The following is a 55,551-nucleotide window of genomic DNA, read 5'->3' on the forward strand; positions in this document are numbered from 1 at the left end:
GCGAATCCGTTCTGCGAGCGTGCCCTGAGGCGAAAATCGAACCTCTAATGTGCCGTCTGTCATCTGTTTTCCGGCTACAGGATTTGAACCGATATGCGATGCAATCAGTGTCTTGACTCTTTTATTGACAATAAGCGGTCCAATCCCAATCTCCGGGAATCCGGCATCATTGCAAATGACAGTTAATTCTTTCACACCGCTGTCCAATATGGCTTCAATCAAAGAAGGAGGAGAGCCGACTCCTCCGAAGCCGCCAAACATAAGGACCGACCCATCACGCACATCTGCAATTGCCGATTCAATGCTGATCGTTTTTTGAAATGGTGCCATATTGATTTCAGTCCCTTTTCAGTTTTTTTCAACTTCTGCAACTGTTTCCGAAAAAGTTGATATAAGCTCTTCCATCTCTCCGTCTGAGATTGTGAATGGAGGAGCGATGATTACGGCATCTCCTTCCCCGCTGTCGATTCCAGCCTTGGAAGGATAGACAATGAGCCCGCGTTTTTTTGCTTCGCTGATGATACGCTGGGTCATCGACCGATCTTGCGGAAACACTCGCTTTGTCTTTTTATCAGCCACAAATTCAACGCCTAACAGCAGCCCTTTGCCTCGGACATCCCCAATGATGCCGCTTCGGTGCATCATCTCTTCAAGTTTCTTTTTCAGCTTGAAGCCCTTTTCTTCAGACTGTTTGATCAAGCCGTGTCTGATAACATAACGCAAAACCTCGAGAGCGGCTTTGGCTGAAAAGGGATGAGCACTGTATGTGTGGCCGCTCATAATAATACCTGATCCTTGTTTTATCGTTTGGAGAACCGTATCAGACACAACTGCAGCTGCAATAGGCGCGTAGCCTGCACCGAGCCCCTTTCCAAGCACAGCGATATCAGGAACGGTATGCCAATGCTCTGTCGCAAGCATCCTTCCAGTTCTCCCAAGCCCGGTCATCACTTCATCCGCAATAAACAGCACGCCGTGTGAGCGGCACACCTCTTGCAATCTCTCATAATATCCAGAAGGTGGAGTGATTGCTGCTCCCGCGGCTCCAATAATAGGTTCTGCCACAAAGCCAGCAATAAACTGACTTCCGATTCTTTTTATAGCGGTTTCCAGCTCCTCCGCAGCCGTTTGAACAAAATCTTTTTTTGCCTCTTGATTCAGCCGATATATATGCGGGGCTGAGAGAGCGGGATAACGCTCTAGCAAATGGGTGAACCGGTACCTGCGTTCATAAAATCCCGACAATGAAAGCGCTCCCAAAGTTATGCCGTGGTAACTGCTCCATCGTGAGAGAAAGATGGATTTTTCTGTCTGCTTTTTTTCCTGCCAATATTGAATGGCGATTTTCATTGCCGTTTCTATGGCCTCTGATCCGCTATTGACAAAAAAAGACCAATTCAAGTCTCCCGGCAGCTGCTCGGCCAGTAAAGCAGCTAATTGCTCGGCCGGCTCACTCGTAAACTGCGAGCGGTAAGCAAAAGACACCTTATCAAGCTGTTCTTTCAGCTGCTCAGTTACTTCATCAACCCCATGGCCGATATTGCATGTCACCGCACCAGATGAGCCATCAAGATATTTTTTTCCGTTCTGATCATACACATATGTGCCCTTTGCATGACTGACAATCGGATATTCCGCATTAAGCTCTGGCTTAATTAAATAACTGCTCATGCTCCACCTCAAAAACACCTTTTCTACATTGTATGAGTGTCCAAATAGCGGCATGACGCTCCCTATAAAATCTTTTTTCGCACAAAAAAAGAGCCCTTCCGAACTTCGAAAGGCTCTTGTGTTATTTCATCTAGCAAATAAAAGCGGCTCCGACGATAATTAGTAAAATGAACAAGACAACAATCAATACAAATGTATTTGTCCCGCAGCCAAATCCTCCGTAACCGTATCCATGACAATATCCATGCATATTGTTTTTCATCCTTTCTTATCACGATATACGGCATTGTATGCGGGCCAAGTCCCAAACGGTTTGTGCAAATGCCCATCTATGTAAGGAAATAATGAAAAACAGTGTGCACCCGCTCAAATTTTTTAAATTTGAGCTTTTCATAAAAATGAGTAACGCCATCAGAATTTGAGGCCACTAAATAAGCATCGTCCATTCCTAAAGATTTGGCAATAGACAGCATCTCACCCACAAGAATACTGCCGAAGCCCCTTCTTTGAAACTGATCCAAAATCGCCACCTCTTCAATTTTAGCCGTTTTCTCTTGCGAATCAATAAAAAGTTCCCCGCAGCCAATCGGAATGTTCTGTGATGAATCGCTGTAACAAACGACAAGCAAAATCGTACCTGCTTTGTAAAAAGGATATTTTCTCACTAATTTTTGTTCTGCGGTTGCCTCTCCTATATAAAGCGAGTCATAAATTTTCATGATAGAAAATCCGTCACTAAGACTCTTTGCCGTCCCCCATGCCGTGAAAGGATGTCCCGTCTGTCCCTTCCAGTCTCCAAGCTTCATGCAGTATAACAGCTCATCTTCAACCACAAAACCGCTTTTCACAAGCGACTGCTTCAAAACGAGCGGAAAAGCATGCTGAGGAGACGCTTTTAAATGGATATAATTCGCATCAAGCAGCTTCGGTACGGACGGCAAAAAATCAGGTATACGCTCCAATGGAAATGTATCATGAAGCTGTACAAAATTATGAGAAAAAATTTGCGGCAGCTTGGAATCTTTATATACCCTGTAATGACCAAACAACTTCGATTCAGACGTTAACGATAGATATTGATGCTCCGTTTTTGAATAATGTCCTGTCATGAATGTCTCCTTTTTATGACCTATACATTTACTCGATTGCAATATTTAATTTCTTTATAATCTCATCGTACACCGGATAAAACGGCTTTCCAATTGGAAATTGCTGAATATTCCGGAAAGAAGCGGGTATTGGTTTCTGCTGCAAAAAGAATTTCCTCACCACTTGCTCGCTGATTGGATGAAAAACACCGTTTAGAAATAGAAACCGCTCGCGTTCTATAAAAAACAGTCTTCGTCCAGGCGGATTTGCGATCACCCCAGATCTGTCCCGCGTGATAGGCGGCCCTTCCTGCAGATCCTCGAGCACTTCTTTTTCAATCGTCAAAATATCTTTTCTTTTAAATTGATAAAATTGAAAAGCATGCTGACTTTCTATCCGTCTTTTTTTACCGGCGTCAATGTAAAATACTGCAGGCTGGTCAGCTTCTTTTACCAAAACATAATTCGGAATGTTTAAACATTTTCCCATATGATATTGAAATAAATGCGGATCGGGGATAACAACAGTCCGATCCAGATACACTGAACTCCATCTCTCCCCCACAGGATGCCGCACACCTTGATCAAGAAAATACACATGTTGATCAGATCCTTTTACAAACGTGCCGTCAATCAAATCGGCGGGCAGAAACTGATAAGCGTTTTGAAAGGAATTCGGGGTCTTATACGTTGTATCTAATACTTCATTTATCGGCAGGAACGGGGCAAATGTGTTTACTCTAATCCAAAAAATTGAGTCGCCGTGATTCCAATGCATCATATCATCGTCCCAATAGCTTCCATATTTATCTTTGATCCGATCAAGCAACGAACGGCGATGCATAACAGAGCAATGATCGACTTGAAAAGCGGCTTGATCAAGCACTGCATTGGCATCTCTGTAAAAATGGGAAATTTCCTCTCCTCTTTCGTTTACATGAACAACTTTTTGTTTTGAATAGACTGCCTGTGCTTCAGGATGACACAAAAATGTCTGCACCATACGGCTCAGCCGATCAGGATGATAAACTGTATCATCGGTGAGATAAGAAATGTAGTCGCCGGCGGCAAATGGAAGAGCGTTATTAATTAATGTGGCATAACGTGTTGTTTTTAATCGATTTTGAGGATGGACGAAGCTGTTTTTATAACGAATGCGCTGGTCATGAAGGTACTTGTGAATCACCGCAATCGTTTTCTCATTTGAATGGTCATCCATGACAAAAAGCTCCCAATTGCTATGAGTTTGATTGATGACACTCTCAATCGCCATTTGCAGATAATCAGGTTTGTTATAACTCGTTAAAATAATGGAAACTTTGTCCCCCATCTCTGCAAGCCTCCTATTGTCACACATGAAAACGGCTCCGCAGCAAGCAGAGCCTCTGTCAACATGTAAAAAGCACCTCAACTTACAATAGCAACATTTGATCCCGTTTGATTTAGCGGGTTCTGAAAAATAACCAAATCAGCCAGGGATTTTTACGATAACATTTTGAAGCGTATCTCCATTGATCAGATTGACTCTTGAAATCGGACACCAAGCTCTTGGCAACTACGAGCTGGCGTTTGAGACCAGATTGATTTCCGTCTGAAGCTGTTTGACGTATAAGCAGAATGAATAAAAACAGAATAAAATGCAATTCGTCGTCATTTTCTTCTTGGTTCACTTTGTTTTCTAAATCCAAACTTCCCTCGCTCCCTTACCCTCTGTTTCACAATATGAACATGCTGTCAATTGCGGTATAGGCAATGTCCATCCATAGAAGAAAATCAGCATTTTCCTTAAATATATGAAAAATAGCTCAGGTACGGCGTTCGACTCATACCAATTGCCAATCAGAAGAATATGATTAAACGTGAGTTCAATAATTAATAGGAGGTGTATGTGTTGAGCAGTGAAAATGCGCAGTTAAAAAAGGATATTATTAAAAGCCTTTTAAGCCCTTTATTTACAAATGCAACAGAAGGAGGAGAAAACGTGAATAATAACCTTAAAGAATTACTTGAAGCTGCTGTTGATAAAAAAGTTGACGAAAGCGAAACGGTTACTGCTGAATCTGTTTTAGATCCTTCCCTTCCTGCAAGATGGATTTTTGCCAGAATTACACCTGGCACTACCATCAGCATTGTGACAGATTCCGGTGACATGATCGGTCCGGTTGTCTTTGTGGCTTTTGATCAAGTCCACGGCATCGTATTTGTCACACAGGAAAGCTCTGTAACTCCGCCAGGTCAAGCGACAACATTGATTGATGTAGATAAAGTAGAAAGCGTTACATTCTTTTCATAACCTCTGATGAAAGTTTTGTATATCCAGTCGGGATATGGAGGAATATACAGTTATTTTGACCGCTGGGCTGAAGAATGCTTTCGGCACGCTCAGACAGAATACATGTCTGCAGATACACCAGACACCGAATCGCTGTCACGCATTGAAACGTTTCAGCCGGATTTCGCACTCATGATGGTTGGAGTTCACGTTCCTCACGACTGGCTGACCTGGTTAAAGGGTAAGGGTATTCCCGTATATGTTTGGCTGACAGAAGACCCATTTTATATTGATATCAGTCTTCAGGTGATAAAGCACGCTGACGCAGTTTTAACAATTGACCAAAATGCTGCTCTCTATTATCAGGATCTTGGTTATCAGCATATCTATTATGTTCCGATTCCTGTTAATCATCGGCTGTTTAAAAAAATGGACACCGCACATTCCTTTCATTCACAATTGCTTATCATCGGCTATCCTTACCCTAATCGGGTTCAGCTTGTGAAAGAAGCGGCATATCTCCCGTACACCGTTCGGGTCATCGGAAAGGAATGGAGAAAATACCTGCCTAAAAAAGTACTCAAACAGCCGCATATAGATGTAGTCAGCACATGGGTTCCGCCTGAACAGGCCGTTCATTATTATAACGGGGCAGACATCGTGATCAATCCGCATCGGCCGTATCATTTTACGTTCAACAAAAATAAAAGCCGCATTAAAAATACAAGCTTTAATAACCGCACCTTTGATATCGCTGCATGCGAAGCATTTCAACTAGTGGATCTCCCTGCGGCATATCCTTTTTCATCCTTTATTTCTTATCACAGCATCAACGACTTTAAGGAAAAAGCCGCTTTCTATATCAATCATCCTGAGGAACGAAACAAAGCTGCGGCGTTAAATTATAAAGAGACCGTTCCTGCTCATACATTTGATGAGCTTCCCGCAAAACTGAAAGCCATTCATCTGGCGCTTTCTTGAAAAATCGTTCATTTCATATGAACGATTTTTTCGTGCACATAAAAAAGCAGCCGAAAATAGGCTGTTTCTTTATTCATCAGATCTGTCCTTCAGCTTCCTTGGATTCACCTGTTTATTCAGGTCAGGTTTTCCGCCTAGATGCTGAGAAATCTGTTCCCATGATACAATTTTGAAATTTTGATTGACAGCTTGTCCATTTTCTATATTTTCTCCGTCCTGTGCTACAAAAATGCCGTACGGATATTTTGGCCCCAGCCCGAAACCAAGAACATCAATACCGTCAGTATCACTCGTCCCGTCTATTTTCTCGCCATCCGTAATTTCAAAATTGGCAATATACCGATTGCCTCCCTGTCTTTCATACAACACATAGCTGTTATTGCCTTGGCTTGAGGCGATAAGATAACCTTTTCCGTCCGGCGCATAATAAATGGTCAAGCCCTCAATATCAGCTGTCAAATGCTTTCCAGAAGCAAGATCAATGACTTTGCCCTGCGATCCTCCAGATGGTTCAGCATTAAATTTCCAAATTGCTGTGTCTTCCTCCGCTATATAGAGATTCCCGTACTCGTCATCTGCGACGAGACCTTCAGTTTGTGCATGTAATTTGAATTGCCGCACTTTTTTCCCTGTTACATATCCCTTTCCATTGTCGGCAATTTCATATTGCTCGAACTCTCCTTGCTTTCCTGTTACCAACGCATAAAATGCCCCTGTTTTTTGGCTGTGATACAGGCTGAAACCGTAAACTTCAGAAATATCAGTGGAAATAGGATGTTTTGGGTCTGTGATGCTTTTCAATTCACCTTTTTCCCCATCAATGGCGTAAACTTCGATCGAATTTTTTCCTTCTGTCCGGTTTGAAGCAGCAGCAATGTCAATCTGTTTGCCGTTGAACGGAAAATCATAACGCAGATCGACATTATTCAGCTTGCCAAACTCGTAAGAATTGATCTGTTTGCCGTCCAAATCATACACGACTAACCCGGACTTCTTGTTTGTCGTTATCAATTTGCTTTTTTCCGGATGCTTTGCATCAACCCAAATGGACGGATCATCCGCTGCGTCATCTCCTGAAGCAACCGGGTCAGTCTCTCCCTTTGCCGTCACTTTGAAATGATTCACTTCATCAGCCTGATGAGCCGATACCGAGTTTGCAGATAGGCTAAGCAATAAACCCGCAGCGGCACTAAACAGAATAGTTTTTGGATACTTCATTTTACAGCCTCCTTATTTTAACCTTCATTTCTTATTGTAAAATATATGTAGTTGATGAATAGTGAGACAATCGAACCTTTTTTTCGTAGTGTTTCTGATTCAAAAGAAAGCTTTTTATATGGACGTGATAAGATCATATGGGACCTGTTTATATGGAGCGAAAAAAGATAATATGAAAATTTAGTACACTGTTTATTTAGTTAGATTAAGCCAATCTCTTCATTTTCTATTAAAAAAGAACACTTTGTGACATCATCATTCCCCTAAATTTCGTTTTATTGGTTGCTTTCATTAACTCGATTAAAATGTTGAACATATGATGCATGGTAGAGAAACGAGAGTTGGAGGATAAGCCATGCCTAAACAGCAAACAGCAGAACTAAAACCATTTTTCCATAACAAAACAGTTTTAGTCACTGGCGGAACGGGTTCAATCGGAAGTCAAATTGTCAAACGCCTTTTGCTGCTTACACCAAAAAAGGTCATTGTATTCAGCAAAGACGACAGTAAACAGTATGTTATGAGTCAAAAGTATGCGGAGGATCAGCGGCTTTCATTTGTACTTGGAGATGTGCGCGACCACCGGAGAGTGAATCAGGTGATGACAGGTGTCGATATCGTCTTTCACGCAGCAGCGCTGAAACAGGTACCGACATGCGAAGACAATCCGTTTGAAGCGATCCAGACCAATCTCATCGGCGGACAGAATGTGGTGGAGGCCGCCCTAATCAATGGAGTACAGCATGTCATCAATATCAGTACAGATAAAGCTGTGTCCCCTGTAAACACAATGGGTGCCACTAAGCTGTTATCTGAAAAGCTGTTTCATCAAGCTAACCGCCACGTTCAAAATAGAGGAACTGTTTTTTGTTCCGTCCGTTTCGGAAATGTTCTCGGCTCAAGAGGTTCAGTCATCCCTATTTTATTTGAACAGATGATGGAAGGTGAACCGTTGACCATCACAGACAAGAACATGACCAGATTTTTTATGTCTATTAATGATGCGGCCACACTGACACTGCAATCAGCCGCTATAACCACAGGCGGAGAAACTTTTATTTTTAAAATGGAATCACTGAAACTCGAGGAATTGATTCATGGATTTGAAGAATACGCAGCGCAGCACGGTCTCCCGCGCCCGGCCGCAATAGAAGTCGGCAAGCGTCCAGGTGAAAAGCTTCACGAAGAATTGACATCTCCCCACGAAGTAGAGTCACTATATGAATGGGGCAACCTATATGCTATCCTCCCAGAACCTGAAAAACATCCTGATTTTCGCAAAGTCAATTTGCCCGGGTATCAGTCTGATCAGGCTCCTCTTATTACAAAAGACAGAATTGCCCAAATTATTGAAGACCTGCATAAAGAAAAAAAGGCATAAAACAAGCCTGTCTATCCATTAGGCAGGCTTGTTTTTTCTTGCATTTATTTGTCAAATAGGTGCTGATAGCTTTCATATCCCTCTTCTTTGAGCTTATCCTTAGGAATAAACCGCAGCGCCGCAGAATTAATGCAGTAACGAAGTCCGCTAGGTCCAGGTCCGTCATTAAATACATGTCCCAGATGGGAATCAGCTGTTCGGCTTCTGACTTCTGTCCGAATCATTCCGTGGCTCGTATCCTGTTTTTCTTCCACTTCTTCTTCCTCAATCGGCTTTGTAAAGCTTGGCCAGCCGCAGTGGGAATCAAATTTATCCTTGGAAGTAAACAAAGGCTTTCCTGACACAATGTCAACATATAGCCCTTCTTCCTTATGATCCCAATACTCATTTTGAAACGGCGGCTCCGTTCCGTTATTTTGTGTGACCTCGTATTGCATACGGTTTAATGACTTTATTCTTTCTTCTTTATTTAGCGTCATTTATTTCGCCCCCCAATGCTCACTGATAAATCCAGATCTTCCGGAGCCTGTCCGGTAACGCTGATAATGCCCTGGATTCTTTTTATAAAAATGCTGATGATAATCTTCCGCTTCATAGAATGGTTCAGCCTTTAAAATATCTGTCACGATAGGATCTTTAAAAATACCGCTTTCCGCCAGCCGCTGTTTTGATGCTTCGGCAAGCTCCTTTTGTTTTTCATTATGATAAAAAATCGCTGCACGGTAAGAGCTGCCGCGATCAGCGAACTGGCCGCCTCCATCTGTCGGATCAATTTGCTGCCAGAACAGCTCTAACAGCTTTTCATAAGGGAATACATCAGGCTCAAACGTGATTTGTACGGCTTCACGATGCCCTGTTGTTTCGCTGCATACTTCTTCATACGTAGGGTTTTCAGTATGGCCGCCTGTATACCCGGACACCACTTTTTCAATTCCCGGCTGTTCGTCAAATGGTTTGACCATACACCAAAAACAGCCGCCTGCAAATGTGGCGAGTTCTTTTTTTTCAGACATACTGGTGCCTCCTTTGTTAATACGTGGTATTATTATATTATAGCATGTAAAAATAGAATGAAAATGATTCTGCTTTTCAATAAAAATCTATAGGTTTTGAGTATTAGCAATTATGTAATGGGGGTTCACAAATTTGAAAGTAAGAACACAAATGATGTATGATATGGAAACTTTACTCCGTAAAGTTTTTAAACAAATACGCAATGAAATCAACGATATTCTAGATAAAGAGCTTTCGCGGAATGAATTTACCATTTTGCGCATTCTAAGTGAACAGGGACCTAAGAAAGTGACTGAATTTGCGCCCATTTTGGAAGTATCAGCAAGCCATATTACCGCAGTGACTGACGCGCTGGTAGAAAAAGAATGGATCACGAGAATCAGATCGAAGGAAGATCGGCGGATCATCCGCATCCATATCACTGAAGCAGGTGAAAAAATCGTTCAGCATTTCAATGAGAAAAAAACTGAATATTTCTTTAAACGCTTTGATTGTTATACGGATACTGAACTCGCCACATTAATCGAGCTTTTCAGCAAACTTGATAAAAAACGGTAAAAAAAGCACATACCCATTTAGGGTATGTGCTTTTCGCAGCGTCTTTCTTATCTTTCAGTAAACAATTTCATCGTTTTCCAGCGGCCGTATCTGTAGTACAAAAACGCCGCACAGCTGCTGAATAAGAAACTCATACCGATTCCGAGACCGATCCCTTTCTGTCCAAGCCAAGCTGAAAACAGAGCCGTGAAAGGATATCTCAAAACCCAAAAAGAAATCAAATTTAAAACCAAAACCTGCATCATTGCCCCAGCAGCTCTGACAATTCCGTTCAGCACAAAATTAATACCGATAAAGGGATAGAAAAACGCAATCCACCGCAAATATTGTTCACCAAACGCTACCGCGTCAGGCTCACTAATAAATAACCTCATTAAATATTTTCCGAATATCCAAATGATAATAGCAATTACGAGCATGCAAGAGAAAACAGATATCACACCAAGCTTCGCAATCGATTCCACTCTTTTATAGTTTCCGAGCCCGATATTTTGTCCCGCCATGCTGTTGACCGCCGTACCGGCCGCCATAGCCGGAAGTGTGATGATGCTGTCCAGCCGCTGCACTGCGCCAAATCCAGAGACCACATGCTCTCCATAAGAGTTGACGACGCTCATGATCGCCATCATTCCGCCTGTAATCACCATCATCTGCAGACCGGCAGGAATACCAAGTTTTAGAATCAATGCAGTCTCTTCCCACTTAGGTGCTCTTGGCATAGAAAACGGAACCAGCTGATGTTTGATGACATAAAACAAACCGTAAAGAAACGCAATGCCCTGTGACAAAACAGTTGAATAAGCCGCTCCCGCAATCCCCATGCGGAAAACAGAAATAAAGAGCGGTGCCAGCACAGCATTCAGCACAACGGCAAAAGCGATGAACCGCAGCGGTGTTTTGCTGTCGCCTAGCGCCCGAAGAACCGTACTGATAAAGTTATAACCAAACAAAAACAGTATGCCGATAAATTGAATCTGCAAATAGATCTCGGCAAGCGGAATCATGGACTCCGGCGTTTGCAGAAGACGCAGCAATGGTTCTGACAGGAAAAAACCGGCTGCGCCGAACCCGATGCTTAAGCCTGTTAATAAAACCACAAAGGCATTTATATAAGACGCCATTCCTTTCTCATCATCTTTTCCCTTTTGCTGAGACAAAATGGTTAAGGTCGCATTATTAAGTCCCAAAATAAAAGACAGCACGGTTAAAACTATCGTGCTTGATACCGCGGCCGCGCCAAGCGCTTTTGCCCCCAGCAAATTGCCGATCCATAAACTGTCTATGAATTGAAAAGAAACCTGCAGAGCATTTCCCAGCATAATAGGCATCGAAAACAGGATAAGCTGCCTCAGCACGTTTCCCTTCGTAAAATCGTATGCTTTCATTTCTTCTCCTTGTTCTCTTATATTTTCGTCCAGCCGCATGAAAAAAGAGACGGTGCAGCATGTCTCTTTTTTTCATGATTTATCGGTTTTTTTTCGGTCTTTCATGCCAAATGTAAACACCATCACACTCAAAAACAATGCGCAGTACGAAATGTTCAAGTACATTTGATCCATATCCTCAGCCGACAGATGATGATAAGCCAGCCAGCCGAAGTAAAGGGAAAACGTAAATGATAACAAACTGAAATACTGGTAAATCCGCTTCATTTCAGTCACCTCTATTGTTTAGGATGGTAATAGGAAAACTCAATTTCATCTTTTTCTAAATTAATTTTATCTGCTTTGACATACATACCGTTCGTTAATGGCATTTCAGACAAACGAACCTCAATGCTTTTATCGCCGGGATGAACATGCACAAAGGATGGAAGTTCATAGAAGCTGTCCATATAATTTAACACAAAGCTAATAGGAATACTCAATTTCCCTAAGGAAAATTTCGTTACATTCAGCTCGACATCGCCATTCTTTTTCACGGTCGGCTCAAATGCGATAAACGCGTCAATTGACGTGGAAAATGCTTTGATTTTCCCTGCCACATGGACATCGTCATCTATATCCACTTTGTAATCAAGCTGATTTGACGCTTTCTCGTTTAAATATGAGTTGACAAACGCAGCTAAGGATTCTTTTGTGCTTGTCACTTGAAATCCGTACTCGCTTTTAGAGGTATCCTCTACCTCCGCTTGCTTGCCCGGCAGCATGACCAGCGTCACAAATCCTACTGCTAATACAATATTGATGGCAAGCAATATAAAAAACAGTCGTTTCCAGTTATTCATGATTTCACCCTACTCTTTCGGTAATCCTTCTTTTTCAATTGCTTGATAGACCCGCTTCGCTATTAAGGAATAACCCGTTCCATTAGGATGAAAATCATCTTCCTCAGAAATTCGTTTACTGTCACTTTTTTGATTGAACAAGTCTTCTATATTAATGATTTTTGCATGTTTATCTTTTTTCAGCTCTTTTTTAGCAATGTTGTTCCAATCAGTGACTACCCCGTTTATTTCCTGTAATTCAGATAAAGTAAATGTAAACGGATTATACATGCTGACATAAATCAGCTCTGCGTGATTATTCAGCGCGCGGATTTCTGAAATGATTTTTTTAAAACGCTTTTCGTACGGCTTTTCCTCTTCCTGAAACGGTTCGACGGTTAATTGCAGGAAGTTTTGACGAAGGACCTTCATCAGATCATTACCGCCAATTGTTAAAAAGACATAATCTGCATCTTTTATGCCTTTTTGAACGTTTTTATCTTTTAGTTTCTCTAATAAATCTTCCGAACGATTCCCTTTGACGGCATAATTTTTAACGTCAACCTTTTTGACTTGCTCATTTGACCGGATAGAATCCGCCACCTTGCCGACATATCCCTTGCCCTCAGGATCTCCGACACCTTCTGTAAGCGAATCTCCGACAGCGGCAATGACAATGTGTTCCTTCGTTTTCAGTTCATGGGCTTTTTGTTTTCCCTCAGATGCTGTACGTATGCTCGTACATGCAGTAAGAAGCAAAATCAAACTGGCCATGAGTGCAAAAATGCGCAGTTTCAATCTTGTTGCTCCTCCCCATTCTACTAGTGGAAAGTGTATCATGTTTTAGGAGATTTGAAAATGCCTTGTCTTCGAGATTACTTGAGTTTACTAGCCGCTTTCACATCAGCGATGATGTCATCGTATGGTGTATTTTCTACTCCATTGTAATCTTTCAGCACTTTACCGTCAGGGCCTACTAAATAAAAAGAGGATTGGTGAATGACCTGGTCCTGGCCTTCAGGTTTCTTCACGATCGCTTTAAAGCTATCAAACGCAAACGTCTCGATGTCACTTTGACTGTATCCCGTTAGAAAATCCCAGTTATCAAAAGATAAAGGATAATTTGCCGCAAATTTTTTCAGCTGCTTCGGGTTATCATTCTCAGGATCAACACTAAAGGATACGATACGCACATCTATATTCTCAGCCTTTAATTTCTTTTGAAGATCTGTCATATGAGCCGTCATCGGCGGACACACGGTCTCACAATTGGTAAAAATAAAGTCTGCGAGCCAAACCTTTCCTTTTAAACTGTCTAAAGAAACATTTTTGCCATCTTGGTTTTTAAAAGTAAAAGACTCCACCTCGTAATTAAGCGGATCCTTAATCTGATGTCCTCCACAGGCACACAAAAGCAGAAAAATCAGCCCCGCCGCCAAACCTTTGATCATCTTCATGCCGTTCACCCTTTCCAGCTTAAAGCGCTTACTAAATGCCGCGCTCACCTTCTTACATCCTTTGTTTAATTCTATACGCGCAAAAAAAATTCCTGCATGCCCCTTCGTCCGCCTTCGAGCGGCATAGCAAAGGGGACACACAGGAATAAACGGCGTATCACGCGTTGTGTTTTAACACCTCTTGATGAAAAACAGCCTGATAATCAGTCCATTTCATCCGGCGCTTCATATATTGTCGGAAAGAATACACTTTTGCCCTGCTTTTTGATAAAAATACTTCTTTTAAGTAGATCTGCAAATGCTGATTTAACATAAAGAAATAATGTTCATCTTCCTTTAACACAGGTATTTCTGTCACTTTCACCTGAATCCCGTCGCTGCGTTTGAACTCTAGGCTTTTGAGTAACAAGCTATCAATCCTCATTTTTTGATTGTTTTCTTCTATTATATACAATGCCGGCCGGGCTGTCTGTCATTTTGCGCGGTTGTGCTGAAAAAATCAGATCAGCAGATGGAATAAATCTTGATCCTTATTTACCTCTAAATAATGAAACGCTTTTTTATTCATCCGTTCAATCAGCGGTCCATAGTCAGCTTTGTTTTGAAGCTCAATGCCGACCAGGGCCGGTCCGTTGCTTTTATTGTTTTTCTTCGTATACTCAAATCGCGTAATGTCATCATTCGGCCCAAGAACTTCATCAAGAAATTCACGGAGTGCCCCAGCTCTTTGCGGAAAATTGACGATAAAATAATGCTGAAGGCCTTCGAAAATCATAGACCGCTCCTTCATTTCCTGCATTCTTCCGATATCGTTATTGCCGCCGCTGACAACACATACTACGTTTTTCCCTTTAATTTCTTCCTTATATAAATCCAGTGCCGCGACAGAAAGAGCACCCGCCGGTTCAGCGACAATCGCACATTGATTATATAGTTCAAGAATGGCTGTGCATACCTTCCCTTCTGGCACGAGAAGTATGTCATCAACAACGGTTTCTAGCGCTTGAAAGGTTTCATCGCCGATTTTTTTTACAGCCGCTCCGTCCACAAATTTATCAATTTTATCTAACGTGACAACATGTCCAGCTTTGTTAGATTCAAAATAAGACGCAGCACCCGCCGGTTCAACCGCGATTACTTTGGTTTCAGGAGACACGTTTTTCATATACGTGCCGACCCCTGCAAGAAGCCCGCCTCCCCCGACACTTGCAAATAGAAAATGCGGTTCTGTATCAATATCGTTTAAAATTTCAACCGCCAGAGTTCCCTGGCCGGCCATTACATCCGGATCATCAAACGGATGGATAAAGGTGCGGTGTTCCTGCTCACAGCATTCTACTGCGTTTTTATACGCATCATCAAAAGTATCACCTGTCAAAATAATATCGATAAACCCTTTTCCGAACAGTTCAACTTGTGACACTTTTTGTCTTGGTGTTGTGGAAGGCATGAAAATCTTCCCGTGAACGCCCAGGTGTTTACACGAAAACGCTACACCTTGCGCGTGGTTTCCGGCACTTGCGCACACGACTCCATTTTTAGTCTGCTCGTCAGAGAGCTGCTTCATTTTGTTATAAGCCCCTCTGAGTTTAAAAGATCTGACTACCTGCAAGTCTTCTCGTTTCAAATAAATATTGCATTCGTATCTCTCAGAAAGTCTGTCATTCCTTTGCAGCGGTGTGTGAGTCACAACGTCCTTCACGTTTTGATGAGCCTTTAAAATGTCTTTCACTTGGATGAGAGAGTTTTCTTTAAGCAACGGTTTCATGTACAGATTCCTTTCTTGTTTTAAATCCCTATTTAATATGCCATTATAACACGAATATTCAAATAATAAGACAATTATTTTTATTTAGTAAATAAAAAAATGAATCGTATTCTAAGTTCCCCGCACCCGTGATAACATCTGCGTGACCTTTATCCAGCAGCCTAAGAAAAAAGTTTCTTAAAGATAAAAGATGTTTTCATCTGAAAGGCATGCTATAATAGAACCAATTAGAACCAAAAGGAGCCAACAAATGATTACCGCACCTCGACCTTGCACTTTTCATAATCTAATTGGAGAGCATCAACTATTTCTCGAAACAAAACGAGTCGCCATGCAGTTCGCCCTATCAGAGCTTCCTGTCCTGATCACAGGAAAGGTCGGAACAGGCAAGGATCATTTTGCACAAGCCATACACCAAGGCTCTTCAAGAAACGGCGAACCATTGATCAGTATCAATTGCAGCACCCATTCAGAAGAAAACCTTGCATACGAGCTTTTTGGCGCTGATGATGCCTTGGGTGCGTTTCAAAAAGCCGCCCGAGGTACACTTTTTCTTAATGACGTATGGAGTATGCCGGTTTCTGTACAAGCTAAGCTTCTAGAAGCACTTGACTCAGATGGGGAAAAACCGAGAATCATCTGTGCTTCTGCAATCCCGATAACAGAAGTTGCTGAAAATACATTCAGGCAGGACTTATTTTACAGGCTGCACATTTTAACGCTCACATTGCCGGTGCTGTCCGAGCGAAAAAGCGATATCCCCCTTTTGACCCAGTATTTCCTTTCGGAATCGGGGCAGCAATTGTTAATTGACCCCTCAGTCTTTCCGCTGCTTGAACAGCATCCCTTTGATGGGAATGTAAGAGAATTAAAAAACGCTGCAGATTATATGGCGGCTGTATCAAGCGGAGGAACCATTCATCCGTATGACGTGCCGCCGTATATACGGGACGGGCTAAATGAAAAAACGACGAAGAAAAAAGCGAAGCTTCTGACTTTAATGGAAAAAGCCGAGTTTCTGTTTATTTTGGAAACCATAAAAGTGTTAAATGAAAAAGGCGAACCGGCAAGCAGACGGATTATCTCTGAAAGCAGCAAAAACAGCCAAATCTCTTTAACGCCGCAGCAGGTCAGAAGCCGTCTCGATTATTTGGAGAAGAAAGAGTATGTGACAAAAAGCCGCGGACGTGCGGGCACGAAAATCACTTTAGAAGGGCTGAATTTTTTAGAAACGCTGCAAAAACAAATGATGTAGCAGCTAAAGAGAGGAGAATGTACTTGTATACAATAAAAGAAGAGATCGCCAACGCCATTACCCACGGCATCGGTGTGTTCTTATCCATACCAGCATTAGTGTTTCTCATCATATTTTCGGCTAATTACGGGTCCGCATGGGATATCGTCAGTTTTACCATATTTGGTGTTTCCATGCTGCTGCTTTATTTGAGCTCCACCCTGCTTCACAGCATTCAGCACAAAAAGACGAAAGATATTTTGGAGATTATTGACCATAGCGCTATTTACGTGTTGATCGCCGGCACCTATACCCCTTTTCTGCTTGGACCGTTAAAAGGCACACTCGGCTTCACCCTGCTGATCATCGTTTGGGCGCTTGCCCTTGGCGGAATCGTATTCAAAATTTTCTTCGTAAAACGGTTTATCATTTTATCTACCTTGATGTATTTATTAATGGGATGGCTAATGATTATCGCGGTTAAGCCTTTATATGCTTCACTGACAGGAGCTGGATTTAGCCTTCTTTTGCTTGGCGGTCTGTTATATTCAGCCGGAACGATCTTTTATATTTGGAGAAAGATCCCCTTCCATCATGCCATTTGGCACAGCTTTGTTTTAGGCGGGAGTGCGGCGATGTTTTTCTGCGTGCTGTTCTATTGTGTGAAAGTGCCGTTTTTATCCTAATGAAAAAGCGCAGTCTCAGTGACTGCGCTTTTTTAGGCCCGTAATTGCTTCTCACTTGCCGGTATATAAGCCTTGGAAAATGACACTTCTATATCTGCTGGCTTTAAGCGTTTAACAAGCGATCCCTTCAGCAGTTCATCGGTTCCTTTCGTTTCCACCATTACAACCGGAAGGCTGCAGCGGGCTGCAAGTTCCAATGGATTGATACAGCCATCTAAAGAAAGAATCATGCTTTGGCCTTTTTCTAATTGGGTCAAAATATCTTCATATACCATGTCTGAACTGCTCTCTCGAATGACATTCATCCGTTCAAGCCATTGCCCGATAATCGGTAAACGAAACACTTTGGGATTTGTGATAAATCCGGCTGGTTCTTCAATATACCCGGCAATCAAAGCAAGTTCAGGCAATCCTAAACGAGAATGCACATACAAAACAGGACCGCTCGGTATCGGCTCTGGCTGATGAATGGTGATGACAGATCCTGAAATGCCGATACAGCCTTCCAAAAACGCCTTTGGCTGCTCGTAAACGAGCGTCATCTGTTTTTTGTATGACAGACGCGGATCCAGCATTCTTTGATTAAACAATTGTTTTATATTTTTTAACAGCATATACACAATGTAAATCACTAGACAGCTGTATCGAATCAATTAAAATCCTCCCGCTTCAGATGATACATTCTTCTTTTCATACACTAAAAATTCATAGTCATACGGATTTTTTTCGTCCTTAGTCCCTTGCTCAGAAGAAACAAGTTTCCATTTGCTCTCATCAAATTCAGGAAAGTAGCGGTCTCCATCAAACTGGTGATGAATTTTTGTCATATACAGCCTGTCCGCATAAGGGAACAGCGCCGTGTAAAGCTGTGCGCCTCCGATCACGAAGCATTCCTCAGTATCTGAGGCAATCTGGAGCACATCCTCTATTGAACTGACGACGGTACAACCGGGGAATTCTGAATCGTGTGCAGATGTCACAACAATATTTTTCCGATTCGGAAGCGGACGTCCAATTGATTCATATGTTTTTCGCCCCATGATGATTGAATGTCCTGAGGTTATTTTTTTAAAGTATGCAAGGTCATTCGGCAAATGCCACGGCAAATTATTGTCCTTCCCGATAAGCCGGTTGGCATCCATCGCGAAAATGAATGATATCATACGCTGACCGCTCCTTTAATATGCGGATGCGGATTGTAATCTTCAATGATAAAGTCTTCAAACGTAAAGCCGAAAATCGAATCAACCTCTCTGGCAAAACGAAGCTTCGGCAGCGGGCGGACATCTCTGGTCAGCTGCAAGTTAACCTGTTCAATGTGATTTTGATAAATATGAACATCGCCGAATGTATGAATAAACTCGCCCGGCTCAAGCCCTGTTACATGCGCGATCATCATCGTAAGCAGCGCATAAGAAGCTATATTAAACGGCACACCGAGGAAAACATCGGCTGAGCGCTGATAAAGCTGGCAGGACAGCTTGCCGTCAGATACATAAAATTGGAACAGGCAGTGGCATGGAGGCAAGGCCATTTTATCAATTTCACCAACATTCCATGCACTGACGATTAAACGTCTTGAGTTCGGATTTGTTTTAATATCTTCAACAAGACGTGAAATTTGATCAATGGTTTCTCCGTCAGCTCCCCGCCACGAACGCCATTGCGAACCATATACAGGTCCGAGTTCGCCGTTTTCATCGGCCCACTCATTCCAAATACGCACTCCGTTTTCCTGCAGATAGCGTACATTGGTATCACCCTTTAAAAACCAAAGCAGCTCGTGCGCAATTGATTTAAAGTGAAGTTTTTTTGTGGTCAGCATCGGGAAGCCTTCCTGTAAATTAAATCTCATTTGATAGCCGAAGGTGCTGATTGTTCCGGTTCCTGTACGGTCGCCCTTTTTTTCACCATGATCTAAAACATGTCGGCATAATTCTTTATACTGTTTCATTTTATTCATCCTTTAAAAGTAGTCTTATAGTAGTGTAACACAATAAAAAATCATTTCTGAACCCAGAAATGATTTTTTTATAAGTCAGCTGACAACAGGTTTTTCGTCCTGTTCTTTTTCTTCATCTTGCAGATCCTGATGCGTATGGGCAATTCTGCTCGCTGCTGCGGCTGCAAGTGCTGCCACAATATCATCCAAAAACGTATGGATGCCGTCAGGGCTTTCATCGAGCTCCTTAATAATTCCGATCTTCTCTTTATCCAAATAACCAAAGTTGGTCAAGCCGATCGAACCGTACACATTAACGATTGAAAGAGGGATAATTTCATCTATGCCGTACAGCGGTTCATCTGTTTCAACAAGATGCTGCAGCGGTTCAGGAAGCAGTTTCTGCTCTGCAAGCTGATCAAGCGCCAGCCCGGTTAAAACAGCATGGATAATTTCACGCTTGTTCAGTACTTTTTCTACATTCTCCATACATACACTAAGCGGGAGATTTGGATTGTATTTTTCCTGAAGTTTTTGAACAATACGCGCAATATCTTCTATCATAACGCCCCGTTTGTTCAGCATATCTTTTGTTATATCGACCATTTCATTCATTGTGTACTTTTTCATATCTAATGGCATCTCCTTTAGGCACTCATCCAGTTGGGAGGTGTGTTGCGGTCCCAATAAATGCTCCCAAGCTCATGGTGTGATTGAAATCCATCTTCTGCTGTATGATAATGAAAATTAAACCAGTAGCCGTCATGAGGAGGGTGATCTCTGCGCACATGGAACCTGAGGAGGTCTTCTCCGGTTGACCGATTAAAAACGTGAAAGATTTTCTCCGTTTTCCCCGCTGAAGGCTTGCTTGAAATCACAACATCTTGATACGCTTCGTCATCTTGTAATGTCGCTAAAAAGTCACATATGACGTTTTCGATTTTCGGCAGAATCTCTTTCCGATAGTCATCTTCAATGACCGGAGCAATTTTGCTGCCAAATTTCAAAAAGGACTGATTTTCAGCGCTGTCAAGGAGCTGTTCCTTGTACGATTGAAAAAGTAATTCGGGGTCTCGCCTGTCTTCCGATTCATAATCATCGTACAAATCATGCTCATCATAAAAAGCGGTGTAATCATTCTGCTCAAGACTGCTCGGCTGTCCTGAAGGCTTGTCTGCCATGAGAGCAGCCGGAGGAGATACAAGCCCGAACGTTACGATGGTAAATAAAACCACAAGGGTCTTTCTCATCCACAATTTCATGACTGCTTATTCCTCTCTATTTTATTGTCATGTTTCTCTTATTTTATCATAGGTCGAACTTACAAGTCATGTACTATATGAAGCTCTAAGTCAATTTAGGAGATTTGTTGCTTTGCCGCGTGTATAAAAACGCTTACAATATAATATGAAAGGAGGCCTTCCGCATGATTGACGCCTTGTTTGCAACGGTTTCACTTTTAACATTATTATACTTTGTCGTCATGGAAGTCACCGATTAGAAACAAGCCCGTGAGGTTCTTCACGGGCTTGTTTCGCTTGCGATTTGAATAACACCGTAGTGAAAAAGCGCTGTTTTTCTTTTCAATACGTTAAAACCAAATTGGTCAAAGCGCGGGCTTTTCCAATGGTCTTTGAGTACAACGCTTTTTCTGGCTGCCCGCACCGCTTCTTTGATGCAGCCGTCGGCCAATGCAGAATCCTCAGCCAGCTCTCGTAATGGCGCGATGCCATCAGACGACTCTACAGGCTCATGAAACATCGGATCAAAATAAATGACATCTACTGATTTGTCAGGCAGCTGCTTTAGATAGTCAAAGCAATCCGCATGATTCACTTGTATTCTTCTCATGGCAGCTTGAAGCTGTTCTATACCGGTTTCCCACGAATGGAGCCCCGTATTCACCAGAACGGACACAAGCTTGTTTTTTTCCAGCCCGATCACCGACCCGGTTTCACCAACGGCCATACTTGCGATAATTGCGTCGGAAGCCAGACCGAGCGTGCAATCCAAAAAAGAATCTCCCGCCGTTAAGCCGGCTGCCCGAAGCATTGGCTCTTGCTCGCCGCGCATAAACCGTTTAGCTCTGAACATCGCTGTATTCGGATGAAAAAAGAATTTACCGCCTTGTTTTGTATAAAGTTCGAACCGCTCTTTTCCAATTACGAGCAAATCACGCTCAGCTGACTTCAGCATATTTTCAACCGTTTGTTTATTTCGGTCGCAATATCGTATACCCAGCTCTTCCGAAAGCATTTTTGCGATCTTTATCGTGTGGTCAGACGGTCTATAGCTTGTTGTAATCATGATCTATACTCCAAAAGAAAATGCCCGGAAAACGGGCATTTAGCAGTGTGCATCAAAGGCGTCAGTTAAGTTTTTCATGATTTCTTCCATTTCGTGCCCTTCAATCTCATGACGCGGAATAAAATGCACGACTTCTTTGCCTTTCAAAAGAGCCATTGACGGCGAAGAAGGCTCCTGGCCTGTAAAATACTCCCGCATTTTTGCAGTGGCTTCTTTATCTTGGCCCGCAAATACTGTCACCGTATTGTCAGGTGTTTTGTCGTTCTGCAGGACTGCCTGAGTTGCCGCAGGACGCGCAAGACCAGCTGCACAGCCGCAAACAGAGTTAACGACTACGAGAGTTGTGCCCTCTGCCTTTTCCATAAAATTCTCCACTTCTTCTGCCGTTGTTAATTCTTCAAAACCGGCCCCAGTCAGCTCGCGGCGCATCGGAACGACAAGCTGGCGCATATATTCTTCATAAGCCATTGACATAAAAAAAGCCCCCTCTATTATCCTTCATCTGAAGTAAAGGATACTATAGAGAGAGCCGGATTTCAAATGTTCACATCTTAAAATAAGAGAATGTGATCATGATGTCTAGATTTTCATGATACCGCCCGTATTGGCACTTGTTACAAGTTTAGAATAACGGGCTAAATAGCCGGTTTTCACTTTTGGCTCAAAGCCTTTCCAATTCGCTTTCCGTTTTTCCCATTCTTCTTCCGGCACTTGAACGTCCAGGATGCGTTTTTCAATATCAACGATGATATGATCGCCGTTTTCAACAAAGGCAAGCGGTCCGCCTTCTGCTGCCTCTGGTGATACGTGTCCGATTGAAAGGCCTCGTGATGCTCCGGAAAAACGTCCGTCTGTAATCAGCGCTACTTTCGGACCAAGCCCCATTCCGACAATCTGTGATGTAGGTGCAAGCATTTCAGGCATACCCGGCCCGCCCTTTGGCCCTTCGTAACGAATGATGACGACATCGCCTTCTTTTACTTTCCGGTTGATAATGCCGTCTAGCGCCTCATCCTGAGAGTCGAATACGACAGCCGGCCCTTCGTGTCTCGTAATTCCGTTCTGTACGCCGCCGGTTTTGATGATAGCGCCGTCCGGAGCCAGATTTCCGAATAATACGGCAAGGCCGCCCTTTTCAGTGAATGGCTGATCTAACGGATGAATCACGTTATAATCCTTCACTTCATGTCCGGCAATGGTTTCTCCAAGCGTCTCACCTGTAACTGTCAGCGCGTCCAAATGAAGTGCTCCTTCTTTTTTGGAAAGCTCATTCAATGCTGCAGACACACCGCCCGCTTCATGAAGATCTTCAATAAATACATCAGATGCAGGCGCCAGCTTGGCCAAATGCGGCACGCGCTCTGCGACTTCATTGATGCGTTCTAAAGAGTATTCAACGCCAGCTTCATTTGCAAGGGCAAGCGTATGAAGTACAGTATTTGTTGAACCGCCGAGCGCCATATCAAGCGCAAACGCGTTATCAATCGCTTTTACTGTAACGATATCTCTCGGTTTGATGTCTTTGCGAATGGTTTCCATTAATTGCGCAGCTGATTTTCTGACAAACTCTTTTCGTTCCGGTGATGTCGCAAGAATGGTTCCATTACCAGGCAAAGCCAATCCAAGTGCCTCTGACAGACAGTTCATTGAGTTTGCTGTAAACATTCCCGAGCAAGATCCGCATGTCGGGCAGCCGAACTGTTCTAATTCTTGAAGTTCACTTTCGCCGATTTTTCCAGCTTGATAAGCACCGACTCCCTCAAATACTGAAGAAAGAGAGATTTTGCGGCCGTCGCTTGTTCTTCCTGCCGCCATCGGTCCTCCGCTGACAAAAATGGTCGGAATGTTGATGCGCATAGCCGCCATAAGCATTCCCGGCGTGATTTTATCACAGTTCGGAATACAGACCATTCCGTCAAACCAGTGCGCTGATACGACAGTTTCCACTGAGTCCGCGATGATCTCACGGCTCGGGAGCGAATATCTCATTCCGATATGCCCCATCGCAATTCCGTCATCTACACCGATTGTATTAAATTCAAACGGTACGCCTCCGGCTTCTCTGATTGCTTCTTTTACGATTTTCCCAAACTCCTGCAAGTGAACATGACCGGGAACGATATCAATATATGAGTTACAAACCGCAATAAACGGTTTACCAAAATCCTCTTCTTTTACACCTGCTGCGCGGAGCAAACTGCGGTGCGGTGCTCTATCGATTCCTTGTGTGATCATGTTACTGCGTAATTCTGCCATGGTGATCCTCCTAAATAGTCTCAATTGTTAGATTGAATTTTATTTTAACAATTTTCAGTTTATTTGTGGGCCGTTTTAGCTAAATCGCATGATTTCAGGCCGCCCTTTCCTCTGTTGTTTGATTCATGTTTTTATATTTATATAGCTTTCTGTCGATGGGAACCCTCCAACTATTAATATTGTTACTTACTATATATAGTTTTTGATTATTTTTCAACAATATTCGAAATAATTTTTATAAAAAGTGAATTCAAACAAAAAAGGTGCATGATCTGCACCTTCATCTTCTTTTTTATTCGCCTTTTTTTCTGCTCTCTGTCATTTGCTTCCAGACTGAACCTTTTGCCTCTTCCCCATGTTCGATTCGTTCCAGCGCCATTTTCACTTGAAGGCTGACTTCGAATTCCGGATCATCTTCAGCAGCCCGCAAAGCTTCTATTGCACTTTCATCACCGACTTCGTAAAGGAACATAGCGGCGCGCCAGCGGACCAGCTTGCTTGAGTCGCTTAACGATTTTATCATCGCAGGGATGGCTTGAGGATCGCCGATATCAGACAGGCAGTCTCCAGCCGTTCTTCTCACCGATACAGACTTATCCTCAAGCGCCTTATACAATAGAGGAAGAACATCAGGTGATTCAATCATTCCCAAATACACAACAGCCTGTCTTCTAATGGACACCTTCGGATCATCCAATGCTTTTTGCAAAACGGGGATGTCCTCTTCTTTTGGATCCATCTGCTCCAAGTGTGCGTATCGCCGCTTCCAGTCCTCATCATCCAGCATGTCAAGCGTTACTTTATAGGCTTTGCGCTGTGCTGTTTGTTTCGTTTCGCCTTTACCTTGGGCCGCTGCTTCCGTTAGCCGTTTCAGCCTTTCATCACTGTAAGCGGCCTGAAGCTCTTCTGTCACGTCATGGCCGATTTCAGTAAAATCGCCGAATCTGACGCCTTGTTCTTTCCAAGCTCGTTCAAACACAACATTTGACGCTTCAGATCTGAGTTTTAAGATCGCCTGCTGAAAACGGTCAGGAAGCCCGAAACGCTCTTCACGCTCACCATCTGTTAATTTGACTTGCATAGGAATTCCGCTGAACATCTGTACAAAAACTTTCACTTCTCCAAATGACTCCTGATCCGAGCGGTTTTCTGCACTCTCAGCGCTCTCCATTCCAAATGCCGTCCGGACTTGCGGTAAAATGTCTTTCCAGTCATATCTGGCGTTCCGTTCAACCGCAAGAAAGTCGGCAACGTGATATACCCCTTTAACTCCTTCAATATTTAGGATTTCCACGACAACAGGCGGGGCGCCTTCTGCCTGATCCGGTTTATAATTATTGCTTTTGCCCGCCGGAAGCTCTTCCGTTAAGATGACCTTCATTGTATTCGGGCTTGGCGTCGGTTCAATTGATTTTATCTTCATGATTGTCCTCCTATAGCCTATCTGTGACTTATTCTAACATAGTCGCCCCGCGCCTTCTATTACGATGTTTCAATATCAATTCCGGGAATTTCTTTTTCTAATTGACCGACAAAATGAAGCATAAATTTATGCCTCTCGTCAGCCATTTCTCTTGCGGTATCTGTATTCATCATATCTTTTAGGAGCAGCAGCTTGCTGAAAAAGTGGGTATAGGCACTCTTATCATTTCCATAAAGGCTATGTCCCTTTGCTCCCGCAAACATAAACGTCCGTGCTATACCAACTGCGCCGATTGCATCCAGCCTGTCAGCATCCTGTACGATTTTCCCCTCAAGTGAAAGCGGTTCTTTTCCGAGCTTTTCCCTGTCCCGAAAGGACATTCTAGTAATAATGTGAATAATTCTTTCAGCCTCATCTTTTCCGGCTCCTAAAGAAACCAGCCGTTCGTCCACCTCACTGACTGAAAGCCTGATTGCGTCAGGCAGCTTCACATCAATCAAATCATGAACCAAGGCTGCCGCTTCAACGACGAACAAATCCGCATTTTCCTTTTTTCCAATAGATAAAGCAAGCTCTGCAACTCTTGACACATGAAGCCAATCATGACCCGTGCTTTCCCCGCTCAGAACAGATTTGACCCATGTCCTGATTTGCTCTGTCTGCATCAGTTTTCGATCCCGCACCAAAACACCCTCTTTATTGTCCTAATAACTTCGCAATAACGTCTTCCAGTTCTTTCGGATTTGTGTTTGGTGAGTAGCGTCCGGCTATTTCTCCGTTTCTGTCCACTACAAATTTAGTGAAATTCCATTTGATTGCCTTTGTTCCAAGCATGCCTTTCGCATTGTCTGTCAAATACGCAAAAAGCGGGTGGGCATTTTTTCCGTTCACCTCGACTTTTGAAAACATGGGAAACGTCACACCGTAATTTGTTTCGCAAAATTCCTGTATGCCTTCCTCGTCGTCAGGCTCCTGATTCATAAATTGATTGCAGGGAAACCCTAAAATCTCCAGGCCCTCCGGTTGGTATGTATCATACAACTCCTGAAGCTGCTTAAATTGAGGAGTAAAACCGCATTTACTGGCTGTGTTAACAATCAACAACACCTTTCCGGCAAATGGCTGAAGTGTCATGTCTTTGCCTGTAATGGTGCGGACCCTCATATTGTATATAGACATTGAAATTCCCTCCTAATGAACCTGAGTGCTGTGATTATTTTACCTTTTTTCCTGTTTCAAAACAAAACGGAAGCTCTAGGTTTATCAATTGTACAGACATCGTGTTCAACGGATGTTCTTCCCTCATCGGATCATTTGTTTATGAACAGAAACATCTCTTGAGAAGGAGCTATTATTCTATTTATTGCATGACACCTGGAAAACTCATTACAGTGAAACCAAAAGTCATATGTTTGCGTTTATTATATAGTATTTTCTGCTGTTCCCCTTCAAACCCTTATAGATAGATTGAAAATTGGCGGGAAAATTCCTATAATGAAGAAAATTAACGGGGAAATGATGGAGGTGGCACGTTGCCTATTAATATACCTACACACCTGCCGGCAAAACAGGTGCTTGAGAGTGAACATATCTTTGTAATGGATGAAAGCAGAGCATTTCATCAGGATATCCGGCCGCAGAAAATTATTATTTTAAATTTAATGCCGAAAAAAATCCAAACGGAAACTCAGCTGCTCAGACTGCTTGGGAATTCGCCTTTGCAGGTTCATTTTACATTTTTAATCCCAAGCACTCATACACCGAAAAATACAGCAAGGGAACACCTTGATGAGTTTTATACGACATTCTCCAATATCCGTCATAAGAAATTTGACGGCATGATCATCACCGGTGCGCCGATCGAGCATTTGGCGTTTGAAGATGTTTCTTATTGGGAAGAGCTCAAAGAGATTATGGAATGGAGCAAAACGAATGTCACGTCAACCTTGCATATTTGCTGGGGTGCTCAGGCAGGTTTGTATTATCATTACGGCGTGGAAAAAACTGAAATGCCGAAAAAAATCTTTGGTGTGTTTGAACATACTGTTCTTTCCAAGCACGAAAGATTGGTAAGAGGTTTTGACGAGCTATACTACGTGCCGCATTCCCGGCATACAGATATAAATATGGAACAACTGCAAGCAGTGCCCGAGTTAAACATTCTTACTGCATCAAAGGAAGCTGGGGTTTGCTTAATTGTGTCAAAAGACGAAAAACAAGTCTTTTTAACAGGACACCCTGAATATGATACAAATACGTTACTTCAAGAGTATGAAAGAGATCTGGAACGAAACCTTTCGACTGTCGAGGCGCCGAAACATTATTTCGCAGAAGACAGCAAAGAACCTGTCAATCGCTGGAAAGCACATGCGACATTATTGTTTATGAACTGGCTTAATTATTATGTTTACCAAGAAACTCCTTATGAATGGGACTAATTTTTCTTTTTAAAGTGATACGCTGAGCAAAAAATATGATAAAATACATCTGATTCAGTATGCGTATAACAAAAATTAAAAATACTGGAATCCGAATCTTTTAAAATTAGTTTAATTTTTTCACTGCATTAATAATTCGATTATGTATTTGTGTTATGTTTATGTATAGACAATAACTCCTTACGATGCATGAAGCTTGCTTGTTGTTGATTACATTGAGGTGAATTTACTTGAATACCAATAAAAGAGTATTAATTTTGACTGCAAATTACGGAAATGGACATGTACAGGTAGCCAAAACGCTTTATGAACAATGTGTACGTCTCGGCTTTCAGCATGTAACAGTTTCTAATTTGTATCAAGAGTCAAATCCGATTGTTTCAGAGGTAACTCAGTACCTTTATTTAAAAAGCTTCTCAATCGGAAAACAGTTTTATCGTTTGTTTTATTACGGAGTTGACAAAATCTATAATAAACGTAAATTTAATATTTACTTTAAAATGGGAAATAAACGATTGGGCGAACTTGTCGATGAACATCAGCCCGACATCATTATTAATACATTTCCGATGATCGTCGTACCCGAATACAGACGGAGAACAGGAAGAGTTATTCCTACCTTCAACGTCATGACTGATTTTTGTCTTCATAAAATTTGGGTTCACGAAAATGTGGATAAATATTATGTGGCGACAGATTATGTGAAGGAAAAACTGATTGAGATCGGGACCCATCCCAGCAACGTGAAAATTACGGGAATTCCGATCAGGCCTCAATTTGAAGAATCGCTGCCGGTAGAGCCGATTTATAAAAAGTACGATCTTTCGCCTGATAAAAAAGTGCTGCTCATCATGGCTGGCGCACACGGTGTATTAAAGAACGTAAAAGAGCTGTGCGAAAACCTTGTTATGGATGATCAGGTGCAAGTGGTGGTCGTATGCGGAAAAAATACGGCTTTAAAAGAATCCTTGAGCACACTTGAAGCAGAAAACAGCGATAACTTAAAGGTTCTCGGCTATGTAGAGCGAATTGACGAGCTCTTCCGGGTCACAGATTGCATGATTACAAAACCAGGCGGTATTACTTTGACAGAAGCCACTGCTATCGGCGTGCCTGTCATTCTGTACAAACCAGTGCCCGGACAAGAAAAAGAAAATGCAAATTTCTTTGAGGACCGCGGAGCTGCCATTGTCGTGAACCGGCATGAAGAGATTCTCGAGTCTGTCACCTCCCTTCTTTCAGATGAAGATACCTTACAGCGAATGAAGAAAAACATTAAGAGTCTTCATTTGGCACACTCCTCTGAAGTGATTTTGGAGGATATTTTGAAGGAATCAGAAATGATGACGACCAAACAAAAAGCCAAGGCGCTTTCTTAACTGATGTTCTTGCAGGAGCACACGAAAAATCGTGTGCTCTTTTTATTCGCATTCATCTTTTCGTAAAAGCGGTTACATTTTTTTGAGAAACTTGCCCTTTTTTTCAAAAATAAGCAGTTTCGCAACTTGACGCGTGCTGCCAGATGGTGTATAGTTGAACCATCATTTAACAACGAAACGAAGTTAAATGATACAAAATTTTTTTTAGCACATAGGTGCTACAGTACTAGGAGGAATTAAGCAATATGCAAAACGGTAAAGTAAAATGGTTCAACAACGAAAAAGGATTCGGCTTCATTGAAGTTGAAGGCGGAGACGATGTATTTGTTCACTTCACAGCTATCGAAGGAGAAGGATACAAATCATTAGAAGAAGGACAAGAAGTTTCTTTTGAAATTGTCGAAGGTAATCGTGGACCTCAAGCTTCTAATGTTGTAAAACTCTAAACTCAATATAAGTTGACAAATAGAGGAGAGGCAAATGCCTCTCCTATTTGATTTTCATCTGAATTTCGATCGCTAAAATGTTTTGTTTGCACCTCTGCTCAATCTCTTCAATATGCTTTTCCATTGACGGCTTTCCTTTTTTCGCAATATCCGCAAGTTCTTCTAAATCATTGTATATTTCTATAAATGTTTTGTGAAGGATCGATTTTAAGTCTTTATCATCCATAGCTGTGCTCCCCTTCTCTACCAAGATACCTCAAATAGTAAAACAGACCTACTCATTCAGGTTCAATAGTTATATCGGCTTATTTTTTATTTTATTTTCTATTTTGGCACATAAATTTAAAAAAACTCTGCAAAATAGTTGCGGAGGTGTTTTTTTGTGAACTCAGAATTTCATGAAGAGGATCAGACTGGATTTACCGATAAACGGCAGCTGGAGCTAGCGGTGGAAACAGCGCAGAAAACGACCGGCGCCGCCACAAGAGGCCGAAGCTCAACATTACTCAATTCCGCATACCAAGCCATCGAGGACGCCAGGGAGCTTTCACTGTCTCAAGAACTGGCAGCTCTTGATGATCCTGAATTTGTACAGCAGCAACAACAGCTGTTAGATGCCTGCCAGCATCAGCTGGATGAATTTAAAAAATAAAACCGCAGCTTCTGCGGTTTTATTTTTTAGTGCTTGGTTAAGACATCTCCATATGATTTAAGCTTTTCCCCCACTGTACATTTATTGATACAAAATGAATGTGCGTATGTTTTGCCAAATTCCTTGCGAAACTGCTTCTTAATAAAACAGTCTTTGCAATATTCATCTTGCAGTTCTGTCAGTTCCTTATATATAGCTTTCTTATCCAATATTGTCATCTCCGTTACAGTCTAATTTCATGTGGCTTTCTACGAATTGATGAGATAGGATTTTTTTTGCGAGGCCATCAGCTTCCTGATTTTCTTTTCGCTGTATCGTTTCGTATGTCGGACTCAGCTTTAGTGACTCAAGAAGCGCTTCTATTTTATCCAGCCATTCATTATGGGAGGGATCATAGCAAGGCCAGCTGCCGTCAAGCTGGTTCAGCACAACAAGAGAGTCCCCTCTGATCGTGATTGAATTTCTGCTAGCTCCGAGCTCTCTTACTTCTCTTATCGCTTCATAAAGAGCGGCATATTCAGCTTCGTTATTGGTTTTCAGACGGAAGCTTTTATTTTTTCTTAAGCGGTGACGCGCCCCTCCCAATGAATAATAAATGACGATTCCGAGCCCGGCCAGCTGGCTTTCCTTATCGAAACTGCCGTCAAAATAAACGGTAATGTCATCAGGTTCATGCGCAAGCTCCTCAGTCAGCTTTTCTAATTCCTTTAGCGTCCAGATGCCGCCCTTCTCATCTTCGAATTCAAGTTCCTTCATATAAGGAAAACGGCCGAGTTCCCTCGCGAGCATACGCGCTTCCTGAACAGTCAGCCAGTTTTCGCCCAAAAACGAGACAGGCCCTGTCCCTTTTGCTTCTATTTTCATGTGCGGTCTGAGATTCAATATAATCACCTTACCATTCATTAGTTGCCGGGCTTGTGCTATAATCAAACCATTCTTAACCCGGAAAGGAAGCTTCTTCATTTTGTTTAATAACTCTTTTTGGATCTTTTTTGCGATCATTCATTTTATCATTGTTCTTTTATTTTATAAAGGATTTGGCAAAATGGGTTTATTTGTGTGGATCGGCTTTGCAACAGTCTGTGCCAACCTTCAAGTCGTCAAAACGGTTGAACTGTTTGGCTTAACAGCAACGCTCGGGAATGTGATGTACGGCACAATCTTTTTTGCTACAGATGTGCTGAATGAAAAATATGGGCCAGCTGAAGCGAGAAAAGCTGTATGGCTCGGGTTTTCGACTCTCCTGACACTGACTTTTGTTATGCAGGGCGTTCTGCTTTTCGAACCCGCTTCGAGCGATATTTCACAAACAGCGCTAGAAACGATTTTCGGTTTTCTCCCGAGAGTTGCTTTGGGAAGTCTGCTTGCCTTTATCTTCAGCCAAACACTGGATGTTTATGTATATTCGGCAATTAGAAGGATATTTCCTTCCGATCGGCTTCTATGGCTGAGAAACGGCGGCAGTACAGCAGTCAGCCAGCTGTTTGATACATTCATTTTTACCGGAGTCGCTTTTTTCGGCACATATCCGGCGGATGTTTGGCTTCATATTTTTATTTCTACATATTTGATTAAGTTTGCGGTATCTCTGATTTCTCTGCCATATGCTTATGCGGCGAAAAAAATGATTCCGAGTGACGAAAGGAGTACATGATGCCTACAGAAATATATGTTGACGGAGCGAGCGCCGGTAATCCAGGGCCTTCCGGCATCGGAATTTTTATCAAACATGAAGGAAAAGCAGAATCTTTCTCGATTCCAATTGGAATGCATACCAACCAGGAAGCGGAATTTCTGGCGTTAATTGAAGGCATGAAACTGTGTGCAGCACGCGGGTATCAATCGGTCTCCTTTCGAACTGATTCGGATATCGTGGAACGCGCAGCCGATCTTGAAATCGTGAAAAATAAAGCGTTTCAGTCATTTGTCGAAGAAATCATCCGATTAAAAATGGCCTTCCCTCTTTTTTTCATCAAATGGATTCCGGGAAAGCAAAACCAAAAAGCCGACCAGCTGGCAAAAGAAGCGATTCGGATGAATGATAAGAATTAGAATGGTTCATGCTATTGATGAGGTGAACAAACATGAAAAAGAAAGATAAGGGCCGGCTGACCGGCGGTGTTTCCCCGCAAGGCGATTTAGAAGGAAATACACATAATGACCCTAAAACAGAGCTTGAGGAAAGAGCTAAAAAAAGCAATACAAAACGCTAGAGAAGATCTTAAACGATCTCTCTAGCGTTCAGTTTTTCAAGCATACGCTCTATTCCTTTGATCTGATGGCGGCGAAGCATGACAGCCGCCTGCTCCATTTTCAATGTAAAAACGGCTTCTGTCAGCGTACAGGCTAACGGCACAGAGCAGTTAATCTCAGCAAGCTTCCTCGAAATTTCCAGGTCGCTTAAACCTTGCTGAATTTTCCCCTGCTGTCCCTTTGGAAGAAGAGACAGATTCTCCAGCAAGCGGTCAATTGTTTCGTATTCACGAATCAGTTTATACGCGGTTTTTTCTCCAATGCCTTTTACTCCGGGATAATTATCACTGGAATCGCCCATCAGCGCTTTGATGTCAATTAAAGCCTTGGGCAGGACACCTGTTTCTTCGTAAAATACTTCTTTTGTATACATTTTATAATTGCCGATTCCTTTTTGAAGCAGCGCAACGCTTACTTCGTCCGTTAACAGCTGAAGTAAATCCCTGTCGCCTGTTACGATCGTAATATCCGTTTCTTCAGAAAACAAGGCTGCAAGTGTTCCAATACAATCATCCGCTTCGTACCCGGCAAGGCCAATATTCATGATGCCAAGTTCAGCGGCCGCTTCCTTTGCCAGATCAAATTGCGGTATCAGCTCAACCGGCGGCTGGCTTCGGTTCGCCTTATAATCCTGAAACAGATCATTCCGGTACGTTTTGCTGCCCATGTCCCAGCAGCATACAACATGTGTAGGCTGAAATGTTTCCACGGCTGTGATTAAATGTTTCAAAAAACCGTTAACGCCATTTGTCGGAACCCCGCTGTCATTTATCATAAAGTTGCGATGCACGGCTGTGGCGAAAAATGCCCTGAATAATAGAGCCATGCCGTCAACAAGCAATAATTTATTTTTCATATGATAACTCCTTTTTCTATCAGTCGATCTATTTTACCATAAGTGCCGCGAAAATAAAAAACAGCATCTCTGTATAGAGATACTGTTTGCGGTTAAATTAATCGTTGTGTCTTTTATTGCTGGCAATCAGCTTTTCAGCTTCGCGTCCTGCGTAAGAGTCGAAATGGGTTTGAAACCCGTTTTTCTTTTTGGCATTGTTATTGGCCTGTGCATTTCTGTTACCCAGCTTTGTTCTGCCCAACATAAATCCCCCCTTACGTCGGATACATATAGTATGCGCGTAACGGAGGATTTGCACTCGAGGCAGGATCATCCAGCTTATGTGCGGCTGACGTATTCTTTGACCATTTCTTTTGATACCAGACGTCTAGTCGGTACGATACCTTTTTTGGCCAGCTGATTCATCTTTTCTGTAATTTCATTAATGGCATCTGTTGAAAATGGCTCATCGTTTTTGCATTTAGCAATAGTTTCTTCAATCGCCATTTCACGAAGGTGTTCAAGCTGCATAAATGTTTTAATATGCTCGTGCTGTTTTGCAGAATGTGCAGAAATTGCTTTATGTACCTCTGACATCAATCGTTCATCTCGCTTTTTCTATTTAGTCTATCATGACTTGAAATGCAAGCCAACTGAATTTTTACATTTTGATTGTATCGCCTGTTCTCTGCCAAGAAATACATGCTTGATATGCATCTTCTATCTCTTTCACATGTTCCCCTTCTGCGTATCCTTCTGCATACGTATCTCTTTGGCCCTCTATTTGCGCCAATGCTTTTTCCGCCATTCCATACTGCTGGTGTCTGACATATTCAACATAATGAGATATAAGGCTTTCTTCTTCATTTTTAATCCAGGCCTCCGTTATTTTCATAAGCTTCGTCCGCACTGCTTCAATGAAGCCTGCTTTTCCTTTCTGTTCAAAAAACTGCTTCGGAGATTTGATTTGTTTTTGCTCCTGTTCAAAGGCACGTTCATCGATTTCAGGTTCAACTTCTTTGAGCTGTATGCTGTTAGAGAGCTGATCATCCGCATAAATGGAGAAATATCCGTCTTCTTCCAATGTTTTTTGACAGCTTTCCAGCCACTCTTCAGTGATATGCCGTTCGATGAAACCGCTCATTCGAATGTCGAGCGTTTTGATCTCCTGAATATATTCAAATTGATAATCATGTAATGCGCTTTTCATCGCCGCACTGATATTCTTTTTCCAATCTCCATTTTGAAGACCCGGATGAAATGCAGATTTTAACAAATCATTCGCAAAAAAGGACAAACGCTGTGTAATGTGATAAAGCTGCTCCCTTGTATCCTTTTTTACTTTCTCAATAATGGTTTCTGAATTGCGGCGTTCCTTGATATCAGCAACTGCCCGCTCAAACGATAACAGAAGGCGCTTTTTTTGCGCTTCCTTTTCTTCTTTGGACTGATGCTGAGATTGATGAAGCTGTAAGACCGTCTCACATAGTTTGTCTGCTTCTGAGCTAAGCTGGGCCGCAGCCGCTTTCTTTACATCGACCTCAATAAACTGGTCTAAATGTGCTCTTGCTTTTGAGAACTGATTATGATACGTTTCCGGTTTTCCTAAAAGCTCTTCTTTACTTGACACGTAAAAGAGCTGCGGATCATGAATTCCTTCTTTTAAAAGCTCTGATCTGACATAATCCGTGACCGTTTCGAGCTCTGCTTTATCTTTCGCAAGATCAGCGGCATTAATGACAAAAAACATTTTATCCATGCTAAGCGATTCTTTCACGAGTCCCAGCTTCCGTAAAAATGAGCGGTCTCCTTTCGAGAAAGAATGCTGATAATAAGTCATGTAAAAAAACGCATCGGCATCCTTGATATATTGAAACGCAAGTTCTGTATGCCGTTTATTCAGACTGCTGGCTCCAGGTGTATCAACGATCGTAATCCCTTTTTCAGTCAGCGGGCTTTTATAATAAACGGTCACTTCCTTTACAGCACAAGCCGTTGTCTCCTCAGCTACATACGGTTTTAATTCGGAGAGCGGAATCGTTAATATCTTTTGGGCCTGAATATATTGCTGATATTTTTCATATGCAAGCAGGAAATGACTGATCATATTGATTTGTTCTTCTTGCAGACGCTCTTTTTTGATTGCCTTTTTCCATTTTTCCACAAATGACCGACCTTGTGGTTCCTCTTGCATTCCTGTGAGCTGCATGATTTCAGCTGTTATGTCACCCTCCGTCTTAAACATGACATCCGCTGTTTTGTGAGATTTGCCGTTTGCCGGTTTCGTTATTTTGTTAATCGTTGCTGTTGTCGGTGTCGGTGATGACGGCAGCACTCTTTCACCAACCAGCGCATTGGCAAATGAGGATTTTCCTGAACTGAATCCGCCAAATAGAGCAAGTGTAAATTTTCGGTCTTCCAGCCTTTTAATCCTTTCACGAAAAGCTGAGGTTTGTTTGGACAGCATACGATATCCACCCAATAGATCAGACAGTGTGTAAAAGCGTTTTATCTGATCATGAAGCGGCAGCTCTTTCCCGCTTTTCACTTCTGTTTTTAGCGTCTGCTGCTTTATATGCTGTGCTTGGCTTTGTTTCTGTTCTGGAGCCTCGACCTTTTTTTTCTTCGTTCTAAACCAGTCCGGATCTATGTTTATTGGGCTTGCAGACTCCTCTTCCCAGATCGCCCACATCCGGCCGGCTTTCTCACGGGCATGTTGTTCATGACTGGCCTGTTCCTGAAGATAAGCCAGCTTTTCTGATTCCTGCGCGAGCCGGCCATTGATCGATTCCCGTTCTATAGAAGTACTCTCTTTTACCGTGGCGGTAAGTGTTTTGATGATGTCTGACGCTTCAGCTTTTGCCTCTTTACGGATCAGCTCTGCCAAATCTTTTGTATATTGCAGGACATATTCAGAAGAAAATGCTGCACCTTGCTTGACTGCGCGTTCAATGATATCAATATGAAGCGGCGTGCGATAGGCCTGGATCAGCTTTTCACTTTCAGCTGATTGAATACCAAATCTCTTGGCGAGTTTATGCAAAATATCTATAATATGCCAATCCGCTTCAGCTTCCGTTCTTTTTTTCACATCAGAGAAAAACTCATTTCTCCTTTTTTCTCTTTCCTGTGCAGTCTTTGCTTTAGAAAAGAAAAAACCGGTCTTAAAAGAGGGCTCACGTGATTCTAAGTAAGCTGCTGCCAGTTCACGCATTTCAAAAGGCGTCAAATTAGCGTTTCTTAAAATTCGATTGACTTCCTCCTGCATCGTGCTTTCTGCCTCAATCGGTTTATTTGCTGCTTCGGTTGATTGAAGCTGCAGGGAATCCACCAGCCGAGCTTGCTTTTCAAGCTGTTCTCCAGAACTTGGACTGTCCGTATCTTCTTTCATGAGCATCTGTGTGTGCTCTCTCAGTAAATTCTGTACTTTTTGTTCAGTAATGGAATGCAAATTTCTTTTTGAATGCTGTTCAATTCTTTTTAACTCTTTTCCCAGGATACCGATTTGATTGAATGGGTGATTCGGTTCCGTCACCGACGTAAAAAAGAGTGCATCCTTCGGAATTCCTTCTTGACAAAGCATCTCCTCCACTTGCGCTTTGTAATCTTCAAAGCGTGTCTCAGTCTCATCATGTCTGTCAATTTGATTAACGATAAAATAGACATTCGGAATGCTGTCTTTGATTGACCTAAGAAACAGTACATTTTCCTCAGAGTGGACATGGTTATAGTGTACGACGTAAAACAGCGCATCTGCCTGGTGAAGAATAGATGCCGCCGATAAAAAATGAGCCTCATCTGTTGAGTCAATCCCGGGGGTATCAATATACGCAACTCCTGGTTCGATTTCAGTATACCGGTCAAAAATTTCTACAGTTTCAATCTGCTCCCCATCCTTGCAATATTGCTGCACCTTGTCTTTATGATAGGCACCCTCCAGCTCCGCACACGCTCCGTCTGTTGTATGAAGACGAACACGCTTTTCTCCGTTTCTGATCACAACAAGGTTAGCGCTGGTCGGAATTGGACTTGTCGGCAGAATATTCTCCATTAACAGGCAGTTCAGCAATGACGATTTCCCCGCTGAATAATGCCCTGTAAACGCGATATAAATTTCTTCATCTGCGGCTTTCTTAACAACTGAAGCCAGTTTAGCCGCCCTTTTTTCATCCTGGTTCTCAATCAATTGTTCATAAAGTGCCCCAGTTTTGTACAAAAGTTCTTGTCTGCTGCGTTCTGTCATAAGTCTGAACCCCTTTGTGCCGTTTCAATTATGAATCTTTTTTGAAAGATCTGAATAAATCCCACTTCCATTTTACACAAGAATGACCCAAATTTCTTTATGAGAATAGAAAAAAGCTGCCGAAGACGGCAGCTTCTATAAAAGAAAATCTGCAACTTTTTTACAAGTTCCAGATTCTTTAAACAGATTTATTAGAGATTCCTTTCAATACAAAACCAATTAATACACTATATGTACAAACTGCCCCAAGCAAAAACAGCATTGTCATTTGCTTCACCATCCTGATTGAGAATCTTTTTCAAGTTCATTCTAACATGGATGAGAATGATATTCAATCTCTATTTTGCTGTATATTCTCGTAATGCTTGCTCCTCTGCACGTATTCTGACAGACAGTATAACGGCATTTAAAAGTGAAAACAGACACATGGTAAAGTACGCTTGATACAAGAGCGGTATCAGGATGATTTCTAATACGACAACTGTATAGTTTGGGTGCTTCAGCCATTTGTATGGCCCTTTTTTGACAAGTTCAACACCCGGAACAACAAGAATTTTTGTATTCCAGTATGCCCCCAAGGAACAAAGCGCCCAATATCGAATCGCCTGTACTGCTAATATAGCCGCTGCTATGCCTGACCACCAGTTTGAAGGCTGTTTGTGCAGCAATAGTACTTCGGCAATTAAAGACAGAAAAAAAAGAATGTGCATGGTGATGATATACGGATAATGACCCTCTCCGAACTCTATCGCACCTTGTTTTTTCACCTTTTGTTCGTTTCGTCTCGCCACAGCCATTTCCGCTGCTCTTTGAGCAGTGAGCACAGTGATTAGCATCCAAAACATGAGTTATGCCCCCTTTTCCCAGCTGAACAGCAGCAATTCTGATGAAAATCCCGGCCCCAATGCACCGATCAGCCCCCGTTCTGCTTCGTCTTTGCTTCCGTTCTGCAGATGGTGGTCGATTACATACAGAATGGTGGCTGATGACATATTTCCGTGTTTTTTAAGGATAGTTTGCGAAGATGCAAGCTGCTCAGGTGACAGTTCAAGACATTTAATGTATGCATCAATGACTTTTTTTCCGCCTGGATGAGCCAGAAAGACCGTAATATCGCTGAATGAAAGCTGATGTCCATTCAAAAAAGCCTGGACATTTGTCTTCAGCCATTTTTCAACCAAAGTCGGAATATCCCTTGAAAAAATGACTTTGAAACCACGATCGGTAAAGTCCCAGCCCATAACATCTTCAGATTGTTTCATCAATACAGACTGCGAATCCGATATATTCGGCAAAAGCTGGAGCTTTGTCAGCCGGCGGTCCGCCTTCTCCCCGCATAATAATGCCGCTGCAATGCCGTCGCCAAAAAGTGATGTGCCGATCAAATTGCTTTTCGTTTTATCTTCAGGCTGAAATGTCAGACTGCACAGCTCAGCAGCAATGACAAGAACAAAAGCCTCCGGATACGCTTTACAGTACTCAGCAGCGCGCGCAAGCCCGCTCGCCCCTCCTGCACAGCCGAGCCCCCAAAGCGGAATTCGCTTCGTATAAGGGGAAAACGGGAGTTCATTCATCAGCCGCGCCTCAATGCTTGGTGTGGAAAGGCCCGTGCTGGAGACGAAAAAAATAGCATCCACTTTTTCATAAGGAATGGGTTCTTGAAGATAAACTGCATTTGCGAGACACGTTTGAACAGCACTGACGCTATGCCTGAGTGTTTCCTCTATATAAATTTGATTTTTTTCTTCGAAGCTGTGCCCTCCTTTATACCATTCAATCGGTCTCACAAATTGTCTCGATTCAATTTGCCCGTTTTTAAAGGAGGTTAACAGCCGTTCTATATCTTTAAAGGATTGCTGAAACATATATCTTGCAAACTCCGCCGCCTTTTCTTGATTCACATCATTCTCAGGAAGACTTGTCCCGATCGACAAAACAAACGCCATTTGATCACCTCTTAGCATACATTGTGCCGCAACTTTCTTTTTTATATGCAAAAAAACTCCGCCGAAGCGGAGTTTACACTGCTGTTTTTTGCTGATTGACATCAGCTTTCTGTTCTGTTTTTTCAGTTTTCGAAAACATATTATATATCACATTCAAGACAACAGCTGTAAAGCTGCCGGCAACAATGCCGTTTGTTGTAAGAAGCGTTAAGGCACTTGGAAGCTGTTTAAATATGTCCGGCACAACTGTCACACCGAGCCCAAGCCCCACTGAGCAGGCAACGATCAGCAGATTTTCCTGCTTTGCAAAATCAATTCGGCTGAGCATTTTGATGCCATAAGCAATGACCATTCCAAACATGGCCACCATCGCTCCGCCTAACACGGCAGATGGAATGATTGTCGTAAAAGCAGCAATTTTGGGAAACAGGCCAAAAGCCATTAGAAGCACGCCTGTCGCCACAATCACTGCATTTTTCTTGATTCCTGTCAGCTGGACAAGACCGACGTTTTGAGAAAATGCAGTGTAAGGAAATGCGTTAAATATACCGCCCAGCAAAACAGCCAGTCCTTCTGCACGATATCCTCTGGATAAGTCCTTTTCTGACAGACGGCGGTTGGTCAGATCGCCTAAAGCAAAGTAAACGCCCGTTGACTCCACAAGGCTGACGATGGCAACGATGGACATTGTAATGATAGGGGCCGCATGAAAAGACGGTGTGCCGAAATAAAACGGCTGAATCATTTGCACAAAGGCAGCGTCTGAAACATTATCAAACTGAACTTTCCCCATAAAATACGCAATAAATGTCCCGATCAAAATACCGATCAAAATGGAGATGGACTTGATAAATCCTGTTGTAAAGCGGTATAGAAGCACGATGATGCTTAAAACGATCAAAGCGAGAGCAAGATTAGAAAGATCACCGAAGTCCGGACTGCCTTCCCCGCCGGCTATATTATTCATGGCCACCGGCATAAGCGTAATGCCAATGATGGTAACGACAGAACCTGTAACAACAGGCGGGAAAAACGAGACGAGCTTTCCAAAGAAAAACGAAATGAGAATCACAAGAATACCTGAGGCGATAATACTTCCATAAACAGCGGAAACCCCGTATTCGGAGCCTATCGCAATCATTGGTGACACAGCGGTAAATGTGCAGCCAAGCACAACTGGAAGCCCGATGCCGAAAAACCGATTGCTCCAAACTTGAAGAAGTGTAGCCACACCGCACATAAAAATATCAATCGACACCAAGTAGGTCAGCTGCTCCGCCGTCAGCCCCATCGCCTTCCCCACAATCAGGGGAACAACAATGGCGCCGGCGTACATGGCGAGTACATGCTGGATCCCTAGTGACAGCGTTTTGCCGAATCCGTTTTTCATGAACGAACCTCCTGTACAAAGGATACTTTTCCTTTTTCTAAAGATTCAATTCTTGCCAAAGATTCCACCCGATAGCCAAGCTTCACAAGTTCTTCTCTTCCCGGCTGAAACGATTTTTCAATGACAATGCCAAGTCCCGCGACAGAAGCTCCAGCTTGCTGTACGATCGATACCAGCCCAAGTGCGGCTTGTCCATTTGCCAAAAAGTCATCAATAATCAAAACGCGGTCCTGATCTGACAGATGGTTTCCTGATACTGCGATTTGGCTTTCTGTTTGCTTCGTAAAGGAATAAACAGACGATGTCAGCAAATTGTCAGTGAGCGTTAAAGACTTATGTTTTCTCGCGAATACGACTGGCACACCCATTTGTAAACCAGCCATTACGGCCGGAGCAATTCCGGATGATTCGATTGTAACAATTTTTGTTACTCCGTCTTTTTCAAATCTGGCGGCAAACTCGTCACCGATTTTCTTCATGAGCAGCGGATCAATTTGATGATTTAAAAAAGCATCCACTTTCAATACCTGATCTGATAAAACGACGCCCTCTTCCTCTATTTTTCGTTTCAGTGCTTCCATCCTGTCATACCTCCGTTTAGATAATAAAAAAAGCATTACCCGCTCAAAACAAAGAGCAAGCAATGCTGAAATAACAAAAAACCGTACACGTCCGGTCTCATTGCTCACTCATAGTCGGACATTTACGGTGCCCGGTAGAAACTTGCGTGCCATATCCACGCGATTATATGAGTGTTCCTATCATATTGTTACAAATTATATCAAGATTCTAAGGTCTTGCATAGACAAAAATAAAATTTCCGAACTTTAATTCTTTTTTTGAAAAAATCATTCGTTTTTTATGAATATTTTGTTAATAAGTTAGCCTGACGTTTAAAACGCCAGGCTTTTTTATTAAGATAAATACAGATTTGAGTATTTATTTTGCAAATAATCAATCAGGTAGCGTACATTCAGTTCTTCACCTGTTGCTTCTTTAATAATGTCTAATGGCTTTTTCCGTTTTCCGTGAATATGCACTTTTTCCGTCAGCCATTGTTTAATCGGATGAAACTCTCCTCTTTCCAAGAGAGTATCAAATTCAGGCAGATCATCGAGCATTTTATGCTTCAGCTGTGCTGCATACATATAACCAAGTGCATACGATGGGAAGTAGCCAAAATCTCCACCCGCCCAGTGAACATCCTGCAGGATTCCCTCTGCATCCTCAGAAGGAGTAATACCTAAATAATCCTGATATTTTTGATTCCAAAGTGAAGGCAGTTCTTCCACAGATACTTCATTGCTGAAAATCGCTTTTTCAATTTCATAACGAATAATAATATGCAAAGGATACGTCAATTCATCCGCTTCAACTCTGATTAATGAAGGTTTTGATTCGTTGACAGCCCTAACAAAATCATCAAGCGATATGTTGCCGAACTGTTCAGGAGACGCTTCTTGTATTTTCTGATAGTATGGTGTCCAGAAATGCTTGTTGCGTCCAATAAAATTCTCGTAAAATAATGATTGAGATTCATGAATTCCCATTGAAGCACCGTCTGATAAATTCGTCCCGCTCAGCGCTTCGTCAATATTTTGCTCGTAGATCGCGTGACCGCATTCATGAATTGTGCCGAAAATAGCTGTCCGGAAATCTTTTTCATCATATCTCGTCGTCACCCGAACATCCCCGCGGTTCATTGTTGTCGCAAATGGATGAACGGTTTCATCAAGCCTTCCGCCGTCAAAATCGTAGCCGAGCTCTTGCAGGAAATAAAGGCTGAGTTCTTTTTGTTTTTCCTTAGGGAACACTTCACTGATAAAGCTTGTATCCGGTTTATTCTCTGAGGCTGACACTTGTTTGATAAGAGGAATGATCGCTTCTTTCAGCTCAGAAAACAGCTGATCAAGCACCTTGACTGTCACACCTGGTTCAAACAAATCAAGCAATGCATTATAAGGATGCTCTTCATAACCCCAATATTCAATAAATCGTTTATTGTATTCGACCAGCTCCTCCAAATAAGGGGCAAACAAGCTGAAATCAGATTTTCCTTTCGCTTCCTCCCATGCTGTTTCAGCCTTTGAACAAAGAATAACATATTCCCTGTATTCTGCTTCAGGAATTTTTTTGTTTTCTTCATACTCTTTTTTAGCCAGCTCTACAGCCTTTTTCGTATCTTCAGCCAGATCATCAAACCGTTCATAAAGCGCATCAATAAGTTCCTTCATCCGATCTGATGTCTGGATATTGAATATATCTGTCGAAAGCTGACCGATGCTTTCAGCACGGTCCTCTGAGCCGTTTTTCGGCGCGCCTGTTCTGGAGTCCCAATGCATTAATGCAACCGCTTCACTATAATGTGAGATTCTTTTTAAAAGATCAAAAAATTCCTTTTCATATGTATGTATCTCCATATCCATTCCCTCCCTATTCTAGCCGTTCCATTACAGGCTACTGGAAGGGTGTTTGAAAGTCAAATTGTTTGTATAAAAGGCTGCCGGTCTAGTTATCGGCAGCCTTCATCACTCAGTTTATCTTCATTTGATTGTTTGGCGGCGGCGGTGTTTTTCGTTTTTTCGCATTGATTTTTTTATCCGCCCACACTGTTGCCAAAGGTGTTAACAAAGAGGTGACAATAACGCTTGTCGCAATGATTGCAGTTGCCGATTCAGCAACGGGTGCAAACGCAGAATTCGCTTCCGCTAAGGCGTATGGCACGGCGACGGCCGCTCCCGCTGTTGATGAAGCTGCCACCCCCGCGACACCATCTCCCCGGGCAATGAAACGATCAAGCAAATACAAGGAGCCGCCGGATAAGATGACAACAGAGACACCGACCAAAATGCCTAATAACCCTGACTGAATCAGCATTCCAAAATTTAAAGTGTTCCCAAGTGAAAATGCAAAAAACGGAATGATTGCCGGCACTACCTTGCTGAATAAGTCTCTCAGATCATGATCAAGATTTCCAAGTATGCAGCCGAGCAAAAACGGGATGACTGTTGCCGCCAGCGTTTCCCACGGAAAAGCAGCCAGTCCGGTAACACCGAATGTAACCATGGTCATAAAAGGTCCAGATTCTGTACTGATAAACGCGAATGCGCCGGCATCTTCTTTTCTGCCCATATGATTCATGAGCGCCAAATAGAGGCCGCCGTTCGTCTCATTCATCACTGCAACAATGGCTAGAACAGAAAGACCTGCAAAGAATCCGGATTGTATGCCTTCATCGGGTATAAATTGAGCCGCAATCACACCGAGCAATGCCGCAAACCCGATCTTTCCCAATAATAAGGTAATCCCTTTTCTCGCAATATAGCCTGAAGAACGGAAATCAATCGTCGCTCCAACGCAAAAGATAAAAACGCCTAGTATGGGAAGGGTTCCTGTAATAAGCGCACCCGTAAACCCTCCAAAAAACTCTGCTGTTCCAGGCGCAAACGTATTAAGCGCTGCTCCCAGAAACAGCGGAATAATCATCATTCCGCCAGGTACCCGTTCAATTGTCGCTTTGATTTTCATATATATTCTCCCATCCTCCGGTTATGGAAAAACAATACCCCTTATGTGGCTACACTTGGAAAACAGCCTGTAAATCCTCTTTTGAACAGCTTTCCAGCTGGCTTCCGACTCCGACGGCACCTGCCCCTGCCTTGAGCCATTCCGGAACCTCAGACGGATGGATCCCGCCAGTCGGTATAAAAGTAACCTGCGGAAAAGGGCCCGCTAAATTTTTCATAAAAGGGATGCCGAATACACCGCTTGGAAACAGCTTTAATGTAGTAAATCCACATGTCAACGCTTTCATAATTTCGCTCGGTGTCAGTACGCCAGGGATATAATGCGTCTTCATAAACGATAGGTGTTCAGCAAGATCTGTTGAAAAACCCGGACTGACAATAAATTGTGCTCCTGCTTCCGCAGCTTCTCCCGCCTGCTGCGCAGTGATGACCGTGCCCGCTCCGATTAAGACATCTTCCCGATTTCTGTAGGACTCAATAATAGCAGAAGCTCCAGGTGTCGTATAAGTGACTTCAATTGCCCGAATCCCTTTATCTATCAAACTCTCAATCTGCTGACAGGCCTGCTGTTTATCCTTTGAACGAATGACTGCAATCAGCTTGGCTTCTTTCAGACGGTTTTCTACTACATTGGACTCCATATAACAATCCCCTTTCTTGTGGTGAACTGTTCTTTGAGCAGATAGAAATGCGGCTAATTTTTCCCTTGTCGGCAGACCGTCCATGTCCCCCGGTGCCTGAACTTGCAATGCGCCGATCGCATTACCCCTTTGCACTGCATCCTTGTACGGCAAGCCATCAAGAATTCCGCTGATGACGCCGACAGCAAATCCGTCTCCGGCGCCGACTGTGTCAACAACCTGATCAACCCGGAAGCCTTCTGTATATCCTTCACTTTCCTTTGATTTAAAGTAAGCGCCTTCTTTTCCAAGTTTAATAGCGACAAAGCTGACACCTTTTTTCAGATAAAAATCTGCAATGCCTTCAGGCGTTTTTTTACCAGTCAATAGCTCTCCCTCTGCGATTCCAGGGAAGAACCAATCCGCAAGTCCCGCCAAATCATTAATCGTATGTGCCATTGTAGCTTGATCAGGCCAAAGTGCGGGTCTTAGGTTAGGATCTAATGAGATGGTTTTTCCAGCCTGTTTCATGTCTTTCATCACATAATAGGCGAATTCTTTCATATCGGCGGACAAAGCCGGGGGAATACCTGTAACATGCAGATGGTCTGCGCTTTGAAAATAGTCTCTTGGGTATTCAGCAGCTGTTAAAGTGCTTGCAGCCGAGTTCTTCCTGTAATAGGTTACCTCAGGATCGCCTTCTTTCACTTTGGACTTTAGCAGCAGCCCGGTTGGATTGCCATCCTGAGACCGGATCACGCGAGACACATCCACTCCCTCTTTTTTCAGCTCCTGAAGAATAAATGTTCCGAGCTGATCATTGCCGACTTTGCTCATCCAGCCCATTTGAAAGCCAAGTCTGGCCAGGCCGCAAGCCACATTGCTTTCTGCCCCGGCCAGTCCTTTTGAGAATGTGGAAGCTTCATGAAGGCCTCCGTACTCATTTGCGTAAAACATGGCCATCGATTCGCCGAAAGTAATCGCATCAAGCTTCATTTCCCAACCTCCCCTTAGTTGAGGGCACCTTGGATTAAAGTGACTTTCTCATGATGACTTTTGCCTCTAATTCGATGGTTTGAGGCGCTCCCTCGTCACCTTCAATCCTTTTTAATACGCGTTCCATCGCCGTCTTGCCCATATCATGTGACGGCTGGGCGATTGTTGTAATGCCCGGGCCGATGAGTTTATACCATTCCGTATCATCGAATCCGGCAATCCCCGTATCTTCGGGAATGCGCAGCCCTATTTCTTCCATACAGCTAATAATTTTCAGCATAATCAACCCATTTAAAGCAAGAATCGCTTTTTTTTGCTCAGGCATCTCATTCATAAAAGAGCACAGCGCCTTCTCAAGCTGCTCTTTGTCTTTGACGTCAATTTCATACATTCGCCTGAGTCCATTCACATTTCGCACCGTAGCAATCTCCTGATAAACAGCCGCTCTTTCCGCCCGGGGGCTGATGGATGCAATCGGTTCGGTAAACAGCGCGACATCTGTGTACCCTTTGCTGTATATCTGCTGAAGGATCTCTTCAGTTATCCTTCTGTTGTCAGTCGTTACGGTATCCAGTTTCAGATCCGGCAATTTGCGGTCAATTAATACTGTCGGCACCTGCTGTTCGGCAAAGGAATATAAAATATCCTTGTTTTCCCCGGTTGCATTCAAAATCAGCCCTTCTACAGAGTGTGCTTCGAGCTTTAGCAGCATTTCCCGTTCTTTTTCAGGACTGTTATCAGTGTTGCACACCATTATGCTGTAGCCATATTGATCACAAACCTCTTCAACTCCCCTAAATGCTGCGACTGAAAAGGGATTTGTAATGTCGGCAACAACAAATCCGATTAATTTGCTTTTTTTTATTTTCAAACCTTGTGCCATTTTACTCGGCCGATAATTCAATTCAGTGATTGCCTTTTTTATGTTTTTTACCTTTTCAGGAGAAATCGCGTCAATTTTCCCGTTAATATAACGAGAAACAGTTGATTTTGATACTCCTGCAAATTCAGCTACGTCTTTGATGGTGATATGGCCTGTTGTTTTCTTTTTCATTCAAGCGCTCCTGTATCGTCTTATAATTTGAAACCGATTTCAAAACCGTTACAACACAAGAATACCATATTTTTTAAAATTGGAAAGTATTTTTTTAATAATGTGCTTATTCACAAAATTTCCGTTGACTCTTTTCTCTATTTATCCTAAAATTTTCTTTGAAACCGTTACCAAAATATTTTCATTCAAGTGATGCTGAAATCCTAACCAAGGGGGAAATCCAATGGAAAATCGTTACTCTGTACACCCTGAACAAGTAAAACGCTTTACAACCGAGGAGCTTCGCAGTCATTTTTTAATGGATACGTTATTTACGGAAAATAAGCTGACCATGTATTACTCCCATGAAGACCGCGTTGTGATAGGCGGTGCAGCACCCGGACAGAGCGAACTGAAGCTTGATGCCGGAGACTTTCTTAAAACGGACTTTTTTCTGGAACGGCGTGAAATCGGTATTATTAACGTCGGCCAGCCTGGTGCAGTTAAAGTCGGCGATGATGAATACGTGCTTCAAACAAAGGATTTTCTATATATCGGGATGGGCAATCGGGATGTAGCATTTAAAAGCCTAAACGGAGAAACAGCAAAGTTTTACTTCGTCTCCTCGGGCGCGCATCAAAGCTATCCGACGCAAAAAGCCGCTCTTTCTGAACTGAAACCGGACCGGCTCGGTGACGCAGCAGCATCAAATGTAAGAAGCTTGTACAAAGTCATTCATCAAGATGGCATTCAAAGCTGTCAGCTGATGATGGGGATCACGATGCTAGACGAAAACAATAACTGGAACACCATGCCAGCACACGTTCATGATCGCCGGATGGAGGCTTATCTCTACCTTGATCTTGAGAAGGATTCGAAGGTTTTTCACTTCATGGGTCAGCCGGATGAAACACGCCACCTTGTCGTCGGAAACGAGCAGGCTGTCCTTTCTCCTGCCTGGTCCATTCATTCTGGCGCAGGAACATCTAACTACAGTTTTGTGTGGGCGATGGCTGGTGAAAACTACACATTTACGGACATGGATCTTGTGCCGATGGATGGGCTGAAATAAGATGAGTTATCTGCAAGAGGCATTTTCATTAGAAGGAAAAACGGCACTGGTGACAGGGCCGGGTACGGGAATCGGCCAAGGAATCGCCAAAGCGCTGGCAGGCGCCGGTGCTGATATTATCGGCACATCACATAAAAGCAGCCTCTCCGAAACACAGCAGCTTGTGGAACAAGAAGGCCGCACATTCACTACCTTTACATTGGATATGAGTAAGCCTGATGCAATAAAGGATACAGCGGCTGAACTGTTTGAAACACAGCAAATCGACATCCTTGTCAATAACGCCGGGATTATTCACCGGGAAAAAGCGGACACTTTCGCTGAAGAGAACTGGCATAACGTGCTGAATGTGAACCTAAACAGCTTATTTATCCTGACCCAGCTAGCGGGCAGACACATGCTGAAAAGAGGTCATGGGAAGGTTATCAATATTGCCTCTCTCCTCTCTTTTCAAGGCGGCATTCTTGTTCCAGCCTATACAGCAAGCAAACATGCCGTTGCTGGTTTAACAAAATCGTTTGCAAATGAGTGGGCCGCTTCCGGCGTACAAGTTAACGCGATAGCGCCTGGCTATATATCAACTGCCAATACACAGCCTATCCGGGATGATAAAAAGCGAAATGAAGACATTTTAAAAAGGATTCCTGCCGGCCGCTGGGGCAAAGCTGATGATATCGGCGGGACGGCTGTTTTTCTGGCATCTCGCGCTTCTGATTATGTCAATGGACATATTTTAGCAGTAGACGGCGGCTGGCTTGCCCGCTGACAAAATGAAAAAGCTGATGATCATGGATCATCAGCTTTTTCGTGATTACATCATATGCGGTTCAACAGGTAAGACCTTTTTCACTTCATCAATGATGCGTTCATTTTCTCCGCCCGCATAAATATGAATCGAGCCGCTGTCTTGATTTGAGCGAATCAGACGGCCAATCCCCTGCCGCACTCGCAACAGCATATACGGAAGGTCAACCTCTTCAAACGGGTCTTTTCTCGCACTGTTGCGTTTTGCCGTAAATACAGGGTCATGAGGCGGAAACGGCAATGACCAGATCGTGACATTCTTCAATGCGTCACCAGGAATATCAAGCCCTTCCCATAGGTGAACTGAACATAAAACCGTTTCCTCTTCCCCTTGGAATTTTTCTACTAAGCTGCTGATTTCTTCGTCGCCTTCAAAGTAAATCGGATACGGCAGCTCCCAAGCAGCTGCGAGCTCCTTAAACTCGTTTAATTCCTCAAAAGACGGGAAGAGCACCAGCGTTCTGCCTTTATAGTGCTTAATTGTCTCTATTGTTTGAGCTGTTTTTTGTTCTGCGCTCATTTCTGTTTTCCCATAAAGGGTAACGGTCATTTGTTCGTCATAATCATAAGGAGAATCAACCGTTAACGATAAGTAATCGTGAATCCCCAGACTGTCCGCAATATAGTCAAACGAACCGCCTTCTGACAGCGTTGCAGAAGAAAAGATATACGGAATTTTCTTTGAAAACACTTTCTCGCCAAGCACTTCTGCTACTGTTCTCGGCATCACGACAAAAGTGGATTCCGCTTCCTTTTGCTCCAGCCAGCTGATCGCATCCTTTTGATATAAAGATAATGAATACGCCATTTGCTCAACGTATTCCTCTACGACTGACAGCTCGTATTGATCAATGGTGTACATTTCTGACTCAAATACGAGTGCTTCACCAATTTTATCAAGCAACCGGCACAGCTCGTCCGCCGCCTTTTTGACACGCTGATCATTCTTTATTTCCAAACGGTGCGACCCGGCAACTTCTCTTGATTCTTCAGAAAGAACATAGAAAAATTCGTCGTTTGCAGCAAGTGCGTCTTCTATCAATTCAGCAAATTCTTCTCTAATGTCATTTTGAAGCAAACGTTCTAAAAATAATTCAAGAGTTGATTGCTTGACTCTGTAGGTTAATGCTTTTTGCGCAGCAAACTCTAACAGATGCCCTTCATCAAATACAACCGCACTATGATCAGGCAGCAGCGGCAGCTGTCCCTCCCGTTTGCGCGATTCTTCCGTCCATACATGTTCCATATAGAAATCATGAGAACAAATGATCAAGTCTGTTGACTTGCGATAATAATCTCTTGATAGCGTCAAGCCGCATCTATGTCTCATATCACAGGTCAGGCAATCTTGAAACGAGTCGTAGCTTACTTGCGACCATTCTTCATTCGAAAGGTTAGCGTACTGCTTTCGGTCACCGTATGGATAAAACCGCTGCATGGCCTGTGACTCATGGACAAATGACGGTAAAGCTTCATAAAGATCAAGCCACTTTTCATCATCAGATCGCTGCATTGTTTTTTCAAGCTTTTTCAAGCATAGATACTGCTCATGTGATTTCGATAGCCTTGTGTCAATCTTAAGATCCAAATGTTCAGCCAGTTTCGAAATGTCTCCCTCTTTTTTCACAAGCTGTTCGATTAACGTTTCATCAGCACAAGCGATAATGGCGGGTTTTCCGACATATCTTGCATAGCTGATCGCAAAAAGAAGGTAAACAAGTGTTTTCCCCGTTCCTACTCCGGCTTCGGCAAACATGACTTTTTTCTCTTTAAACGCCCGTTCCAGCTGAAAAGCCATGAACACTTGCTCATCTCGAAGATCAAACCCTTTTTCGGGAAGAATATCGTAAAACACGTCACCAATCCAATTGTTCAATTCTTCATAAAAATTCTTTGTTTTCGTTAAAGAAAAAGGCAAACGTGATGTTGTCACCCAGTTCCAACCCCCAACTATTCGGCATTCAGACCATCAATATTATCATTTCCCGCCGCTGAATACAATAAAAAAACTTGGCAGTGCCAAGCTTTTTGTGACTTACTTTCGGTTGATCACATGCGAGGATAAAAAAGGATGGTCTGTTGAATGAATATGTTCCACCGCTTTTTCTAAATTATTTTGCGCATGTGAAATCACAGACGGAGACGCATCATCAGCTCTGAGCTCCTTCAGCTCGTTTGCGGTTGCGTCAAGCGCCCTTTGAATGAGATTAAAATGTTCGCTGTTCAGCATGAGATCACCTCTAATTGAAATAATCATCATTGTATGCGAACTTTTCTTTTTATATACATGCTTTCCGCATGTTATCACTGAAATGTGCACAAACTACATCCGATACTCCGTCATGGACTATCCGTCTTATCAACAATATTCTATCAGGGAGTGATGTTGACATGAGTTATAAAGACCGATTAGATCAGCATTCTGAACTGTTTCATCACAATTGGACGCGGCCTAAACGTTCTAAGTCTCAAGTAAACGGTCACACCGAAATGTCCCAAACCAACATTATATTAAGAAGTAACGCGAAAGCGCACCGTTGGTAACGATAGAATATGGCTGAAAGATGAAAGAAGACGCATCCAGAGCGTCTTCTTTTTATGCGTGTTCCGTTTTATTACGCTGAGGTCTTACTTTAGACCAGTACTGATAGTAATCCGTCTTAATAAATCCATTAAAGAGCTTTCGTTTCTTCGTTGCTTTTCTTCCATATGCTTCCTCAAAATTTTCATTTGAAGTCAGCATATACACAGACCACGTATCAAGCGGTTCGAACGCCTGTCCCATTTCTTTGTACATCTGCTCAACGGCTTTTTTCTCGCCGAGACGTTCTCCGTACGGCGGGTTTCCGACAATCACGCCAAACTCATGTTTTGTAGTGAAGTCCTTTACCTGCATTTGTTTAAATTCGATTAATTCGCTCAGTCCCGCTTCCTCTGCATTTTCTTTTGCGATTTGCACCATGCGGTGATCTACGTCACTGGCGAAAATCGTAAGCGGCTGATCATAGTTTGCCTTTTCTTCGACTTCAAGACGTGCTTTGTCCCACAGATCTTTACCGATCCACTCCCAATCCTCTGAGACAAAATCGCGGTTAAATCCCGGGGCGATATTTTGGCCGATTAATGCGGCTTCAATCGCGATCGTTCCGGAACCGCAAAAAGGATCGACAAATGGACGGTCCGGAGTCCAATTTGTTAATTGCACCAAAGCGGCAGCAAGCGTTTCTTTAATGGGCGCGCCTCCCTGATCCACGCGGTATCCCCGTTTGTGGAGGCCTGTCCCTGACGTATCAAGTGTAATAACCGCCTGATCTTTCAATAAAGAAATTTCCACCTTATATTCGGCGCCTGTTTCTTCGATCCAGTCATTGGCTTTGCCGGACTGCAGCTTCAGCTTTTCAACAATCGCTTTTTTGACGATCCGCTGACAGTCGGGAACGCTTGCAAGTGTTGATTTAACGGATTTACCGATGACAGGGAATTTCCCGTTCTCCGGTATAAATGAACGCCAGTTAACCGCTTTCGTTTTTTCAAACAGCTCATCAAATGTTTTTGCTTTAAATGTAGCAACTTGAACTTTTACACGGTCCGCCGTTCTCAGCCAAAGATTCGCACGGCAAATCGCAAGCGCATCCCCTTCGAAGATAACTTTTCCGTTATCAACCTTGCATTCATATCCTAAGTCACGAACTTCTTTTGCAACTACAGCTTCAATGCCCATCGGCGCTGTTGCAATTAGTGTATACTTCTTCATCGTATCACCCTGTCTTTTAAAACTTTTCTCTCATCAAGATAAAAGCTCTCCTTATACGGGAGAGCTTGATTTCATCATTTAATTTAATGGTCTAACGTTCTGTAAGCCATGTTTTGTTCCATCGTACTGCAATCGGCTCATCACCTCGTACTCAGGCGGCAATCATCTATCTACAGAAAGCATTCTGTCCTTCTCTCCGTTGAATTCCGTCAAGAAGGTTCCCCTACCAAAATTTGGGTTTCTCGCTCGAGGGGTTTACCGCGTTCCACTCTCACCATTTCTAGTGAGACTTCGTCACTGTGGCACTTTCAAGGATACTCAGCCATATCCAAAGGACGTAGGCTTTTTTCCTGCCGTCAGCCTATCAAGGCTGCCCTAGCTTATGACTTCGCTAGGCACGAACACTACGGGCATCTCAGCACCGTGCGAGCATGGACTTTCCTCTACAGATTCAAGATCTGCAGCGATTACCCGAACGTTAAGAACATGAATTATTATATAACAACTGATTGTCATTTACAAGCGCCATTTTTTACAAGCGCAGATCAATCATAAAGCTTGCTGCCAAAAACATGCTTTTCTAAGTTAGACAGCCGTTTTAAGATATCAAAGTTCGTGGTGTTTGATTGCACTGGCTGTTTTTTGCTGGCTTCTTCAAGCTGTTTTTTCAGCTGCAAATTTTCCTGCTGCAGTTCTTCAATTTCTTGATGGAAGGTTTCATAATCCTTAATGATCATATCTAAAAATTTGTCAACGTCTTCTTGTTTGTAACCTCTAACGCCTGTTTTAAATTCTTTTTCCAAAATGTCTTTCGCAGAAAGCTTTACTTTATCAGCAAGCATCTTTTTCACCTCGTATCGTGAATCATCATCTTATATTTTTTCAGAAATCTGGACGATTGTCAAATTTCTCTTTCTTTGTTATGAGAAGCTGTCTTCCTCTACTGTCACTCTCAGATCATCCATTGTGATAAAGTAGATCGGATAGCCATCCTGTTCGCGTCTTTTTTCAGCTGTCTCAAGCATATACTTTGGGGAACCTGCCATTTCAGAGTCATATAAAAGCATAAGCGCGTCAGACTTATCAATGAAGAACTGATTTTTTTGTTTAAACTGAAGCGGGCTTTCATACGGACGATGAGTCAGGCTTTCCTCGTAGTCCGCCTGGGCCAGAACAGCTTCATACAGTTCCTTATTCGGCTCTTTCCAGTTCTTTTCCTGCTCGTAAAATGGTGTGATGACAGCAACCTTTAAGTCAGGGTATTCTTCTTGCAAATCATATGCAACTTCGGCCGACCAGAGTTCCGTTCCAAGCTGCCCTGAAATTAAAATCCATTCTAATCCTTCATCCAAAAAAGCAATCAGCCGGTTCTTAATGGCTTTTTTTATGTAATACAGCGCCTTGTCATCCTGTTTAAATATCCCGAGTTCAAACGGTTTATATCCTGTTATTGCTAATACTTTCATCTTTTCACCTGCTTTAAAAAATGGGGCTCCCATTGGGCCCCATTTTATGTGCTGCGTTGGTTTACACCATCAAGCTGCACGTTTCCATACTAGTAATCGCAACAAGGTCTTCCTGCTTGAAAATGCTGATGCGTAGCCGGATCAACATTTGAGAAAGTGTGTGGAAAGTAGTGAACGTGCTGGAAATGCTGGTGATTTACGTTTGTTGTGTGCTGTGGGTGAATGTGCGGCACGATTGTTTTTGAAAACGTATGGTGTTCACAGCAATGAGTAGGATGGACAATCGGCGCCATCATGTGCGGTCTGCAGTGATGCATGATTTAAATCCCCTTTCCATAAACTTTATTACAATACTAAGCTATGAAAAATAGAGGGTACATGTTCTGATGCAAAGACCTATTTTAAAAGTGTGCAATTAAGCTGTCTTTAAAGTTTGAAAATACGAAAGCAATCAAAAACACAACGACGAAGAACAAATAAAAAACACCCTTATACATACCAACTCTCCCTTTAAAAATAACTAACGTCATTTTACAGGATTCGCCGGTATTCTACAACAAAATCGATGTGAATCCAGCAAAAAAATTTCATGGCGAAAGAAGTCGTCTTTTGCGCTTTCCCGGGGAATATTTAAAAGGAATATTTCCTCTTCAGACGGGCAATTCTCACGTGCAGATTTTCCGTTTCTTTTTCTGATAAGGATGCCTCATCGGCAAGTAATTGTTCAGCTGTATGTAAAGCTTTCCCGAATTCCTTTTTCTTATGCTCAAAATATTTCGCAAGCTCTATCGCTGAAGTGTACCTGCATTTTTGGTGCTGAGAATGAGATAGTTTCTCCCAAAGCGGGACTGCATCTTCTAGGCGGTTTTGTTTTTTGTACAGCATTGATAAATCTAAAAGGGCTCTGTCTTTATTTTCAAATGACTTTTCTTTAAGTCTTTCAAGCTGATTGACTGCTTGGCCTGTTTCCTTATGGGCCATAAACCATTTCGCCATTGCGTAAGCTTCATCATCCTCTTTTGGCATATCAGAAGCGGAAAGAATTTTCTTTGACATATGAATGTACAGTGAAATTAACGACAGCACATCCATCTCATTATGGTGCAGCACACCCTTTAAAAGATCCGGTTCCTGTGCCTTAATAAAATGAAAGTACAGCATCGGTGCCAAATAGCCCGGGGTGTCTTCTTTTCTGCGTACGCCGAGCTCTTCTTTTTCAACTGAGCCAAGCGACA

Annotated in this window: 66 protein-coding genes, 1 other RNA gene, 2 pseudogenes and 1 riboswitch (2 of these 70 only partly in view); of the genes and pseudogenes, 16 read left to right on the top strand and 53 right to left on the bottom strand. The window is 42.8% G+C overall.

Translation table 11 applies throughout. The annotated features are described in order from the left end of the window. The 6 genes and pseudogenes from NYE43_RS10730 to cgeC form a co-directional block, all read right to left on the bottom strand. Nucleotides 1-330 carry the beginning of a CoA transferase subunit A gene (locus NYE43_RS10730; protein ID WP_326323910.1) on the bottom strand. The gene continues 360 nt to the left of window position 1, outside the view, so the window shows 330 of its 690 coding nt (coding positions 1-330); it begins with the start codon at nucleotides 328-330; its stop codon lies beyond the left edge, outside the window. A gap of 18 nt (nucleotides 331-348) precedes the next feature. Next, entirely contained in the window at nucleotides 349-1,671 is a 1,323-nt protein-coding gene (locus NYE43_RS10735; protein ID WP_095713127.1) for an aspartate aminotransferase family protein, read from the bottom strand. A gap of 130 nt (nucleotides 1,672-1,801) precedes the next feature. After that, nucleotides 1,802-1,933 (bottom strand): YjcZ family sporulation protein, encoded by a 132-nt coding sequence (locus NYE43_RS10740; RefSeq protein WP_373271217.1) that lies wholly within the window; start codon nucleotides 1,931-1,933, stop codon nucleotides 1,802-1,804. 67 nt (nucleotides 1,934-2,000) lie between these two features. Further along, a complete protein-coding gene (locus NYE43_RS10745; protein WP_341061827.1) occupies nucleotides 2,001-2,780 on the bottom strand; it encodes a GNAT family N-acetyltransferase in 780 nt (259 codons plus the stop codon). A 28-nt stretch (nucleotides 2,781-2,808) separates the two neighbouring features. Next, nucleotides 2,809-4,089 carry a glycosyltransferase family 2 protein gene (locus tag NYE43_RS10750; protein WP_185848900.1) on the bottom strand — a complete coding sequence of 427 codons (1,281 nt, stop codon included), beginning with the start codon at nucleotides 4,087-4,089 and terminating at the stop codon, nucleotides 2,809-2,811. A gap of 77 nt (nucleotides 4,090-4,166) precedes the next feature. Then, a pseudogene (gene cgeC / locus NYE43_RS10755) lies at nucleotides 4,167-4,447 on the bottom strand (spore maturation protein CgeC). A 203-nt stretch (nucleotides 4,448-4,650) separates the two neighbouring features. Between cgeC and cgeA the strand changes: the two are divergent. Next, nucleotides 4,651-5,052: a spore crust protein CgeA gene (gene cgeA / locus NYE43_RS10760; RefSeq protein WP_024121772.1), complete on the top strand. Its 402-nt coding sequence runs from the start codon at nucleotides 4,651-4,653 to the stop codon at nucleotides 5,050-5,052. A gap of 6 nt (nucleotides 5,053-5,058) precedes the next feature. Then, complete coding sequence (locus NYE43_RS10765) at nucleotides 5,059-6,012, top strand: CgeB family protein (protein ID WP_326365477.1); 954 nt, start codon at nucleotides 5,059-5,061, stop codon at nucleotides 6,010-6,012. Nucleotides 6,013-6,081: 69 nt separating this feature from the next. On the opposite strand, the gene NYE43_RS10770 is transcribed toward NYE43_RS10765, so the two are convergent. Continuing rightward, nucleotides 6,082-7,230, bottom strand: a complete 1,149-nt coding sequence (locus NYE43_RS10770; protein WP_341061830.1) for a phytase — start codon at nucleotides 7,228-7,230, stop codon at nucleotides 6,082-6,084. A gap of 355 nt (nucleotides 7,231-7,585) precedes the next feature. Between NYE43_RS10770 and NYE43_RS10775 the strand changes: the two genes are divergently transcribed. Next, entirely contained in the window at nucleotides 7,586-8,611 is a 1,026-nt protein-coding gene (locus NYE43_RS10775) for an SDR family NAD(P)-dependent oxidoreductase (RefSeq protein ID WP_024121775.1), read from the top strand. Between the two features lie 44 nt (nucleotides 8,612-8,655). Here NYE43_RS10775 and msrB read toward each other — a convergent pair whose 3' ends face one another. Both msrB and msrA read right to left on the bottom strand, forming a co-directional pair. Further along, on the bottom strand, nucleotides 8,656-9,090 hold the full coding sequence (gene msrB, locus NYE43_RS10780; protein WP_024121776.1) for a peptide-methionine (R)-S-oxide reductase MsrB: 435 nt from the start codon (nucleotides 9,088-9,090) through the stop codon (nucleotides 8,656-8,658). Further along, the gene (gene msrA, locus NYE43_RS10785) at nucleotides 9,091-9,624 is read right to left on the bottom strand and encodes a peptide-methionine (S)-S-oxide reductase MsrA (RefSeq protein ID WP_326323915.1); all 534 of its coding nucleotides are present in this window, start codon (nucleotides 9,622-9,624) and stop codon (nucleotides 9,091-9,093) included. A gap of 133 nt (nucleotides 9,625-9,757) precedes the next feature. Here msrA and NYE43_RS10790 point away from each other — a divergent pair, with 133 nt between their 5' ends. Continuing rightward, nucleotides 9,758-10,183: a MarR family transcriptional regulator gene (locus NYE43_RS10790; RefSeq protein ID WP_024121778.1), complete on the top strand. Its 426-nt coding sequence runs from the start codon at nucleotides 9,758-9,760 to the stop codon at nucleotides 10,181-10,183. A gap of 47 nt (nucleotides 10,184-10,230) precedes the next feature. On the opposite strand, the gene NYE43_RS10795 is transcribed toward NYE43_RS10790, so the two are convergent. From NYE43_RS10795 to ilvA, 7 genes are all read right to left on the bottom strand, one after another. Beyond that, nucleotides 10,231-11,568: an MATE family efflux transporter gene (locus tag NYE43_RS10795; protein WP_326323916.1), complete on the bottom strand. Its 1,338-nt coding sequence runs from the start codon at nucleotides 11,566-11,568 to the stop codon at nucleotides 10,231-10,233. Between the two features lie 72 nt (nucleotides 11,569-11,640). Beyond that, nucleotides 11,641-11,835, bottom strand: coding sequence for a protein YpmT (gene ypmT / locus NYE43_RS10800; protein WP_188323068.1), 195 nt, complete (start codon nucleotides 11,833-11,835; stop codon nucleotides 11,641-11,643). An 11-nt stretch (nucleotides 11,836-11,846) separates the two neighbouring features. Continuing rightward, entirely contained in the window at nucleotides 11,847-12,410 is a 564-nt protein-coding gene (locus NYE43_RS10805) for a YpmS family protein (RefSeq protein WP_069487337.1), read from the bottom strand. A 9-nt stretch (nucleotides 12,411-12,419) separates the two neighbouring features. Beyond that, on the bottom strand, nucleotides 12,420-13,187 hold the full coding sequence (locus NYE43_RS10810; protein ID WP_095713132.1) for an SGNH/GDSL hydrolase family protein: 768 nt from the start codon (nucleotides 13,185-13,187) through the stop codon (nucleotides 12,420-12,422). 77 nt (nucleotides 13,188-13,264) lie between these two features. Next, nucleotides 13,265-13,846, bottom strand: a complete 582-nt coding sequence (locus NYE43_RS10815) for an SCO family protein (RefSeq protein ID WP_024121784.1) — start codon at nucleotides 13,844-13,846, stop codon at nucleotides 13,265-13,267. A 157-nt stretch (nucleotides 13,847-14,003) separates the two neighbouring features. Next, complete coding sequence (locus NYE43_RS10820; RefSeq protein ID WP_326323918.1) at nucleotides 14,004-14,255, bottom strand: DUF2535 family protein; 252 nt, start codon at nucleotides 14,253-14,255, stop codon at nucleotides 14,004-14,006. 90 nt (nucleotides 14,256-14,345) lie between these two features. Beyond that, complete coding sequence (ilvA, locus tag NYE43_RS10825; protein WP_095713134.1) at nucleotides 14,346-15,614, bottom strand: threonine ammonia-lyase IlvA; 1,269 nt, start codon at nucleotides 15,612-15,614, stop codon at nucleotides 14,346-14,348. Between the two features lie 250 nt (nucleotides 15,615-15,864). On the opposite strand from ilvA, the gene NYE43_RS10830 reads away from it, so the two are divergent. Continuing rightward, nucleotides 15,865-16,869, top strand: a complete 1,005-nt coding sequence (locus NYE43_RS10830) for a sigma 54-interacting transcriptional regulator (RefSeq protein ID WP_213417684.1) — start codon at nucleotides 15,865-15,867, stop codon at nucleotides 16,867-16,869. A 23-nt stretch (nucleotides 16,870-16,892) separates the two neighbouring features. Continuing rightward, the gene (gene trhA / locus NYE43_RS10835) at nucleotides 16,893-17,534 is read left to right on the top strand and encodes a PAQR family membrane homeostasis protein TrhA (protein ID WP_216394078.1); all 642 of its coding nucleotides are present in this window, start codon (nucleotides 16,893-16,895) and stop codon (nucleotides 17,532-17,534) included. Nucleotides 17,535-17,566: 32 nt separating this feature from the next. Here trhA and NYE43_RS10840 read toward each other — a convergent pair whose 3' ends face one another. From NYE43_RS10840 to NYE43_RS10890, 11 genes are all read right to left on the bottom strand, one after another. Further along, the gene (locus NYE43_RS10840) at nucleotides 17,567-18,187 is read right to left on the bottom strand and encodes a hypothetical protein (protein ID WP_103671792.1); all 621 of its coding nucleotides are present in this window, start codon (nucleotides 18,185-18,187) and stop codon (nucleotides 17,567-17,569) included. Then, nucleotides 18,188-18,697 carry a dihydrofolate reductase DfrA gene (gene dfrA, locus NYE43_RS10845; protein WP_216394077.1) on the bottom strand — a complete coding sequence of 170 codons (510 nt, stop codon included), beginning with the start codon at nucleotides 18,695-18,697 and terminating at the stop codon, nucleotides 18,188-18,190. After that, nucleotides 18,694-19,488 (bottom strand): thymidylate synthase, encoded by a 795-nt coding sequence (locus NYE43_RS10850; RefSeq protein ID WP_044155467.1) that lies wholly within the window; start codon nucleotides 19,486-19,488, stop codon nucleotides 18,694-18,696. Before NYE43_RS10850 ends, dfrA begins: the two co-directional genes overlap by 4 nt. 84 nt (nucleotides 19,489-19,572) lie before the next feature. After that, entirely contained in the window at nucleotides 19,573-20,106 is a 534-nt protein-coding gene (locus NYE43_RS10855) for a phosphatidylglycerophosphatase A family protein (protein WP_003230797.1), read from the bottom strand. Between the two features lie 17 nt (nucleotides 20,107-20,123). Continuing rightward, nucleotides 20,124-20,738: a YpjP family protein gene (locus NYE43_RS10860; protein WP_105991762.1), complete on the bottom strand. Its 615-nt coding sequence runs from the start codon at nucleotides 20,736-20,738 to the stop codon at nucleotides 20,124-20,126. Between the two features lie 259 nt (nucleotides 20,739-20,997). Then, a complete protein-coding gene (locus NYE43_RS10865) occupies nucleotides 20,998-21,783 on the bottom strand; it encodes a class I SAM-dependent methyltransferase (protein ID WP_188323073.1) in 786 nt (261 codons plus the stop codon). A gap of 39 nt (nucleotides 21,784-21,822) precedes the next feature. Beyond that, entirely contained in the window at nucleotides 21,823-22,257 is a 435-nt protein-coding gene (gene brxA / locus NYE43_RS10870; protein ID WP_024121794.1) for a bacilliredoxin BrxA, read from the bottom strand. A 105-nt stretch (nucleotides 22,258-22,362) separates the two neighbouring features. Continuing rightward, complete coding sequence (gene ilvD, locus NYE43_RS10875) at nucleotides 22,363-24,039, bottom strand: dihydroxy-acid dehydratase (protein WP_024121795.1); 1,677 nt, start codon at nucleotides 24,037-24,039, stop codon at nucleotides 22,363-22,365. A 292-nt stretch (nucleotides 24,040-24,331) separates the two neighbouring features. After that, on the bottom strand, nucleotides 24,332-25,462 hold the full coding sequence (locus NYE43_RS10880) for a conserved virulence factor C family protein (protein ID WP_341061851.1): 1,131 nt from the start codon (nucleotides 25,460-25,462) through the stop codon (nucleotides 24,332-24,334). A gap of 59 nt (nucleotides 25,463-25,521) precedes the next feature. Then, nucleotides 25,522-26,127, bottom strand: coding sequence for an HD domain-containing protein (locus NYE43_RS10885; RefSeq protein WP_341062728.1), 606 nt, complete (start codon nucleotides 26,125-26,127; stop codon nucleotides 25,522-25,524). Between the two features lie 31 nt (nucleotides 26,128-26,158). Continuing rightward, a complete protein-coding gene (locus NYE43_RS10890) occupies nucleotides 26,159-26,641 on the bottom strand; it encodes a glutathione peroxidase (RefSeq protein WP_024121798.1) in 483 nt (160 codons plus the stop codon). A gap of 353 nt (nucleotides 26,642-26,994) precedes the next feature. On the opposite strand from NYE43_RS10890, the gene metA reads away from it, so the two are divergent. The 3 genes from metA to cspD all read left to right on the top strand — a co-directional run bounded on the left by metA (nucleotide 26,995) and on the right by cspD (nucleotide 29,725). Further along, nucleotides 26,995-27,900, top strand: a complete 906-nt coding sequence (gene metA, locus NYE43_RS10895; RefSeq protein WP_024121799.1) for a homoserine O-acetyltransferase MetA — start codon at nucleotides 26,995-26,997, stop codon at nucleotides 27,898-27,900. 230 nt (nucleotides 27,901-28,130) lie between these two features. Next, the gene (locus NYE43_RS10900; RefSeq protein WP_095713141.1) at nucleotides 28,131-29,279 is read left to right on the top strand and encodes a diglucosyl diacylglycerol synthase; all 1,149 of its coding nucleotides are present in this window, start codon (nucleotides 28,131-28,133) and stop codon (nucleotides 29,277-29,279) included. A gap of 245 nt (nucleotides 29,280-29,524) precedes the next feature. Further along, a complete protein-coding gene (gene cspD / locus NYE43_RS10910) occupies nucleotides 29,525-29,725 on the top strand; it encodes a cold-shock protein CspD (RefSeq protein ID WP_003153604.1) in 201 nt (66 codons plus the stop codon). Nucleotides 29,726-29,768: 43 nt separating this feature from the next. On the opposite strand, the gene degR is transcribed toward cspD, so the two are convergent. Beyond that, nucleotides 29,769-29,951, bottom strand: a complete 183-nt coding sequence (gene degR / locus NYE43_RS10915) for a transcriptional regulator DegR (RefSeq protein WP_010334663.1) — start codon at nucleotides 29,949-29,951, stop codon at nucleotides 29,769-29,771. A 156-nt stretch (nucleotides 29,952-30,107) separates the two neighbouring features. Between degR and NYE43_RS10920 the strand changes: the two genes are divergently transcribed. After that, nucleotides 30,108-30,377 (top strand): DUF2564 family protein, encoded by a 270-nt coding sequence (locus tag NYE43_RS10920; RefSeq protein ID WP_024121801.1) that lies wholly within the window; start codon nucleotides 30,108-30,110, stop codon nucleotides 30,375-30,377. A gap of 26 nt (nucleotides 30,378-30,403) precedes the next feature. On the opposite strand, the gene NYE43_RS10925 is transcribed toward NYE43_RS10920, so the two are convergent. Both NYE43_RS10925 and NYE43_RS10930 read right to left on the bottom strand, forming a co-directional pair. Beyond that, nucleotides 30,404-30,586 (bottom strand): zinc-finger domain-containing protein, encoded by a 183-nt coding sequence (locus NYE43_RS10925; RefSeq protein ID WP_024121802.1) that lies wholly within the window; start codon nucleotides 30,584-30,586, stop codon nucleotides 30,404-30,406. Next, a complete protein-coding gene (locus NYE43_RS10930; RefSeq protein WP_341061856.1) occupies nucleotides 30,579-31,259 on the bottom strand; it encodes a ribonuclease H family protein in 681 nt (226 codons plus the stop codon). Before NYE43_RS10930 ends, NYE43_RS10925 begins: the two co-directional genes overlap by 8 nt. Nucleotides 31,260-31,341: 82 nt before the next feature. On the opposite strand from NYE43_RS10930, the gene NYE43_RS10935 reads away from it, so the two are divergent. The 3 genes from NYE43_RS10935 to sspL are packed head-to-tail and all read left to right on the top strand — an operon-like array spanning nucleotide 31,342 to nucleotide 32,590. Further along, on the top strand, nucleotides 31,342-32,031 hold the full coding sequence (locus NYE43_RS10935; protein WP_024121804.1) for a queuosine precursor transporter: 690 nt from the start codon (nucleotides 31,342-31,344) through the stop codon (nucleotides 32,029-32,031). Then, nucleotides 32,031-32,429: a reverse transcriptase-like protein gene (locus NYE43_RS10940; protein ID WP_024121805.1), complete on the top strand. Its 399-nt coding sequence runs from the start codon at nucleotides 32,031-32,033 to the stop codon at nucleotides 32,427-32,429. Before NYE43_RS10935 ends, NYE43_RS10940 begins: the two co-directional genes overlap by 1 nt. A gap of 32 nt (nucleotides 32,430-32,461) precedes the next feature. Further along, complete coding sequence (gene sspL / locus NYE43_RS10945) at nucleotides 32,462-32,590, top strand: small, acid-soluble spore protein L (protein ID WP_010334670.1); 129 nt, start codon at nucleotides 32,462-32,464, stop codon at nucleotides 32,588-32,590. Between the two features lie 8 nt (nucleotides 32,591-32,598). On the opposite strand, the gene NYE43_RS10950 is transcribed toward sspL, so the two are convergent. The 14 genes and pseudogenes from NYE43_RS10950 to NYE43_RS11015 all read right to left on the bottom strand — a co-directional run bounded on the left by NYE43_RS10950 (nucleotide 32,599) and on the right by NYE43_RS11015 (nucleotide 47,241). Beyond that, nucleotides 32,599-33,486 carry a 5'-3' exonuclease gene (locus NYE43_RS10950; RefSeq protein ID WP_101864412.1) on the bottom strand — a complete coding sequence of 296 codons (888 nt, stop codon included), beginning with the start codon at nucleotides 33,484-33,486 and terminating at the stop codon, nucleotides 32,599-32,601. A gap of 97 nt (nucleotides 33,487-33,583) precedes the next feature. Further along, nucleotides 33,584-33,730: a hypothetical protein gene (locus tag NYE43_RS10955; RefSeq protein WP_003230761.1), complete on the bottom strand. Its 147-nt coding sequence runs from the start codon at nucleotides 33,728-33,730 to the stop codon at nucleotides 33,584-33,586. Between the two features lie 74 nt (nucleotides 33,731-33,804). Further along, nucleotides 33,805-34,062 carry a YpbS family protein gene (locus NYE43_RS10960; RefSeq protein ID WP_341061861.1) on the bottom strand — a complete coding sequence of 86 codons (258 nt, stop codon included), beginning with the start codon at nucleotides 34,060-34,062 and terminating at the stop codon, nucleotides 33,805-33,807. Nucleotides 34,063-34,126: 64 nt separating this feature from the next. Next, nucleotides 34,127-37,708: a dynamin family protein gene (locus NYE43_RS10965; protein WP_341061863.1), complete on the bottom strand. Its 3,582-nt coding sequence runs from the start codon at nucleotides 37,706-37,708 to the stop codon at nucleotides 34,127-34,129. Nucleotides 37,709-37,886: 178 nt separating this feature from the next. After that, entirely contained in the window at nucleotides 37,887-37,976 is a 90-nt protein-coding gene (fbpC, locus tag NYE43_RS10970; RefSeq protein ID WP_100069434.1) for a Fur-regulated basic protein FbpC, read from the bottom strand. Between the two features lie 70 nt (nucleotides 37,977-38,046). Next, entirely contained in the window at nucleotides 38,047-38,553 is a 507-nt protein-coding gene (locus tag NYE43_RS10975; RefSeq protein ID WP_101864414.1) for an isoprenylcysteine carboxyl methyltransferase family protein, read from the bottom strand. Between the two features lie 3 nt (nucleotides 38,554-38,556). Next, nucleotides 38,557-39,654, bottom strand: coding sequence for a type III polyketide synthase (locus tag NYE43_RS10980; RefSeq protein ID WP_341061866.1), 1,098 nt, complete (start codon nucleotides 39,652-39,654; stop codon nucleotides 38,557-38,559). Between the two features lie 73 nt (nucleotides 39,655-39,727). After that, on the bottom strand, nucleotides 39,728-41,044 hold the full coding sequence (gene pbuX / locus NYE43_RS10985) for a xanthine permease PbuX (RefSeq protein WP_341061868.1): 1,317 nt from the start codon (nucleotides 41,042-41,044) through the stop codon (nucleotides 39,728-39,730). Then, nucleotides 41,041-41,625, bottom strand: coding sequence for a xanthine phosphoribosyltransferase (gene xpt, locus NYE43_RS10990; RefSeq protein ID WP_059336603.1), 585 nt, complete (start codon nucleotides 41,623-41,625; stop codon nucleotides 41,041-41,043). The genes pbuX and xpt overlap by 4 nt, the downstream gene beginning before the upstream one ends. 91 nt (nucleotides 41,626-41,716) lie before the next feature. Beyond that, a riboswitch (purine riboswitch) is annotated at nucleotides 41,717-41,816 on the bottom strand. 142 nt (nucleotides 41,817-41,958) lie between these two features. Then, the gene (locus tag NYE43_RS10995; protein ID WP_101860390.1) at nucleotides 41,959-43,464 is read right to left on the bottom strand and encodes a carboxypeptidase M32; all 1,506 of its coding nucleotides are present in this window, start codon (nucleotides 43,462-43,464) and stop codon (nucleotides 41,959-41,961) included. Between the two features lie 112 nt (nucleotides 43,465-43,576). After that, nucleotides 43,577-44,572, bottom strand: a complete 996-nt coding sequence (kdgT, locus tag NYE43_RS11000) for a 2-keto-3-deoxygluconate transporter (RefSeq protein WP_341061871.1) — start codon at nucleotides 44,570-44,572, stop codon at nucleotides 43,577-43,579. 49 nt (nucleotides 44,573-44,621) lie between these two features. Continuing rightward, on the bottom strand, nucleotides 44,622-45,212 hold the full coding sequence (eda, locus tag NYE43_RS11005; RefSeq protein ID WP_024121815.1) for a bifunctional 4-hydroxy-2-oxoglutarate aldolase/2-dehydro-3-deoxy-phosphogluconate aldolase: 591 nt from the start codon (nucleotides 45,210-45,212) through the stop codon (nucleotides 44,622-44,624). Between the two features lie 6 nt (nucleotides 45,213-45,218). Beyond that, nucleotides 45,219-46,187: pseudogene (gene kdgK, locus NYE43_RS11010) on the bottom strand (2-dehydro-3-deoxygluconokinase); the annotation flags it as partial. Between the two features lie 34 nt (nucleotides 46,188-46,221). Continuing rightward, nucleotides 46,222-47,241 carry a LacI family DNA-binding transcriptional regulator gene (locus NYE43_RS11015; protein WP_213417692.1) on the bottom strand — a complete coding sequence of 340 codons (1,020 nt, stop codon included), beginning with the start codon at nucleotides 47,239-47,241 and terminating at the stop codon, nucleotides 46,222-46,224. Nucleotides 47,242-47,464: 223 nt separating this feature from the next. On the opposite strand from NYE43_RS11015, the gene kduI reads away from it, so the two are divergent. Beyond that, nucleotides 47,465-48,292, top strand: coding sequence for a 5-dehydro-4-deoxy-D-glucuronate isomerase (kduI, locus tag NYE43_RS11020; protein ID WP_103671779.1), 828 nt, complete (start codon nucleotides 47,465-47,467; stop codon nucleotides 48,290-48,292). A 1-nt stretch (nucleotide 48,293) separates the two neighbouring features. Further along, the gene (gene kduD / locus NYE43_RS11025; RefSeq protein ID WP_024121819.1) at nucleotides 48,294-49,058 is read left to right on the top strand and encodes a 2-dehydro-3-deoxy-D-gluconate 5-dehydrogenase KduD; all 765 of its coding nucleotides are present in this window, start codon (nucleotides 48,294-48,296) and stop codon (nucleotides 49,056-49,058) included. A gap of 45 nt (nucleotides 49,059-49,103) precedes the next feature. On the opposite strand, the gene NYE43_RS11030 is transcribed toward kduD, so the two are convergent. Both NYE43_RS11030 and NYE43_RS11035 read right to left on the bottom strand, forming a co-directional pair. After that, nucleotides 49,104-51,029 carry an ATP-dependent DNA helicase gene (locus NYE43_RS11030; protein WP_069487325.1) on the bottom strand — a complete coding sequence of 642 codons (1,926 nt, stop codon included), beginning with the start codon at nucleotides 51,027-51,029 and terminating at the stop codon, nucleotides 49,104-49,106. Between the two features lie 102 nt (nucleotides 51,030-51,131). Next, the gene (locus NYE43_RS11035; protein WP_024121821.1) at nucleotides 51,132-51,326 is read right to left on the bottom strand and encodes a hypothetical protein; all 195 of its coding nucleotides are present in this window, start codon (nucleotides 51,324-51,326) and stop codon (nucleotides 51,132-51,134) included. Between the two features lie 161 nt (nucleotides 51,327-51,487). Here NYE43_RS11035 and NYE43_RS11040 point away from each other — a divergent pair, with 161 nt between their 5' ends. Further along, nucleotides 51,488-51,640 carry a YpzG family protein gene (locus NYE43_RS11040; protein WP_003153548.1) on the top strand — a complete coding sequence of 51 codons (153 nt, stop codon included), beginning with the start codon at nucleotides 51,488-51,490 and terminating at the stop codon, nucleotides 51,638-51,640. Nucleotides 51,641-51,692: 52 nt separating this feature from the next. On the opposite strand, the gene NYE43_RS11045 is transcribed toward NYE43_RS11040, so the two are convergent. From NYE43_RS11045 to NYE43_RS11075, 7 genes are all read right to left on the bottom strand, one after another. Beyond that, the gene (locus tag NYE43_RS11045) at nucleotides 51,693-52,850 is read right to left on the bottom strand and encodes a THUMP domain-containing class I SAM-dependent RNA methyltransferase (protein ID WP_095713153.1); all 1,158 of its coding nucleotides are present in this window, start codon (nucleotides 52,848-52,850) and stop codon (nucleotides 51,693-51,695) included. A 97-nt stretch (nucleotides 52,851-52,947) separates the two neighbouring features. Next, nucleotides 52,948-53,329, bottom strand: an RNA gene (gene rnpB / locus NYE43_RS11050) — RNase P RNA component class B. A 66-nt stretch (nucleotides 53,330-53,395) separates the two neighbouring features. Continuing rightward, a complete protein-coding gene (gene gpsB / locus NYE43_RS11055; protein ID WP_010334692.1) occupies nucleotides 53,396-53,692 on the bottom strand; it encodes a cell division regulator GpsB in 297 nt (98 codons plus the stop codon). A gap of 78 nt (nucleotides 53,693-53,770) precedes the next feature. Continuing rightward, nucleotides 53,771-54,316, bottom strand: coding sequence for a DUF1273 domain-containing protein (locus NYE43_RS11060; protein ID WP_024121823.1), 546 nt, complete (start codon nucleotides 54,314-54,316; stop codon nucleotides 53,771-53,773). Nucleotides 54,317-54,405: 89 nt separating this feature from the next. Further along, nucleotides 54,406-54,633, bottom strand: a complete 228-nt coding sequence (gene cotD / locus NYE43_RS11065; RefSeq protein WP_081638329.1) for a spore coat protein CotD — start codon at nucleotides 54,631-54,633, stop codon at nucleotides 54,406-54,408. A gap of 84 nt (nucleotides 54,634-54,717) precedes the next feature. After that, nucleotides 54,718-54,846 carry a hypothetical protein gene (locus NYE43_RS11070; RefSeq protein WP_003230707.1) on the bottom strand — a complete coding sequence of 43 codons (129 nt, stop codon included), beginning with the start codon at nucleotides 54,844-54,846 and terminating at the stop codon, nucleotides 54,718-54,720. Between the two features lie 100 nt (nucleotides 54,847-54,946). Beyond that, a protein-coding gene (locus NYE43_RS11075; protein ID WP_341061880.1) for a ribonuclease H-like domain-containing protein crosses the window boundary here: on the bottom strand, nucleotides 54,947-55,551 show its 3' end. Its footprint extends 637 nt past the window's final position; the window shows 605 of its 1,242 coding nt (coding positions 638-1,242); its start codon lies off the right edge, out of view; it ends in the stop codon at nucleotides 54,947-54,949.

The organism is Bacillus sp. FSL R5-0434, from assembly GCF_038004745.1.
In the GTDB taxonomy this organism is placed as follows: Bacteria; Bacillota; Bacilli; order Bacillales; family Bacillaceae; genus Bacillus; species Bacillus halotolerans.

Coding starts and splice junctions, on each gene's coding strand:
- xpt (WP_059336603.1), bottom strand. CDS start 41,625: ATGGAAGCACTGAAACGAAAAATAGAGGAAGAGGGCGTCGTTTTATCA.
- NYE43_RS10995 (WP_101860390.1), bottom strand. CDS start 43,464: ATGGAGATACATACATATGAAAAGGAATTTTTTGATCTTTTAAAAAGA.
- NYE43_RS10770 (WP_341061830.1), bottom strand. CDS start 7,230: ATGAAGTATCCAAAAACTATTCTGTTTAGTGCCGCTGCGGGTTTATTG.
- NYE43_RS10940 (WP_024121805.1), top strand. CDS start 32,031: ATGCCTACAGAAATATATGTTGACGGAGCGAGCGCCGGTAATCCAGGG.
- ypmT (WP_188323068.1), bottom strand. CDS start 11,835: ATGAAGCGGATTTACCAGTATTTCAGTTTGTTATCATTTACGTTTTCC.
- NYE43_RS10980 (WP_341061866.1), bottom strand. CDS start 39,654: ATGGCGTTTGTTTTGTCGATCGGGACAAGTCTTCCTGAGAATGATGTG.
- NYE43_RS11070 (WP_003230707.1), bottom strand. CDS start 54,846: ATGACGTTAGTTATTTTTAAAGGGAGAGTTGGTATGTATAAGGGTGTT.
- NYE43_RS10805 (WP_069487337.1), bottom strand. CDS start 12,410: ATGAATAACTGGAAACGACTGTTTTTTATATTGCTTGCCATCAATATT.
- NYE43_RS11045 (WP_095713153.1), bottom strand. CDS start 52,850: ATGAAGAAGTATACACTAATTGCAACAGCGCCGATGGGCATTGAAGCT.
- kduD (WP_024121819.1), top strand. CDS start 48,294: ATGAGTTATCTGCAAGAGGCATTTTCATTAGAAGGAAAAACGGCACTG.
- msrB (WP_024121776.1), bottom strand. CDS start 9,090: ATGACGCTAAATAAAGAAGAAAGAATAAAGTCATTAAACCGTATGCAA.
- NYE43_RS10880 (WP_341061851.1), bottom strand. CDS start 25,462: ATGAAGATAAAATCAATTGAACCGACGCCAAGCCCGAATACAATGAAG.
- msrA (WP_326323915.1), bottom strand. CDS start 9,624: ATGTCTGAAAAAAAAGAACTCGCCACATTTGCAGGCGGCTGTTTTTGG.
- NYE43_RS10860 (WP_105991762.1), bottom strand. CDS start 20,738: ATGAAATTGTGGATGAGAAAGACCCTTGTGGTTTTATTTACCATCGTA.
- NYE43_RS10795 (WP_326323916.1), bottom strand. CDS start 11,568: ATGAAAGCATACGATTTTACGAAGGGAAACGTGCTGAGGCAGCTTATC.
- NYE43_RS10775 (WP_024121775.1), top strand. CDS start 7,586: ATGCCTAAACAGCAAACAGCAGAACTAAAACCATTTTTCCATAACAAA.
- NYE43_RS11040 (WP_003153548.1), top strand. CDS start 51,488: ATGAGTTATAAAGACCGATTAGATCAGCATTCTGAACTGTTTCATCAC.
- sspL (WP_010334670.1), top strand. CDS start 32,462: ATGAAAAAGAAAGATAAGGGCCGGCTGACCGGCGGTGTTTCCCCGCAA.
- NYE43_RS10950 (WP_101864412.1), bottom strand. CDS start 33,486: ATGAAAAATAAATTATTGCTTGTTGACGGCATGGCTCTATTATTCAGG.
- NYE43_RS10815 (WP_024121784.1), bottom strand. CDS start 13,846: ATGAAGATGATCAAAGGTTTGGCGGCGGGGCTGATTTTTCTGCTTTTG.
- NYE43_RS10735 (WP_095713127.1), bottom strand. CDS start 1,671: ATGAGCAGTTATTTAATTAAGCCAGAGCTTAATGCGGAATATCCGATT.
- gpsB (WP_010334692.1), bottom strand. CDS start 53,692: ATGCTTGCTGATAAAGTAAAGCTTTCTGCGAAAGACATTTTGGAAAAA.
- cspD (WP_003153604.1), top strand. CDS start 29,525: ATGCAAAACGGTAAAGTAAAATGGTTCAACAACGAAAAAGGATTCGGC.
- NYE43_RS10740 (WP_373271217.1), bottom strand. CDS start 1,933: ATGAAAAACAATATGCATGGATATTGTCATGGATACGGTTACGGAGGA.
- NYE43_RS11060 (WP_024121823.1), bottom strand. CDS start 54,316: ATGAAAGTATTAGCAATAACAGGATATAAACCGTTTGAACTCGGGATA.
- ilvA (WP_095713134.1), bottom strand. CDS start 15,614: ATGAAACCGTTGCTTAAAGAAAACTCTCTCATCCAAGTGAAAGACATT.
- fbpC (WP_100069434.1), bottom strand. CDS start 37,976: ATGACAATGCTGTTTTTGCTTGGGGCAGTTTGTACATATAGTGTATTA.
- ilvD (WP_024121795.1), bottom strand. CDS start 24,039: ATGGCAGAATTACGCAGTAACATGATCACACAAGGAATCGATAGAGCA.
- NYE43_RS10865 (WP_188323073.1), bottom strand. CDS start 21,783: ATGATTACAACAAGCTATAGACCGTCTGACCACACGATAAAGATCGCA.
- dfrA (WP_216394077.1), bottom strand. CDS start 18,697: ATGATATCATTCATTTTCGCGATGGATGCCAACCGGCTTATCGGGAAG.
- NYE43_RS10960 (WP_341061861.1), bottom strand. CDS start 34,062: ATGTCAGAGGTACATAAAGCAATTTCTGCACATTCTGCAAAACAGCAC.
- eda (WP_024121815.1), bottom strand. CDS start 45,212: ATGGAGTCCAATGTAGTAGAAAACCGTCTGAAAGAAGCCAAGCTGATT.
- NYE43_RS10745 (WP_341061827.1), bottom strand. CDS start 2,780: ATGACAGGACATTATTCAAAAACGGAGCATCAATATCTATCGTTAACG.
- NYE43_RS10750 (WP_185848900.1), bottom strand. CDS start 4,089: ATGGGGGACAAAGTTTCCATTATTTTAACGAGTTATAACAAACCTGAT.
- kduI (WP_103671779.1), top strand. CDS start 47,465: ATGGAAAATCGTTACTCTGTACACCCTGAACAAGTAAAACGCTTTACA.
- NYE43_RS11015 (WP_213417692.1), bottom strand. CDS start 47,241: ATGAAAAAGAAAACAACAGGCCATATCACCATCAAAGACGTAGCTGAA.
- NYE43_RS10850 (WP_044155467.1), bottom strand. CDS start 19,488: ATGAAACAGTATAAAGAATTATGCCGACATGTTTTAGATCATGGTGAA.
- NYE43_RS10830 (WP_213417684.1), top strand. CDS start 15,865: ATGATTACCGCACCTCGACCTTGCACTTTTCATAATCTAATTGGAGAG.
- cotD (WP_081638329.1), bottom strand. CDS start 54,633: ATGCATCACTGCAGACCGCACATGATGGCGCCGATTGTCCATCCTACT.
- degR (WP_010334663.1), bottom strand. CDS start 29,951: ATGGATGATAAAGACTTAAAATCGATCCTTCACAAAACATTTATAGAA.
- pbuX (WP_341061868.1), bottom strand. CDS start 41,044: ATGAAAAACGGATTCGGCAAAACGCTGTCACTAGGGATCCAGCATGTA.
- NYE43_RS10885 (WP_341062728.1), bottom strand. CDS start 26,127: ATGCAGACAGAGCAAATCAGGACATGGGTCAAATCTGTTCTGAGCGGG.
- brxA (WP_024121794.1), bottom strand. CDS start 22,257: ATGTCAATGGCTTATGAAGAATATATGCGCCAGCTTGTCGTTCCGATG.
- NYE43_RS10955 (WP_003230761.1), bottom strand. CDS start 33,730: ATGTTGGGCAGAACAAAGCTGGGTAACAGAAATGCACAGGCCAATAAC.
- NYE43_RS10890 (WP_024121798.1), bottom strand. CDS start 26,641: ATGTCTATATACAATATGAGGGTCCGCACCATTACAGGCAAAGACATG.
- NYE43_RS10765 (WP_326365477.1), top strand. CDS start 5,059: ATGAAAGTTTTGTATATCCAGTCGGGATATGGAGGAATATACAGTTAT.
- NYE43_RS10965 (WP_341061863.1), bottom strand. CDS start 37,708: ATGACAGAACGCAGCAGACAAGAACTTTTGTACAAAACTGGGGCACTT.
- kdgT (WP_341061871.1), bottom strand. CDS start 44,572: ATGAAAATCAAAGCGACAATTGAACGGGTACCTGGCGGAATGATGATT.
- NYE43_RS11035 (WP_024121821.1), bottom strand. CDS start 51,326: ATGCTGAACAGCGAACATTTTAATCTCATTCAAAGGGCGCTTGACGCA.
- NYE43_RS10975 (WP_101864414.1), bottom strand. CDS start 38,553: ATGTTTTGGATGCTAATCACTGTGCTCACTGCTCAAAGAGCAGCGGAA.
- NYE43_RS10855 (WP_003230797.1), bottom strand. CDS start 20,106: ATGAAAAAGTACACAATGAATGAAATGGTCGATATAACAAAAGATATG.